Below are 55,441 nucleotides of genomic sequence, written 5' to 3' on the forward strand. Positions count from 1 at the left end.
GTTCTGCGTGCTGCGCGAGGTGCGCGTCTCTTTTTGTCTCCTCGTCGGGCTCGTCCCTCGGGCCGCGCCGGGCCCCCCCGCGCGGCGGGCCCCCCCCCGGCTGCTCGACGTCCGGGGTCACTGCGCCGGATAATCTGCCACGCTCAGCCGGAGGGTGAGGAACGGCGCGGTCCCGAGGCCCCAGGTCACCGACACCGCGCCCGTGCGCGCGGCACGTACCGTGACGCGGCTGCCCCCCCTCGGGGTCGGAGTGCTTCGCGATCACTGTTGCCGGCATCGGTTTCCTGCTGCGCGGCTCGGGCCAGGGGCGTCCCCCACCGAGAAGCCCGACAGGGGCGGGCCCGCGATCCCCGGCCAGCTCAAGCCCGCCTCCGCCTCCCCCGTCAACACAGGTCGATGATGCGGATCAACACCTTGTGCCGTTTGCCCAGGCCGAGATCTTCGCGGCACCCCGCCGGACAGGTTCTTCCTGATCCCGGGCAAGCGTCCCGCAGGCCACAGCGACGTCCGGTACACCGTTGGGTCCCACGAGCGCGTCATGCACTCCGGTCTGCAGCCAGTCAGCCTGGTTTGCGTCAGCCGCGGCGACGGCGAGAGCGATGAGCCTTACGGCGGCAACCGTGCCCACGCGGGCCAGGGCCTCTGCCGTCTGTCGGGTCACCGCCGTGTCCTCGACGTCCAGCAGCAGCCCCACCAGCACTTCCGCCGCCTCAGGGACATCAGCGAAGGAAGCAAGGTCACGCCCGGCACGAGCACGTTGCGTCCAGGCAGGAGACGACGCCTCGGCCAAGGCTGCCTCCAACCCACTCATCTCCTCTGGCACGATCAGACAGTCTCATGCCTGACGAAGAGGTTCGAACCTCGGACCGAAACTGCCCACACGATGGGCGAAGAACATAGAGGCCTCCGCATGCGGGGACAGGCCCGGCGGGCGGCGCCGAGGACATGGTCTTCGTTTTCGGCCGGTAAGCGGTGTTCCAGGAGTCCAGTGCCGCCCGACAGGCCCTGCTCGCGCACCGTCGGGCAGGGCCTGTGTCAATCCCTTGCGCACCGGCGCGCTCACTCCGGCCAGACCTCGGTGGCGCCGACACCAGCCTGTTCGCCCTGCCCGGCGGGCGAAGGCGCAGGTGCCGGTGAGGTCGAGCAGCAGGCAACTGTCGGCGCGCACGACGACACCGCCCTGGCGGACGCCCTCTTCACCGCCCTCGCCGCCACCACCGCCCCTGAGTCGGCGATCACGTCCCGCCCCTGCAACGGCCCGGCGGCCGCTTCCCGTCCGGGAAGCGGCCGCCGTCCGCGTCAGGCGGACAGAGCGGGGCAGGCGGTCTGCAAGCCGACGTCATCGCCGGTGGCGCGCCGGGACCCTTCGCTGCGCCGAAGAGCGAGGGCGATGGCCACGCCGAGCAGGGTCAGTGCCGCCGCGGTGTATCCGGCGGTGCGCAGGCCGGGCACCAGGTCGGGACCGCTCGTGGCGTGGGTGCCGTGGGAGGCGACGGCGATCAGGACGGCCAGGCCGACGGCGCTGCCGATCTGCTGGGTGGTGGAGGCCATGGCGGATGCGATGCCCTGGTGGGCCGCGTCCACGCCGACAGCACATCCAATCGTCGTAGCGGCCGCGTAAGCCACCGACTCGGCCTGTTCACCGTTAGGTACAGCGCCCACCGGTTTCCGAGCAGGCGAGCTGTGCGCATTCCGTCCGCCAGGCCTTCGGCCGGCGGAACATGCAGCCGGGGACCGAGATGGATGTACAGGCGCAGCGCGTCCACCTCCGAGCGACGCAGCTCCACCAGCCACTCCCCCTGCGCCGGGCCGGGTGCGGGCGTGCGTGTGGGTCGGGTGCGCCTCCCGCGCGCACCCGGCTCGGTCGGAGTGGCGGCGGGGGTCAGGGCTTTGAGGCGGGGGCGGTCGCCTGCCAGCGGGTGCCGATGGTGCGCAGCATGTTGTCGTAGACGCCGAGGTAGCGGAAGGGCTTGATGGCGGCCATGTAGAGGTGGCCGAAGGGGCCGTTGGGCTTGACGAGGACGGCCATCTGCCCGCGGTAGCCGCCGGAGCCGTCCGGGACCCAGCCGAGGTGGAGCACGCCGTGCATGGTGCGGTTGGCGATCTCGGCCGCCCACTCGCCCTCGGTCTCATAGACGGTGGTGAAGCGGGGGTTGCGGGAGGACCGCAGGTCCTGGCGGAGGTCGTCGGGCAGCCGGTCGCGCAGAGTCGGCACCCGCGCGCCCAGGCCGGCGTCCGGCTTGTCCCACCCGAACAGCGCACCGAGCTTCCAGCGGATCGCGAAGAGGGCGCGGGCGACGCGCGAGGTCACGAACGGCTCCCGGGCGGCGCCTGTCCCGCTGAAGAGGGCGACCAGACGGGGCCAGTCGCCGGGGCCGCCCGGAGTCGGCAGCGCCCAGACGTCCTCGACACGGAAGTCGTGGGCGATGGCGTGGATGCGCCAGGGACGGGAAGTGTGCGCGGTTTTGGGAAGCCTCATGCCGAGCCCCTGTCTATACGGTGGCGTATAGATCTAGGCTAGTCCTGTGCGTACGGAGGCGTCTATACGGGTCCGTATATCGGTGAGTGGAGGAGGTACGGCATGGGAGTGACCCGTACGCCGCGCGGCGCGTGGATCGAGCAGGGGATGCGGGCACTCGCGGCCGGCGGTCCGGAGGCCGTTCGGATCGAGGTGCTGGCGCAGGCGCTGGGCGTCAGCAAGGGCGGGTTCTACGGGCACTTCCGCAACCGGGACGCGTTGCTCGGCGAAATGCTCGACACCTGGGAGCGGGAGGCCGCGGAGGCCGTGATCGAGCAGGTGGATGCCGGGGGCGGGGATGCCAGGGCCCGTCTGGAGCGGCTGTTCACCATCACCGCGGCGGCCACCGGGCCGGTGACGGGCGTGGCCTCGGAGCTGGCCATCCGCGACTGGGCGCGGCGCGACGAGGACGTGGCGGCGCGGCTGCGGCGGGTGGACAACCGGCGCATGGAGTACCTGCGCGCGCTGCTCGGGGCTTTCTGCCCCGACGAGAAGGAGGTCGAGCTGCGGTGCATGCTCATCTTCTCCCTGCGGATCGGCAGCTACTTCATCGCCGCCGAGCACGGGGGGCTCAGTCGGGCGCAGGTGATGGAGCTGGCACGGGAGCGGTTGCTGGCGTAGCGGAGAGCCCGGCCTGCGGCGGCGGCCGGCGCCAGGGGCCGCGCATGGCTGTCTGCAGCTATGTGGATCTTGGTGCACAACCCGCCGCGGGAAAGTCCGAGTGCGTGGTCGGCCGGCTCGTTCCGGTCTGCGGCCCCTTTCTGGGTGCTCCGGCAGCGTGCTGGTGGGGCGCGACGACGGTGGAGTCGACCGACACGGTCCAGCCGATGTCGTCGACGGCATCCGCTGCCACGAGGATGGCGGCGAGGATCTTCTCCAAGGTGCCGTCGATGGCCCGCCTGGTCAGCCGTTTGTGAGCGGTCTGGAACGAGCCGAGCTCGTCGGGAAGGTCCCGCCAGGGTGAGTTGGTCCGGGGTACTTCCACGCGATGGCACCGAGCGTGCGGCCGTGGTCGGCCCCGTACCGGATCAGCCGGCCTCAGTAGCTCGATCCGGTCCCACATCACATCAGTGATCAGTGACCGAACAGGCACATCCGACCAACTGATGAACCCATCAGAGAAACTCGCTCTCGTCATGGACCTGTCCAAAAGCGGGGCGGTGCGCGAAGATCACGCCCACACTGCACCACCGCACCCACGCCATCCGCAACGAAAGGATGTACATGGCTCACCGCATACCCCGCGGTCTGCTCGCCGGGGCCACCGCCACCGTGGCCCTGCTCATGACGGCCGCCTCGGCCTCCGCCACGGGGACCGCCCCCGCCGCGCTCGGTCCGCAGGCACGCGTCTTCATGGTCAACCCCGTCCAGTCGTCGGGCGACCAGACCCTCACCGACGCCAAGGACGCCGCCGACGCCGTTCCCGCCACCGCCTACGCGATCGTCGCGCTGCGCAACCTGGACGGCAGCGGCGGCCTCTCCGGCCGCTGGGCCTCGGTCCGCTCCGACACCGGCGCCTCTGCTCAGGTTGCCGAGGCCGCCTCGTACAACCGGCACGACGACCAGTTCGAGCAGGTCATGGCGTACTTCTGGGTCAACGAGGCACAGGAGTACCTGCAGGGCCTCGGCTTCGGCAGCGAGCTGCCCGGCGCCAACGACCGGGTCCAGCCGGTTCGTATCAACCAATGGGGCGCCGACAACTCCTTCTTCACCGACAAGAAGGCGGAGATCCGCTTCGGCAAGGGCGGTGTGGACGACGCCGAGGACGCCGAGGTCGTCGTGCACGAGTACGGTCACGCCGTGCACAACGCCCAGGTACCCGGCTTCGGCACCTCCCTGGAGGCCGGCTCCATCGGCGAGGCCTTCGGTGACTATCTCGCCGTCGCCGTCGGCGAGCACGCCGTCGCACGCTACGGCTGGCCGCTGAAGACCGACGTCGCCTGCGTCGCCGACTGGGACTCCGTCATGTACAGCGACGCCCCGCACTGTCTGCGCCGGATCGACTCCGACAAGACGTACGCGGACCGGGTCGGCGAGGTCCACGCGGACGGCGAGATCTGGTCCCGCGCGCTGTTCGACATCCGCACCGCCCTCGGCGCGCGCGTCGCCGACCGGATCATCGTCAACGCCCAGTTCGGCTTCGCCCCCGACACCAGCTTCGCGGCGGCCGCGAACACGACGGTCGCGACGGCGCAGAAGATGTACGGCAAGAGCGCGGCAGACGCTGTCTGCGCGGCATTCCAGGCCCGGGGCATCCCCGGCGTCGCCTGACACACGACGTCCCGGAGGCGGCAGATCCGCCGCCTCCGGGACTGGCCGTCGAGTCCTCACAGCTCCTGGGCCGGCATCGTTGCGTGGTCGAGAGAACCGTGTCCTCGCTGGCAGACTGCCGAAGGCTCCACCGCCGTCACCAACGCAAGGCCGAGCACCTTCTCGCCCTCGCCGGCATAGCCGCAGCCCTCAACGGCTACCGCCGATTGGCGTCCCTGCTCACGACCTGCGCCGGTCCTGCTGCACGTCGAAACAGACCGGTCCCATGGACTCAACCACCGCTGCCGCGTGGGCCGACGCCTCCTCGGCCATGCTCCATCACATGGCGAAGTGGATCAGCGGGCCACTGGCCCCATCGATCAACGGACCGGTCGACCAGCGCGAGGTGTCCCCGTCGTCCTCGGTGACGTCGCACCACCGCTCAAGGAGCGCCACGCCGTAAGCCGCAGGTTGCCATTCGCCGGGCGGTGCGAGGGTGGTGGGGTGTCGTGGACTTCGACGGTGAACCCGAGCGGGTCGGTATCGGTGATGGTGAGGACGACGGCGTTGGTATCGGCGACTGGGCCGCAGCGCCAGCCAAGGGCATTTGGCGGGGTGAGTTGGCTGCCTGTGTCGTCCAGGAACGCGCGGACACGCTCGGTCAGGAGGGCGGATAATGCCTCCTGCGTGATAGGGAGTATCGCGTCGGCCAGGGCGTCCAGGACGCCAAGTGGAAGCAGGCGGAGTACCTGCTTGGCCTTCTCTGGCGTTGAGAGGATCGCGGCGGCTTCCGCGGGTGTCGGCGGCAAGATTGCGCTCCGCTGATGTTGAGCCACGGAGAGCAGCGAAGAGAAGGAATCATGGCCTCCGCCGATGCCGATGCCGATGCCGATGCCGAGCATTGCTCGAGGATTTACGCGGAGCGCCGCCCGGACTCGGCCACGAGGAGAGGCCGATGGGCGTCCGTACTTTGCGTAAGTGACCCCCTTCAAAGGGAGCGATGGGCCCCCGCCCGCCCTCGCCGGAAGCGCCGCAGGCCCCTCTTCACATCCCTTCAGATCCCCGCTTCGTCGGCGACGCGGCATGCCTTGTCCACGAGCGCATCGATGCGTTCCACGGTGGGCGTGCCTGTGGCGCTCCTGTTCCTCGGTTCGTCGATCGCTCTCCTCATCACCCCCTCGGCGATCACGGCCACCTTCCACAGCCCCAGCACGTGCCAGAACGTCAGCGCCGCCGGGTCGCGGCCTGTTTCGGCCAGGTACGCCTGAGCAAGCTCGGCACGGTCCGGGAAGCCTTCGAGCGCGGAGGCGGCAAAATCGCCTACGGTTTCCTCCTCGCCCGGTCCCGGCCAGTACGCCAGCAGGCTGCCCATGTCCGCCAACGGATCCCCCAGCGTCGACAGCTCCCAGTCGAGCACCGCGGTCACCTCCCCGCTGTCGTAGGAGGTGATGACATTGCGCAGATGGAAGTCGCCGTGTACGAGCGTCAGTTCGCGCTGCTCCGGGACGGCCGCCGCAAGGCGCCGGGTGAGGTCCTCGAGGGCGGGCAACTCGCGGGTCCTTGACTTCTCCCACTGGACCGACCACCGCTTCAGCTGGCGCTGGGCATACGGCTTGTGGCTGGCGAGACCGGTCAGCCCGGTCGCCTCGAGCTCGACCGCGTGGATCTTCGCGAGCGTGCGCGGCAGCGACATCCCGATCGCCCGGCGGCGCTCGGGCGTCAGTGACCGCGCGACCGACATCCTGTCGACGACCTGGCCGTCCACGAACTCCATGAGCAGCAGCGGCACATCGGTCACAAGGGGATCATCGGTCAGCCCGAGCACCCGCGGGGTCGGGACGGCGGTGCCCTCCAGAGCGGTCAGAATCCGCGCCTCACGGGCCACGTCGTGCGCCGACTCCAGCCGGTGACCCAGCGGGGGGCGCCGCAGCACCCACCTGCGGTCTTCCCGATCCCGCACCAGGTAGGTCAGGTTGGACTGGCCGAGCCCGATCCGGTCGTAGGTCAGCGGTCCGGCGAAGTCGACGCCGAGGATCCTGAACCAGCGGTTCATCGCCCCGGCGTCGATTCCGACGATGTCCGTACTAGACACCGATGCCGACTCCTTGCCTGAACGGGAGCGCGTCACCGAGCAGTTGCCCACCGTCGATCACCAGGGTCTCGCCGGTGATCCAACTCGCGGCGTCCGAGACGAGGAAGGCGACCGCCGAGGCGATGTCGACCGGCTCCCCTATGCGCCCGAGCGCCATCGAGGCGGAGACAGCCTCCTCGTGCTCCTTCCACAGAGCCTCGGCCAGCTTGGTGCGCACCACACCCGGTGCCACCGCGTTGACGCGGACCTTCGGCGAGAGTTCCAGGGCGAGTTGCTTGGTGAGATGGATCAGTGCTGCCTTCGACGCGTTGTACAACCCGATGTTGGCCTCGCTGGCCAGGCCGCCGACCGACGCGGTGTTGACGACCGCACCGCCGTGCTCGCCCATCCAGGCCCGGGTGGCCAGACCCGTCCACAGGACGGGAGCCCACAGGTTGACGTCAAAGGTCTTGGCGAACCGGCCGTGGTCCTGGTCGATGACCGGACCGAAGGCCGGGTTGGTCCCCGCGTTGTTGACGAGGATGTCCAGGGTGCCGAAGCGCTCGAGCGTCATATCCACACAGCGCCGGGCCGCCTCTTCGTCGACCGCGTGCGCGCCCACGCCGACCGCTGTGCCTCCGACCTGGGCCGCGGCCGCGTCCGCCGCCTCCTGGGAGCGGGAGGTGAGGACGACGTTCGCGCCGGCGGCGGCGAGGGCCTGGGCGATCGCCAGCCCGATACCGCGCGAGGCGCCGGTGACGACGGCGGTGCGACCGGTGAGATCGAGTCCCGCCACCTCAGTTCACCGCCGTCGTGGCCGTGTCGCGGTACTGCCGCAGCTCCTGCTTGGCGATGGCTCGCTTGTGGACCTCGTCGGGACCGTCCGCTATCCGCAGCGTCCGCAGGTACGCGTACATCATGGCCAGCGGGAAGTCGTCGGTAACGCCCGCTGCTCCATGCACCTGGATCGCCCGGTCGATGATCTTCAGCGCGATGTTCGGGGCCGCCACCTTGATGGCGGCGATCTCGGTGCGCGCTTCCTTGTTCCCGACGGTGTCCATCAGGTACGCGGCCTTGAAGGTGAGCAGGCGGATCATCTCGATGTCGATCCGCGCTTCCGCGATCCAGTCCTGGATGTTGGAGCGTTCCGCGACCGGAGTGCCGAAGGTCACCCGTGACTGCGCGCGGCGGCACATCAGCTCCAGCGCCCGCTCGGCCGCGCCGATCGCCCGCATGCAGTGGTGGATACGACCGGGGCCGAGCCGGGCCTGGCTGATCGCGAAGCCCTCGCCCTCGCCCTTGAGGACGTCCTTGGCCGGCACCCGTACGTCGTGGAAGTCGATCTCGGCGTGCCCCTCCCGGTCCTGGTAGCCGAACACCGGCAGGCCGCGCATCACCGTGATCCCGGGCGCGTCGATGGGGACGACCATCATGGACTGCTGCCGGTGCGGTGCGGCGGTGGGGTCCGTCTTCCCCATGACGATGAGCACCTTGCAGTTGCGGTGCAGGGCGTTGGACGCGAACCACTTGCGGCCGTTGAGCACGTACTCGTCGCCGTCACGCTCCATCCGCAGCTCGATATTGGTGGCGTCGGAGCTGGCGACCCGCGGCTCGGTCATCGCGAAGGCCGAGGCCATCGTTCCGTCGAGGAGGGGCTTGAGGTACTTCTCCTTGTGCTCGTCGCTGCCGAAGAGGGTGAGCACCTCCATGTTGCCGGTGTCGGGAGCGTTGCAGTTGCACGCTTCGGAGGCGATGTGGCTGCGCCCCATGATCTCCGCCAGCGGCGCGTACTCGAGGTTGGTCAGCCCCGGCCCCCACTCGGGGTGCGGGTGGAAGAGGTTCCACAGTCCGCGCCGGCGCGCCTCCGCCTTGAGTTCCTCGATGATCGGCGGGTGGAAGTGCGGGTCGCCCGACGCGAGCATCTGCTCGTGATAGACCGCCTCGGCGGGATAGACGTGCGCATCCATGAACTCCAGCAGATCCGCCTGGTACTTCTTGGCGCGGTCCGACATCTCAAACAAGGACATCCGAACTCCTGAGGGTTAGAGGGAAATTGGGCTTGGCTGGCGGGTTCACGGCTACGCCCGCAGGGAGCTCTGGTAGCGGCGCATCCCGCGCAGCCACCGGTCGTAGTCCGAGCCCTTCTGCCGGTACATCTGAAGAACGTCTTCGTGCGGCAGGATCAGGAAGCGCTCGTCCTCGATCGCGGCCAGGACGGCGTCGGCGACTTCGGCCGGCTCCAGGACGTCACCCGCGGACGTGACGGCCCGCGCCGCCGCTCTTCCCAGCGCGTCCCCGGAGTCCTCTCCGGAGGACAGCATCCGGGTGTTCACGCCCATCGGGCACAGGCAGCTGACCCGGAGGCCGCCGTCGCCGTAGGTGACACTCAGCCATTCGGCGAAGGCGACAGCCGCGTGCTTGGTGACGGCGTACGTGGCGGAGCCGATCTGGGTGAGCAGCCCGGCCGCCGAGGCGGTGCTGACGAAGTAGCCCTCGCCGCGTTCGAGCCACCCCGGCACCAGCAGCCTCGCCGCACGGATGTGGGCGCGAAGGTTGACGTCGATCGAGAGGTCCCAGTCCTGCTCCGTCGCCTCCAGGCCGGGGGCCCCGGCGATGCCCGCGTTCGCGAAGTAGAGGTCGACCGGACCGAAGGTGTTCTCGGCCAGGGCGATCAGCTGCTGGATCTGGGCGGTGTCCGACACATCGGCGCCGGCGCTGACGGTGCTTCCCGGATGGTCGGCGTTGACTCTCTCCGACACCGCCCGAGCGGTCTCGGCATCGAGGTCCGAGACGGCGACTCGGGCACCCGCGCGAGCGAGCCGCGCGACCAGCGCGCCACCGATGCCGCCACCACCACCGGTGACGATGGCGACTCTTTCTGCAACGTGCACGGCGGACCCTCTCCGTTGACGGGGTGCGATACTCCCCGACCTGTATAATTGAATCCGACGTCAAGTTCAACACCTGCCCGCAGGGTGCCGCGAAAAAAGAGCCGCAAGAAAAAGAGCCGCTCATCCCCCGCGGGGGATGAGCGGCTGTCAGGCCGGCGGATCAGTGGTGGCCGGGGAACCGCAGGGCGTTCGCCCAGAGCCGGGTCACCGTGGACACGAGTTCCTCGAAGTCCACCGGCGTACGTTCTTCCTGCCCCTCGCTGAGCACGAAGGCGTGGTAGGCCATGACGCTGACCATCCCCGACAGAGCACGGGAGGCCATCATCGGATCGACCTCGCGGTCCGCGACACCCCGTGCCTGCAGTTCGGCGATGCCCCGGGCATTGCGGCGGATGAACGCCTCACCGCGACGCCTTCGGAACTCACGGAACTCCGGCTCCACCTGGGCGACCTGCTCCAGCAGCGCCATCAGCTTCGCGTTCCGCTTGTACGCCGCGAGATACGCCCGGTTGCTCGCCTTGAGCACCGCATAAGGATCGTCGGTACCCTGCACCCGGCCCATGCCGGGGTGCATCATGTCCTCCTGCGCCTCCAGCAGGACGGCGGCAAGCACCTCTTCCTTGTTGGCGAAGTAGGTGTAGAAGGATCCGGCCGCGCAGCGAGCCTCCTTGGTGATGTCGGTCAGGCGCGTGTCCAGGTAGCCGTCCCGTTCGAACACCTTCCGCGCGGCCTTCACCAGAGCGGCCCGCGTCCGCGCCCCCCGCTGTGTCGTCGGCGGCTCGCGCAGCTGCGAGAAGGGCGCCACCGGCGGTGCCTGCTCGCTGTCGGTCTCCTCTGGCGCAGTGGTGTCCATCCGCGGGATTTTACTTGAATCCGACGCCATAGTCACAAATTCCGGAGGGGCAGGGGGGCCCGGTTTGATGTCCCGGTCTACGAGGTCAGCGGCGGGCGGCAGCGTCGCCGAGCGCGCTGTCGCGGTGGAGAGCGCTGCGGTCGATGGACCGCTTGAGGATCTTCCCCGTCGGGCCCTTGGGCAGCGCGTCCACGAACCGGACGATGCGCGGGATCTTGTACGCGGACAGTCGCTCCCGCGCCCACCCCGACACCTCGGCGGCACCGAGTTCCGAACCGGGCCGGGTCGCGATGAGCGCGGCGACCTCCTCGCCGTAGTGGTCGTCGGGAACGCCGATCACGGCTGCCTCGACGATGTCGGGGTGCTCGTAGAGAACCTCCTCGACCTCACCGGGGTAGACGTTGTAGCCGCCGCGGATGATCAGGTCCTTGATACGGTCGACGATGCGCAGGTCCCCGTCCGTGTCCTTTTCGCCGAGGTCGCCGGTCCTGAACCAGCCGTCGGGTGAGATCGCCGCGGCGGTGTCCGCGGGGCGGTTCCAGTAGCCGCGCATCACCGTGGGCCCCTTGATGTGGACCTCGCCGACACTACCCGGCGGGCACTCCTTGCCATCGGCGTCGCGCACCTGGACCTGCAGCCCCGGGACCGGCCTGCCGGTATAGCCGGTCTTGCCGCCGCGGTCGATGTCGTTGAAGGTGCCGAACGCGGTGGTCTCGGTGAGCCCGTACCCTTCGAGAATCGTGCAGCCGAATCGGGCCTCGAAGGCCCGCGCGATCTCCCCGGGCAGCGAGGCGCCGCCGGAGACGGCGACACGGAGCTGGGCGAAGTCCGCCGGGTTCGCGTCGCCCGCCGCGTGCAGCATCGCGTTCCACATGGTCGGCACGCCGGCCATGATGGTGAGCCGGTCGCGGCGCAGCATGTCCAGCATCGACGCGGGGTCGAACCGGGCCAGCAACGACACCGAGCCGCCCGCGGTCAGGGCCGCCATCATGACCGACGCCTGACCGAAGACGTGGAACAGCGGGAGTCCGGTGCCCGTACGGTCGGCGCTCGAGGCGCGGCTGCACTGGGCGCCGATCTCCCCGGCGGACAACAGGTTGCCGACCGTGAGCTGGGCCCCCTTCGGCCGTCCGGTGGTGCCGGAGGTGTACAGGATGGCCGCGGTCTCGTCACGGTCCCGGTCGACGACGTCGGCAGGGGTTGCTCCGGTGACCGACGCGCCCGGGGACAGCGTCCAGAAGGGCACCTTGAGCGCCGCGGCCGCCTCGGCGACGGCGGGGCCGAGGGCGTGCCATGCGATCGCCGACGAGCACCCGGCGTCGCCGAGAACGTACTCGGCCTCGGCCCGGGTGGTCATCGTGTTGACCGGCACCACGACACAGCCCGCAGCCTGGATCCCGAGGTAGGCCACCACGAACTCGGGCACCGACGGCGCCGCGAGCAGCACCCGGTCCCCGGGGGACAAGCCCGCGGCGGCCAGGGCGCCGGCGTACCGGAGGCTCGCGTCACGCAGCTGAAGGTAAGTCCACTGATCGCTGGCGCCGCGCAGGGCGATGTTGTCGGGAGTGGCGGCCGCGTGGCGGCACACAGGATCCAAAATGCTGGTCATGGGAGGTGCCTTCCGGGGGTGTGAGCAGATGTCGGTGCGGGTCTCGCCCTCGCCGATCGGTTGGGTTGGCCCGGCCTCCCCGGCAAGCCTTCAGCCGGGGGCCGGATGGCGCACCTGGCTGCGCCGATCCGCCGAGCGGTCAGGTGGTGATACCGAAACGTTCGGCGAGTTGGCGGCGGGTGTCGGCCGCACCGGTGTGCAGCACGCCCCCGATTCCGATCCGCGCCGCCCCGTCGAGGTTCTGTTGCAGGTCGTCGATCATGACCGCCTCCTCGGGGTCGACGCCGAGGCGTTCGCATGCGATCGCGTAGATCCGGCGGGAGGGCTTGCGGATCCCGACCTCGGAGGAGATGACGACCACATCCGCGACAGCGGCGAGGTCGACGCCGTCGTAGGTGCCGGTGCCGAACGAATTGGACACCAGCGCGACGGGACGGCCGGCGGCTCGAAGATCACCGAGCAGCGCCAACATGTCCTGGTCGATCGACATCCCCGCTTGCATCCGGGCAGTGAGGCCCTCGGCCGGCACGTCGGCGCCGTGGACGCGGAGACGCTCGGCGAATCCTCGTTCGAAGGCCTCGGCGTCGATGCGGCCGCTCTCGTGGTCGGCCAGGAGGGTACGTGACTGCTGGTCGCGGGCGAGGAGGTCCAGCGGCAGGCGGGGATCGCCGCCGAGCGAGGCGCCGAAGTCGGTGAAAGCCTGCAACACGCTGGAGGTGATGACCCCGCCGAAGTCGACCAGGATCGCGGTTCGGTCCTTCCCCATCACGCGACCTCGAACAGTCCGGCAGCGCCCATTCCGCCACCGACACACATGGAGATCACCACATACCGGACGCCTCGGCGCTTGCCCTCGATGAGGGCGTGTCCCACCAGGCGGGCACCGGTCATTCCGTACGGATGGCCGACCGAGATCGCGCCGCCGTTGACGTTGAAGCGCTCGGGGTCGATGTGCAGCTCGTCCCGGCAGTACAGCGCCTGGGAGGCGAACGCCTCGTTGAGTTCCCACAGGCCGATGTCGTCGATGGTGAGGTTGTGCTGCTTCAGCAGCTTCGGAATGGCGAATACCGGACCGATGCCCATCTCCTCCGGCCCACAGCCGGCCACGGTCATACCCCGGTAGACGCCCAGCGGTTCCAGTCCGCGGCGCTCCGCCTCCCCCGCCTCCATCAGCACCGACGCCGAAGCCCCGTCCGACAGCTGCGAGGAGTTGCCCGCGGTCACGCTGGAGTGCGCGCTCACCTGACCGTCGGGCAGCACGGGCGCGAGCCCGGCCAGGCCTTCGAGCGTCGTCGACGCGCGATTGCCCTCGTCCCGGGTCAGGGTGACCTCCTCGTCCCGCACCTTCCCGGACTGCTTGTCGAGCACCTTCTTGACGCTGCTGAGCGCGACGATCTCCTGGTCGAACCGGCCGGCCTCCTGCGCCGCCGCGGTGCGCTGCTGCGACACCAGCGCGAACTCGTCCTGGCGCTCCCGGCTCACGCCGTAGCGTTCGGCGACGATCTCCGCCGTCTGCAGCATCGGCAGGTAGATGCCCGGCTTGTGCTCGGCCAGCCAGGGATCCGTCATGCGGTGGGTGTTCATGTGGTCGTTCTGCACCAGGGAGATCGACTCGACACCGCCGCCGACCGCGACCTGCATGCCGTCCGCGACGATCTGCTTGGCGGCCGTGGCAATGGCCATCAGGCCCGACGAGCACTGGCGGTCGATCGTCATCCCCGACACGGCGTCCGGAAGTCCGGCGCGGAGAGCTGCCTGGCGCGCGATGTTGAAGCCGGAGGAACCCTGCTGCACGGCGCAGCCGAACACGACGTCCTCGACCTCGCCACCCTCCAGCCCCGCGCGCTGCACCGCGTGCCGAAGGGCATGAGCGGCGAGTTCCTGCGCCTGGGTGTCGTTGAACGCACCGCGGTAGGCCTTTCCGATCGGCGTCCGTGCCGTCGAAACGATGACTGCTTCCCTCATGTCGCCTCACTGCTTCCTGTTGGTCCGGTTCGTCCGGGAGCTCCGGGGCCGAAATGCCGAGCTCCGTGAGCCGGGCTCGATGCGAGGAGGTGGTGCCGAACGCCAACTGCGGCGCTGCGAGCGCGCATTGACCGTCTCCTTCCCTGACCGATGACAGCACCATGGCCGCGGAAGGAACGGAAAGCCGGCCTCCGGGTCGGTTATAGTTGAACTCGGCGTCATGTTCAACCATGACCGTGGGCCGCTCGGTCTTGACAGCGCGCCTCCTTGCCTGAAAGGTACCGACCAGTCGGTATGAAGAGGTGGGTCGTGACCGAGCTGAGCATCTCCACCGGTGCGGGCGTGTTCGACGCGACCGTGGCGGGTCCGCGCGAGGGCCGCCCTGTGCTGCTGCTGCACGGGTTCCCGCAGACGGGACTGGTGTGGCAACGCCAGATCGCGGCGCTGGCCGCCCGCGGCTACCGAGTGGTGGCGCCCGACCAGCGTGGGTACTCCCCCGGCGCCCGCCCCCAGCGGCCCGAGGACTATCGCATCGGCCTGCTCGTCGACGACGTGGTCGCGATCACGGAGGAACTGGGCTGGGCGGCCTTCGACCTGGTCGGCCACGACTGGGGAGGCGCGGTGGCCTGGTGGACCGCTGACGCCCACCCGGGGCGCGTACGTACCCTGACGGTCGTCTCCACCCCGCACCCCGGCGCCCTGGCCGCCACTCTGCGCACCGACGAGGACCAGCGCAGTCGCTCGCACTACATGATCGACTGGCGCGAAACGCCCGCGACCGAGGAACGCATGCTCGCCAACGACGCCGAAGCGCTTCGCGCCGCCTACGCCGGAAAGGTCCCGCAGGACAAGGTCGACGCCTATGTGCGGCACCTGTCCCAGCCGGGCGCTCTCACCGCCGCGCTGAACTGGTACCGGGCGGGCCGCCCCGGCGGCGCGATCGGCGTCATCGACGTGCCCACGCTGTACGTCTGGAGCACGGAGGACCGCGCGTTCGGCCCGGTGGCCGCGTTGGAGACCGGTAAGTGGGTCAACGGGCCGTACCGGTTCGAGATCCTCCAAGGCGTCAGCCACTGGGTCCCCGAGGAGGCGCCCGAAGCGCTGAGCCGCCTGCTGCTCGACCACCTACGAACACACGGCGCGAACTGAACCGCAGCCAACAACCCGTTCGTCGACTCCCGAAGAGGTGACCCCATGAAAGCAGCGCGCGCGGCCTGGCGCCGTCTCGAGCCCGTACACGCCATGATCTACTTCGCCCCCGAAGCGAGGCGACGGTACGCGGATCTCGGCCTCAGCGGCCGGGCCGGGTACTTCACGTCCCGGAGCGCCGCCTTCGGCCGAGCACCGGCCGAGCTGATCATCTCGACCTTCTACAACTTCAACCCCGGCTTCGTACGGAAGGCGGTCGACGGGGCCTGGGACGCAGCGACCCCGCAGCAGGTCCTGGACGCACGGTACACCGCTGCCGGCGAGGCCCTGCGCCGGGCGGGAATTGACGAACTGCCCGCCTTGGACGAAGTCCTGGCACTGACCCGCAGGGCCGCCGAGGCCGCCTGCGAACTCCCACAGGGCCGCCCGCTGTTCGCCGCGCATGCCGCGCTGCCCTGGCCGGACGAACCGGTGCTGCAACTGTGGCACGCCCAGACGCTGCTCCGGGAGTTCCGTGGAGACGGCCATGTCGCGTGCTTGCTGAGCGAGGGCGTCGGAGGCTTGGAGTCCCTGATTCTGCATGCTGCCACCGGTGAGGTTCCCGTCGACTTCCTCAAGGCGAGCCGCGCATGGCCCGAGGAGGAGTGGGCCGACACCGAGGAGCGCCTGCGTGAGCGAGGTCTCCTCGACGGCGACTCCCTCAGCCCGGAAGGCGTACGCCTGCGCCAGCGCATCGAGGACCGCACCGATCACCTCGCCCTCCCCGCTTACGCCGCCCTGGGCGACCCCGATTGTGAGCGGCTCGCCGAACTCGCAAGCACCTTCGGCCGAGCCGTCGTCGACGCCGGTCTTCTCAAAGTCGGCTGACCGGGTACGGCAGTGGAGGGGTAACGAGCCACGCTGTCGCAACGACGCAACGTGGACTGCCTCGTTGATGTCGTCGCGTACCAGCCCCCGTCCCTCGGTGGCGGCCAGGCCCTTCGGCCCGTGTTTCCTCTGGAGCCGACGGTAATGCGGCGCGGGAGCCGTTCCAGGCGCATCACCACCGAGGGGCCCACACGGTGCCGCCGAAGCTGTTGAGCGTGCCGACACCTTTCTCGACGATGGCGACCTTCCAGTCGGCGAAGCGCTTGTCGACGATCGCGTTTCCGGAGCCGGAACCGATGACCACAAGATCGAAGTGGTTGTCCATGAAGGAGATCATCCCTATCGGCTCGGGAAGGTGACGCTGCTGTGGATGCGCGCTCCGATGCTCGAAGCCTGGTCCGACAGCGCGCGCGTGCGCGAAACCGAACAGAGCCGCGGGCGTGCCGCCGGGCCCGGACATGTCGTGGATCTCCTGCAGCGGGCCGGTCCTGCTGAACGCCGCGCCGGCCAGCCCATCGTTCCGCCAGAAGGCGGCGGGGTAGCGGGCGACGACCTTGGCGACGGCTCCCATCCACACCGGGGTGGAGCGGGCCAGCCGTACGAGGTCGGCGGGGAGCGCATGACGGAAGTCGATGCGTTCCAGGGCCAGGGCAGGCGGGAGAGCCAGCACCACGTGCCGGGCGCGCAGTGTGCCTGACGACGTGTCCACCTCCAGGCCGCCGCTGCCTTGGCTGTGCGTGCGAATGGCGGTGACGGCCGTGCGCAGCCGCACGGTACCTTCCGGCAGCGCGGCAGCCATGGCGGAGGGGAGACCGCCACCCTCCTCGTCAACGCGGCCGGCGTCTTCGCCCCGAAGAGCTTCCTGGACCACACCTCTGAAGACTACGACCGCTACCAGGCCATCAAGCGCGCGTTCTTCTTCCTCACCCAGCACCTCGCGATGGAGCTCGCCTCGCACGGCATCCGCGTCAACGCCGTCGCCCCCGCGGTCGTGCGCACGCCGATCTACGAGGAGTTCATCCCGAAGTCGGACGTCGACTCCGCCCTCGACGGGTTCAACGACTTCCACCCGATCGGCCGGACCGGCACGCCCGACGACGTGGCCGCCACCGTCGTCTTCCTGCTGTCGAACCACACCGAGTGGGTCACCGGCGCCGTCTGGGACGTCGACGGCGGCGTCATGGCCGCTACTGCTCACCCAGCCCTGACGCCACGCCCGGAAGACGCAGCCACAACCCAGCCCGTCTTCCGGGCAATCTGTCGTGCTCGGGGCCCGAACACAGAGCCCCGAGCAAGCTTGATCAGACGGGCCGCATCCCCCACAGCGGGACCAGCCTGCTCACCGCCCTGTCGATCTCCAGGGCGCACTCGTAGAGCTCCTCACGGGGCCTGCCCCAGGGGTCCGGGATGTCGTCGTCGGCCGGCGGGACCGGGGACGCGACACCGCGGCGGGTGGCCGCCGCCGCCACCACGGCCTCGAATCCGTCCGCCCCCCCCACCCCCCGCCCCTCCCCCATTTGCGAGCCGCACGAATTCCTTCAGGGTGAAGCAGCGCCGCATCGCCGCCGGCGCGAGGCGCACGGCTGCCTCCCGGTGCTCGCGCGCGAGACCGAGGACCAGCGGGGCGCCCGCCATGAGCTGGGCGGTGAGCGGGCGGGAGGCGAATCCGGAGCCGTCGCCGCCCAGCTCTTCCAAGACCGCCCGGGAGTTGTCCTCCATACAGAAACGGTGCCACGCCTGCGTGCCGGCGCTCTCGGGCCGCAGGGCCGAGCCTGGCGGCAATCTCGCCGCCAGCAGGCGCTCGGCGAACACCGAGCGGTGCATGTTCCCCGTGCAGACGAACAGGATCCGAGTCATTTCCCGTCCGTGGGACGCGTCACCGCGGAGGCGGCGCTTCCCTCCAGCGTGGCCGACGCACGCGGAGCGGGCAGCTCGCCGTACTGCCCATGGGCGCCGTAACGGCCGTAACGGCCGCCCTTGGGAACTGGAGCCATGCTGAACACGGTGCCCAGCACGCGGACGCCCACACGCTCCAGCGATTCCTTGGCGTTGCACACTTGGTCCCGGTTGGTCTTCGCGGCCCGTACGACGAGTAGCGCCCCCTGGGAGAGAGGCGCCAGCCCCACGGTGTCGGCGACCGGCAGCAGCGGCGCAGTGTCGACGATCACGACCTTGTACAGGTCCGCGAACTCGCGCAGCACCTCTTCCATGCGCGCCGAGGCGAGCAGTTCCGCAGGGTTCGGCGGTACGGCACCGCTGGCGAGCACCGAGAGCCCGCCGGCGACATGCTGCATCACATCCTCGACGCGGGCTTGCCCGATGAGCACCGTGGTCAGGCCCGCGTCCTGGACGAGGCCGAAAGCCGGCGCCACCCGCGGGTGGCGCAGGTCGCCGTCCACAAGGCAGGTGGAGACGCCTGCCTCGGCGAGCGAGCGGGCGAGGTTGATCGCGGTGTTCGTCTTGCCCTCACCGGGCACCGAGCTCGTCACCACGATGATCCGCGGCGGGTCGTCGACCTGTGAGAACTGCAGGTTGGTACGCAGTTTGCGGAACGCCTCGGCGCGCTTGGAGTGCCCGTCGGCACTGACGAGCGGCTGCCTTGGCGCGTTCCTGTCGTACGGGATCGTACCGAGGCCGGGCAGAGCGATGAACGCGCCCAGTGCCTCGCTCGTCTTGAACGCGGGCCCGGATTCGTACCACGGGAGCGCCGGGTCCCCCCGCGTCGACGCGCACCAGGCGCCGGTCCACGGCGACGGTGATCGGGCCTGCCGGTCCGGGCGCGAGCCGACGCGCCATCCACAGCGGTACGCCCTCGGCTCGGGCCCGGGCGGCCAGAGCGGCCACGTGTTCTGGGCCACCACACCGCCGTACCGCCAACGCGCCGAGCCCGCAGGCGAATTCGGCGGCCTTTCGGACCTTCACCGGCGTGGTCGTGCCGGTGATGCGGGTCACCGGTACGACGCCGCTCCCGTCCGCCAGCCGCTCCAGCGGGCGCTCCACCCCTCCGCCCCCGAGCCAGCAACCACGCTGGAACGCCTCGGCCATCGCAGCGAGGCTCAGCTCGCTCATCGGCGTCGTCCGACCGCCTCTGCGCAGCCGTCCTCGGTCAACTCCACGGTCCGCGCCAGTGGATTCCATGACCGCTCGCCATAGAGCGTCTCGCTCACTGCAACCTCCACCACAGGTACCCAGGCCCTTGGGCCGCCCTACTTGCTGATGGCGAAGCGCATCAGGGCGTGTTCGTCGCCTTGCTTGATCTTCCCGGTCTGGTTGATCACTTCGAGTTTCCAGGTCCCGCCGTGGCGCACCGCCTTGGCCACGGCACAACCGTTGTCCTGGGTGAGGAGGCTGGGCCAGATGTCCGCGACCTGCTGGGAGTTGCCGCCGGTCGCGTCGTAGACCTTGAAGCTGATGTTGCGCGCCTTCTGGAAGGAGCTGCCCTTTTTGAATGCGGCGGCGACGAACACGATCGACGTGATATGGGACGGTATCCGGGCGAACTCGACGGTCACCGTCTCGTCGTCGCCGTCCCCGTGTCCGGTCTGGTTGTCGCCACTGTGCACCAACGAGCCGTTTCCCATGGGGTCGAGCGAGTCGAGACCAGCCAGGCGTACCGGGTCACCGCCCTGCATGGCGACGGCGATCAGGTCAAGGTCCGTGCCCTGCTTGCGGCGCAGCGCACCCAGCACTCCGCCGCTGGTCCCGGCCGTGGCGTCCCAGGACACCCCGATGGACAGATGGGTCACCCCGTCGAGGTCTGCCGGGCCGTCTTCTTTGGTGAGCGTGATCATGTATCGGCCATCCCTTTCGAAGCACAACTACAACATGCAGAGTGTGCCCGGGCCCTCGGCGGTTCCAAGAGACCGGTCCTCCTAGGCAGCGTCTTGTCGATGACGTGTCGAGCCAGATGAGTGTGCCGACCAGGGTGACGGCGGCGAGGTAGCGGTCGGGCTGTTTCTCGTAGCGGGTGGGGATGCCGCGCCACTGTTTGAGGCGGTGGAAGCAGCGTTCGGCGACGTTGCGGCCGACGGTAGACGGCTCTGTCGAAGCCGCAGGGGCGTCGCTCTTGAAACTCCAGAAGTGCGGACGCTGGCCCCGGCCGCCACAGCTGCCCGGTAGCACTCATCCACCAGGTGAATGAACACGCGGTCACGGCGGTCACCCGCCTCCCTGGTGCCGCGCCATCCGGGCGCTCCGCGTTCCCCTTGTTCGCGTGCGATCTCACCGCAGAAACGCCCGTCGAGTTTCACCGCGAGCTTCTCGAGGGACAGGTGGCCGATGCGGAAGCGCTGCAACAGCGGGACGGGCGCGGGTTGGAATGGCTGTCGCGCGCACCGACGACAGCGGCCCCGGCTGCGGTGCGTGCGGTGCCGAGCGACACCTCTGGCGCATCGTCCCGGGCGGGCAGGTCCCGAAGACCTGCCTGCGCCGCGCGTGACCCTCCCGCGCGCATGACGATGCCCCGCACCGATCAGTGCGGGGCATCTTGGTGTTGTTGGTCAGGCGGCGAACCCGATGTTCGTCACGAACTCGTACTGGCCCCATTCGGACCCGGGGTCGACCACGGCATCGTCGACCCATGCGTCGTCGTGGGCATGGTCGTCGCCGGCCGCCCATGCGGCGACGATGCGGCCCAGCGGCGGACGTCGAGTGTGCGGTAGCTCGTGGCGCGCTGTCGCGGCCCGGGAACCTGCGACTGGTCGTGCGGGTGGAACTCCACGCAGGTTCCGCGGCCGTCACGGTTGTGCCGCTGTTGGGCCGGCGATACATGTCCCAAACGGACTGGCAGGGCTCCATGGGCGTGGCTTGCTTGACCCACCAGGCCGCCGCCCGCAAAGTCGGAATGCGGCACCGTGACAGCGCCGCGTCCCTCTGCCGGCCGGTCCCTGGTCCATGGGTGGCGGACGGCCCTGACGCCCAGGAGCGACTGGTCCGATGGTCCTTGACCTGGTCGTGATCGGCACGGCCATCACACTGGGGCCTTTGCACAACAGCGCCTTCATCCTGCTGCTCTCCTCGCGGCGCGGCGTCCGTCAGGGTCTGGCATTCCTGTTGTCGTGGCTGGCCAACCTGATCGTCTTGATTGCCGTCGTGGTGCTGCTGACCGGCGGTCAGCCCCCGGCCCGCCACAGCTCGCCCTCGACCGCCGCCCTCGCCGCGAAACTCACCATCGGTCTGGCGCTGGTGCTGTACGGCGCGCACCGGCGGCACAGGCCGTCCCGCCCGCACGGCCCACCGCGCTGGGCCGCCCGGATCGACAACGCCTCCTGGGTCACGGCAGCCGGTCTGGCGTGGCTGCTGCAGCCCTGGGGACTGGTCGGCGCCGGTGCTGCGACGGCCCTCGAGGCGAACCTCTCAACCGCCGAGAGCTGGCTCGCGCTGACCGGCTACTGCCTGCTGGCCACCCTCAGCCTCATCGTCATGGAGATGTACGCGGTCTGGGCACCTGCGGCCGCGGAGGCCCGGCTGAACGCCCTGCGGAACTGGCTGGACCAACGCCAGGAGGAGCTGATTGTCACGCTCTCCCTCCTCGCCGGCCTGTGGCTGACGGCCGCGAGCATCTACCAGCTGGTCGCCTGACGCAGGCGGCCCAAGCTGCGATCACCTCCCTCGTCGGGCTCGACAGTGATCGACGAGGAACCCTTCGGGGAGGTATCGGGGCCTGCAGGATTCAGCTGGCGCGTTGCAGCGTCGGCGGTGTCCAGTCCCCGGTGAGGGGCGGCCGCTGGGGCCAGTAAAGGCGCAGGAAAACATTGAAGCTGCCCGCTGGGGCGGGTAGCCAGTTGCTCTCGCAGTCGGGGCCGGGGTTGTCGTGCTGGAGGTAGATGTCCAGGGACCGTCGGGGTTGGTCCGCATGCCGCTGCGGTCGCCGATCGCGTAGCGGTTCAGCACGTTGTCGGCGAAGAACTGGCGCTCGTTCGTCATCGTCAGGGACCAGGAGCCGTCGACGGGCGGGGTCTGACCGCGTCGAAGTGGAGCACGTAGGTGTGGGCACCGTCGAGGGACCGACCGTCGGCGTCGCCTGCGACGAGTACGGCCGACCGTTCCGTTTGACGCCCCATCAGTGCAGGCACCCTTGCGCCTGCCACCTGATCAGCCGTGACGTCCCGCAGCAAGGCGTACGCGTTCTCCTCGGCGATGAATAGTCCCGGATGATCGCCCACTCCGGGCGGGGTTGGGGGCAGCTCGTAGCCCAACCGCATGGTGCGCTCGGGTGACGTACGGTCGCGTTGCGCGCCGGTCTGCTCACCCACAGTGCAGGGTGCTTCCGTGCGGGAAGCCGGGTATGCGACGGCTCCTGTGTCTGTCCTGACGGGCCGGCCGGCGCCCAGCCTTCCTTCTGCGCGTCGTCCGGTCCTTCAGGGCGTCCGTGGAAAAGGCCGAAGGAGAGAACGTGGTGACAGGAAACGTCAACGCGAGCCTCGGGGTGGTGTCCGCGCAGCTCCTCAGGGGCCAGAAGGCGCTGGTGACCGGTGCCAATTCGGGCATCGGCCTGGCGACCGCCATTGCCCTGGGCCGGGCCGGAGCGGACGTCGTGGTCAACTATGTCGTCGGTGCGGACGAGGCAGATGAAGTCGTGAAGCAGATCGAGGGCTTCGGTGTCCGCGCCTACGCCCACCAGGCCGACGTGTCCGACGAGGACCAGGTGGTCGCCATGGTCGCGCGTATGGTCGAGGAATTCGGCACCATCGACATCATGGTGGCGAACGCGGGCCTGCAGCGGGACGCAGACGTGACGGAGATGACGCTCGCCCAGTGGCAGAAGGTCATCGACGTCAACCTGACGGGCCAGTTCCTGTGCGCGCGGGAGGCCGCCAAGGAGTTCATTCGGCGCGGCGTGGTGGAGGAGGTCTCCCGCTCGGCGGGAAAGATCATCAGTATGAGCTCGGTTCACCAAATCGTCCCGTGGTCAGGGCACGTCAACTATGCTTCTTCCAAGGGCGGTGTGGCCATGCTGATGCAGACCCTCGCCCAGGAGCTCGCCCCCAAGCGAATCAGGGTCAATGCGATCGCTCCCGGCGCTGTCCGCACACCGATCAACCGCGACGCGTGGTCCACCCCCGAGGCCGAGGCCGACCTCCTGCGCCTGATCCCGTACCGCCGCGTGGGCGAGCCGGACGACATTGCCAACGCCGTCGTCGCCGTGGCCTCCGACCTGCTCGACTACGTCGTAGGCACCACCCTCTACGTCGACGGCGGCATGACGCTCTTTCCCGGCTTCGCCACCGGAGGCTGATCTCCGATGCAGGATCACGTCACGCCCCGCCGGGTGGTGATCCTCGGTGGGGGGTTCGCCGGGCTGTTCGCCGCGCGTGCCCTGCGCAAGTCACCGGTCGCGGTGAGCGTGGTCGACCGCCGCGCCCACCACCTCTTCCAACCGCTGCTGTACGTGGCGTTGCGTCAGCCCAGCTGGCGCCGTCCGTGTCCAGGGTGACTCGGTTTTCGGGCAGCGGGAGATCCTCCCCCCACTCGCAGGAGACGCCGATGTCGGGGGCGGCCGGGATGGTGGTGACCGAGATGACGACGCCGAGCAGCGCAGTGGTCCTGGCCTGGGTCAGGGACATGATCCCGACGATGCCCGCCGGCACCGCTACGTCCACGGAGAAGAAGTTGGGTTCTCAGCCGTGAAGTCGCCAAGCGGCGCAGACTGCCGGTGATCTACAGATGAGCATGCCGGGCACACGAGGCCGGTCGCGTCGCGCGGAGGCCACCTCCCGAAGCGGCATCCACTCATCTCACCGGCGCCCCGCGTCAGCCCGACGAGGATGTCTCGGGGGTGCGGACACCGGGGCGCGGGGCCGGGGTCAGTCGGGCCGTGACGACGTGGCACAGGACGACGGCCACGATCACCAGCGGCATGACGGTCACGCCGTCCCGCCCCAGCAGCAGCGTGGCGAGCAGGACGGACGTCATCGGCAGCCTCAGCATGGCTACCGACATCGCCCCGATGCCCATGGCGGCGCCGGCGATGACGGGTAGTGCTGGAAGGTGGGACAGGGCGATACCGCCCACAGCGCCCAGGTACATCGCAGGGAAGATCGGTCCGCCGCGGAAGGCAGCCAGTGACGCCCCATAGGCTAGCCACTTGCACGCCAGCAGCAGGGTCAACGCGCCTGCGGAGTAGGTCGCGTTGTGCGTGAGCAAGCCGGGCAACGCAACCTGCCCCGAGAACAGCACGTCGGAAGCGTTCTTGCCCGACCCCTCGGCGTAGGCGATGGCGAGCCCCGCCACGAGCAGGCCGGCCAGCGGTGTCAGCAGCAGCCTCCGCTGGTTCACGTACGGTTGGGCCCAAAGCGCGAGACGGCGCACGCCGGTGCCGGTGAACGCCGCCGCCAACCCGACGACGAGAGCCCAGCCGAACTGGGCGATGTCCGGGGCATGCACCTCCGGAAGGTCGGGGATCGACAACGTGGCCGTGCCAAGGCCGGTCCACGAGCCGAGGCCGGTGAAGACGAGTGAGCCGACTCCCGCGGCGAGCAGGCCTGGCAGCAGGACCACACCCATGACCGGACCGGCCAGTCCGGCCGCCTCCATCAGCAGGAACGCTCCCAGCAGCGGCGACCCCAACAGCGCGCTGATGGCTGCGAAGCTTCCAGCGGCGCCGATCACCCGCTGGGTCTTGGCGTCGGTGCCGGGCCGCAGCAGACGAACGGCGTACACCGCCACACCTCCACCAAGCGCGATCAGCGGTGCCTCCGGCCCGATCACCGCGCCGAAGGCGAGTGAAGCCAGCGCCGCGAGCAGGATGCCGGGCAGTGCCGAAGCGGTCGGGGCACCCTCCGTACTGAGCCCTTCGGCCGGCGGATGACCGCCGTTGCCGGGCAGGTACTGGACGGCCCCTGCCACCAGCAGGCCCGCCGTGACCAGCAAGGGCAGCGGCCACCAGATCGGCGCCCCGTGAAATCCCAGGTCCTCCGGGAGGTCGGAGTACAGCGCGCTCTGGAGGTGCGACACTGCCTGCAAGAAGCCGTAGGCGCCGGCCGACAGGGCGACGCCCAACAAGGCCGTGATCAAAAGAAGCGCCAGGTAGTTGTTGGACCGCAGCGGGGCGTAAGGGTCTGCGGCCGCCCTCACGGCGGGGCTTCCGGCCGGTGCCTCCGATGGCATGAAGTCGTCTCCTCAGAGCTGTGATTCCGAGCCGGTCGACGTGGCCGGCCCATGGCCGGCCTTTCTTCAATGGTCGGTGTCTTCCCCGCCCTGCCCGTCAGCGGCTCGCCGATGTGATGCACCGATCGATCAATCGCATGACACGCAGGTCTGAACGGCTGGGTGCAGCGCGTCGTATCGCTGCCGACCGCATTCGCCGGCGCCTCGTCCGGCACCACAGCTGGTGCAGGGCCGTGTGAGCTCGATCATCGGCACCGGAGCATGTGGTGCGTCTGCTGTCCTTCGAGCCTCGCGATCGGATGCGCATGTGCCACGTCAATCGTCGAATCGGCTCCACTCGATGTCAGCACGTGGCGGCCCGGTGGCCCCAGCGTCCCTTGAGGACGGCGTGACCAAAACCTCGGGGTCCGGTTACACACGGCGGCCCCGCCACTCCGGCAGTTCTGCCGGAACAGAAGGAGATGCCCATGCCTTCCCCTGCCGCTGATGATTCCGCAGACGTGATCGTCGTCGGTGCCGGCCCAGCCGGATCGACCGCCGCCTACTACCTGGCCGCGGCGGGCCACAGCGTCCTGCTGCTGGAGAAAGCAGCGTTCCCCCGGGACAAGATCTGCGGGGACGGACTGACACCCCGGGCCGTGAAAGAGCTGACCGTGATGGGGCTCGGCATCGACGGCGACGGCTGGGTGCGCACCGGGGGTCTGCGCGTTCATGGAGTCGGGAACACGGTGGAGATGTCCTGGCCCACGGTGGCCTCCTTCCCCGCCTTTGGTCTCGTCAGGACCCGTGAGGACTTCGACCAGCTCCTGGCCCGTCACGCAGCGGCGGCCGGGGCCCGCCTACTGGAGGCAACCAAGGTCACCGAACCCGTCTTCGACGCTGCGACCGGTCGTGTCGTCGGCGTGATCGCCCAGCATGGCGGCATGAGCCGCACCTACCGGGCGCCGGTGGTCGTCGCCGCAGACGGTGCTTCCAGCCGCCTGGCCGTCGCACTCGGTCTGCACCAGCGCATCGACCGGCCCATGGGTGTGGCCGTGCGCCGCTACTACACCGCCGAGCGCCGCAACGACGACCACCTCGAGATCTGGCTCGACCTGAAGACTCGCAACCGGAGTGGGCGCACGTACATGCCGTTCGGTTACGCGTGGATCTTCCCCGTCGGCGGCAGCACCTTCAATGTCGGTCTCGGCACCTTTCATGTGGGGCACAAACCGGACGTGGACCACCGGCGCATGCTGGAGGAGTGGACGCAGCGCTTGCCCGCGGCGTGGCATTTCGACGAGGCGCACGCCATCAGCCCGGTCCGTGGAGCTCCCCTGCCGGCCGGTTTCAACCGGCATCCGCAGTACACACGGGGCGTGCTGCTGACCGGCGATGCCGGTGGGATGATCAACCCGCTCAGCGGCGAGGGCATCGACTACGCCATGGAATCCGGTCGTCTCAGTGCCGAAACCATCACCCGTGCTCTCGCCCAGCCCACCGCCGCTCAGCGTGAGCAGGTTCTCCAGTCCTACCCTCACGTGGTCCGCAGTTCCTACGGCAGCTACTTCACATTGGGACGCCTCATCGTGCGAGCTCTCAACCGACCCGCGATCATGGAAGCCGTCGCCACCAACAGCATGCGTCTCCCGGCTCTGCGTGCCCTCATGTTCAAGCTGTGGACCAATCTCTCCGACCCGTACAGCGAGGACGCGCTCGACCGTGTGATCACCGCGTTGCAACGCCTGGTACCACCGGCGTGAGCGTTGCCGCCGACAGAGACGGTGTTCTCCAGGGGCAACCTCACCTCTGCCCACGGTCCCCAGGCTTGTTCTCCCGACTGCCGTACGTCTTCAGTACCGACGCGTCCGCGATGCCGAGCTGCTCGGCGAGACAGTCGGCGGCCTCCGCCGGCACTTCGGTCGGGGCGTCCAGAAACACCCCGAGATACCGCGCGGTCGTGTGCTGGGCCGTGAAGTCCAGCCGGTTGTGCGCCTGCCGCTTCGGCTCGATCAGCGCCCGATCCACGTCGTCCGGGAACAAGAACCGCTCCCACTCCGGACCCGACCGGCGGCCCTTCGTACGCCGCAGCCTGTGCATCCGTCAATAACGGTTGGTGCGGGGCAGTACCAGCACCGCCAGGCCCATGGGCCCGTCCGCTCCGTCAGGGGAGGATCTTGATAGCGCTCTGCCAGTCCAGCTCCAGGGGTTGCTGGACGGAGATGTGCAGGAAACCCAACGCCTCGAGTTCGCGGGCGCGGCGCAGCGGGCCGACGTCCAAGGGGCGCATCGCGCCGGAGGAGACCAGCTCCGCGACCTTGGCCTTGGCAGCGGCGTCGTCTCCGGCGATCAGTACGTCGAGCGGGAAGCCGTGGCCTTCACCTGCCGTGAGCAGTCCGGCGAAGGTGGTGTTGAACGCCTTCACGACCTTCGTGTCCGTGCCGACGATCTGCTGGAGCTGCTCGGCCGCCGACGTGTCGGCGGGCGTCACCCGCGAGTCCATCGTGGAGAAGTCGACAGGATTGCAGATGTCCACCACGACCTGCCCGGACAGCGTGGCACGGGCGGATCCTGCGACCTCCAGCGTCACGCCATAAGGCAGAGCCAGCACGGTCATGTCGGCCGCCTGCACTGCAGTGGCCGAGTCGGTTTCGCCGTCTGGGAAGCGCTGCTTCAGCTCGGTGGCTGCCGCTCGGCCGCGGTCGGCGTCGGGGTGGACGAGGCACACGCCGTGGCCGCCGGTGAGCGCGCGGGCGGCGATGGCCTGGCCCATGTTGCCCGGGCCCACGATGTTGATCTTCAAGTTGCTGCCTTCCGGTCGGGCTGGGGTGAGCGGCAGTGTGTCCGGCCAGCGAACCGAGGTCGGGTAAAGCCCTTCCCGAAGTGCCATCAGGACACCGCCTGGCGCAGCTGCATACCTATCCCGCGGCGCGCCGCTTGCATACGCCGAAGCTCCACGCGTCACCCTTGCGTCCGACAGCGTGGCGCGAGGCACCCCTCAGTGCCGCCCTGTCCGGCTGATGCTGCGGCCACGGGGAGCGAACGTGTACCGGCGATGGCCGTCGATGAACGGAGCCTGAGAGACCGATCCGGTACAAATGTTTCCCGGATGTCGCCGCCAACACCAGAGTCGGCGGGCTGCCGATGCTGACGAGCCTGCTCGCGGCGGCTACGGATCAGGCTCCTCCGACCGGGAAAAGGTGACGCGCCTGGCCGTCTGGTCGTGCCTCGGCGGAGGGCCTGATGAGCACTGTGGAGCGTCACCCGCCGGAACCGCGGCAAGACGGCCGTCACGGCCGCATCAGGCGGCGAAGCCGACGTTGGTCACGTACTCGCCCCATTGGGAGCCGAGATCGACGCCCACGTCGTTCACCCAGGCGTCGTCCAGCGGCGGAAGTGGCGGAACGTGAAAGTCTGGCCGTCCTCGTCCGAACTTGTGGAAGACGACCTGACGTCAGTTGGTCGCGCTGCCCGCGACCCACTCGCTCCACGGCATGTTCCAGTCGCTGAGGCCGTTGTCCGGGGCCAGCATCGTCTTGTCCTGGGAGTTCTCGACGATCACGACGTCACCGATCATCGAGTTGTCGAAGAACCACGCGGCGGGCTGTTTGCCGTCACCGCTCCTGGCGTCCTTCAGGCCCACGCAACCGTGGCTGGTGTTGACCTTGCCGAAGACAGAGTCGGCACCCCAGAAGTTGCCGTGGATGAAGGTGCCCGAGTCGGTCAGGCGCATGGCGTGCGGTACGGCCTCGATGTTGTAAGAGGGTTTGCCGTTCTTCTCCGTGAGGCCGACGCTCGCGCCATCCATACGGATGTGCCGGAACTTCTCGGAGATCACCATCTGACCGTTGTACGTCGGGTGCTCGGCACTGCCGGACGAGATCGGGATGGTCTTGATCGTCCTGCCGTTGCGCACGACGGTCATCCTCTTCGTCCCGGCGTCGACCGTGCTGATCTGGCTGCGGCCGACCTTGAATGTGACCGTTTTCCGGACGCCGTGAAGGTAGAGCTTGACGGTGACGGTGGAGCCGGGCTTCCAGTAGTTCTGCGGGCGGAAGTCCAGGCGGCCGTCGTCGAACCAATGGCCGACGACCCGCTGACCGCTGCTGGATTCGACCTGGATTCGCGACTGCATGGCGGCCTTGTCGCTGATCGCCGTGTCGAAGTCGACCGTCACCGGCATGCCGACGCCGACGGTGGAGCCGTTCTCCGGGGAGACGTGCCCGATGAAGTCGTTGGCCGGGGAGACCGTGGTGATCGTCGCATTTTCGGTGGCGGAGCGGTGCTGGGCATCTTCGGCCTCAGCGGCGACCTGGTACTTGGTGGCCCGCTCCAGTCGGCCGTCCGGCTTCCAGGACGTCCCGTCCGCGGACAGGGTGCCCGGGATCTCGGCGCCGGTCGCGACGGCGGTCATGGTCACCTTCGTGAGCCTGCCGTTACTGACGGTGACCTTGACGGGGTAGCTGATCGCAACGTCGTGGGCGCCTTGCCCGGGAGTGATCTTTATCCGCGCGTCGGAAGCGTCCTGGGCGACCGTCTGTTTCACCGTGGTCTGCGGTGTCGGGCGGCTCCCGGCATGATTCCCGCCGGTGGCAGCACTGCTGGTACCGCTGAGGGCGGCAGCCGCGAGCACGCCGCCGATGACGCCGACCGCAGCGGTCAGACTGGTGCGTCGTTTACGTGCCGTGATCAAGCGCTTTTCCCTGCCGTTGGTTCCACGAGCTCTGGAACTGGTCACCTCAGGAGTGGAATCAGTCCGTAAATCACTTATACGCATTCACTCGCCCTGATCGGGCGAATTGTGGTGAAGGACACCCACTCGCAATGCGAGCTGGCCGGGTGCGGTGCACCAGGCCGGCGTCACCAAGGATTTCTCGCTTGGGGCGGTGGGGTGCGCCGGCAGCGCAAGACACACCTTGCCCCACACCGGATCCTGCCGCGGCGCGAGGTGGCCCGTGGCCCGCCGGTAGGACCGCAGCGCGGCGAGCTCGGCCTCCCGCGAGGAGCCGTTGGAGCCGCCGCCCGGCCATGAGCCGGACGGGGCCGAGGCGGTCGCATCCTAGGTGCCGGCTCCTCCGCCGCCCGTTGAGCTGGTGGTGGTCGCCGGCACCGCCGGCGGAACCAGCCGTCGAGGCCGTGTACGAGGCCGGGACGGTTTACCGCGAACAACTCATGCAGGACGCGAGTTCTTCGTCGACGAACACAACGAGCAGCTCTACGAACGGGAATTCTCCCTCTGCGTGAGCACCGAACCTCTTTTCTCCTGAATGCGGCGCAGGAGCTCCAGGTCGGCGCGGAGGCCGTTCAGAAGGCGGAGTTGGCGAACCAGTGGGTCAGCAGGTCCTCGTCCCCCTCGTGAGCAAAGGCCTGCGCACGGTAGGACAGGCGGCCGTAGACGAGCAGGATGAGGTCGGCTGCGGTTCCCCGGACGGTCGCGTCAGCGGTTTCCGCGGCTGCGCCGGCCGCGTCCAGGCCGAAGCCGTCGGGCCGCAGGCGAACGAGCCAGGCGTCGTCGCCGTCGGTCGTGCGGAAGCGGATGGTCCTGTCGGGGCCGCGCAGGTCGGCCACCTTAGGGGCAAAGGAGGCGGCGAAGGGCAGATTGACGAGGAACTCGTCGATGCCGTCGACGGCGAGGGAACGGTCGATCGCGGGCCGGAGGCCGAGGGCGAGCTCGGCGTCGGCCCTGTGCAGCAGCGTCTCGAAGAGCATGCGGCGGGCCCAGAAGCGGGCGTGCTGGTCGACGCCCCACGCCCACATCGGCAGGTCCGGGTCCGTGGCGGCGAAGGCGTCGGCGGCCACGGTCGCGCTCTCGGCCAGCCAGTCGGGGTATCCGTCCTCCCGCTCCGGGAGCCGCAGGTCCACCTCACGCGTGCGCGGGGGCTCCTGGATACGCGACCGCAGCAGGACCGAGAACCAGCGTTGGACGCTGCCCGTGTGCTTGACCAGGTCGGCCAGTGTCCAGCCGGGGCAGCTGGTCACAGCGGTGGTCAGGTCGGCGTCGCTGATCGTGGCGACGAACCGTGCGGTCTCCGCCGCGACCGCCGCGCGGTGATCGACCTGCGGGGCGAGGGATGCGTGGCGGGTGTGGTCGGACATGTTCATCGTGAGTGCCTTTCCGGGAAGGTGCGGGTCAGCCGGACGGCTGGTCGAGGACGGCCCGGGAACGGCTTTCGGAGGCCTTCCTCAGGACGGGTGTGCGAGGCGCGTGCGCCGACTTGATGCCGACGAGCGAAACGGCGACCACCAGGCCGAAGGCCATGCCGGCGATCGCGAAGCCGATCGTGAACTGGCTCTCCTGGGGCAGTGCGGGCATGCCGTCCGGCAGCGGGATGGTCTTCGACGCCAGCAGCGTGGTGATCACCGCGCTGGCGACGGCGCTGCCGACCGAGCGGGAGATGGAGTTGATGCCGTTGGCGATGCCGGACTGGTGGGCGGGAACGCTCGCCACGATGAGGGCGGGCATGGCGGCGTAACCGAAGCTGATCGCGAGACCGATGACCATGCCCGCGCCGATCACCGAGGCAGACCTTTCGTGCGCCACGGTCAGCCACGTGAATCCGACCACGCCGAAGCAGGCCCCGGCGGCCAGGGTGACGCGCGCGCCGAGCCGGCGCACCAGCACACCGCCGAACTGTGAGCCCACGAGCGACACGAGGGTGGTCGGAAGCAGGTACACGACGGACGCTCCGAGCACGCTGGCGCCGAAGCCGTAGCCCGCGATGTCCTCGGGCACCTGGACGAGGTAGGAGACGCCGATGAACTGGGCGAACATCGCGAAACCCAGCAACAGACCGGCCAGGTTGGTGAACAGAACGGGCCGGTGGGTGAACATCTCCATGTCCACCATGGGTTCCTTGACCCGGCTCTCGGTCATGACCCACACCGCTGCCATGACGACCGCCCCGGCGAAGGAGCCGAGGGTACGGCTGGACGTCCATCCCCATGCGTGTCCCTGCGAGACCGGCAGGAGCAGCAGTACGAGCAGCGCCCCCAAGGTGACCGCGCCCAGCCAGTCCGTCCGCCCTCCCGTTGCCGCCCGGGAAGCGGGCACCGCGAACCACACGCCTGCGAGCGCCACGATCGCGAGCGCCGCCGCGAGCCAGAAGACCCGGTGGTAGTCGGGGTCGGTGCCCCGTGTGAGGAGTCCCGCGCCGACCAGCGCGAGCCCGCTGCCGAACGCGAGGGTGCCGCTGACCAGGGCCATGGCACCGGGCAGTTTCGCTGGTTCGATCTCCTCGCGCAGGAGGGAGAGGGCGAGCGGAAAGATCGCGGTCGCCGCTCCCTGCATGACTCGGCCGACGATCAGCCAGGTCAGCGAGGTGGTCGTGGCGGCGAGCACCGAGCCTGCGACCATCACGAGCAGAACACCGACCAGGGTGCTCTTCTTACCGTGCTGGTCGCCGAAGCGGCCGAGCAGCGGGGTGAAGACGGCGGCCGACAGAAGCGTGGCGGTGGTCACCCAGCTCACGTTCGCAGTGGTGGCCTGGAGATCCTTCTGGATGATGCCCAGGATCGGGACGACCAACGTCTGCATCATCGAGACGACCATCGCGGCGAGCCCCAGAGTGAGGACCAGCACGCTGTCCGGTGCGCGCCTCCGGCCCGCCGTGCGCGGTGCTTGTGACACGGAATCTCTTCCTTGGTGAGACCTCGGCCTCGGCGACCGCAGAGCACGCCGAAGCTGGGGGAGAACGAAACTTGACAACGTGGAAACTTGAGAACTTCAAGCAATTGCCGATGACCGTAGCCAGCAATATTTGAGATCGTCAAGTTTTCCGGCGTAGGGTGACGCACATGACAGCACTCCCCCGCGTCGACTCCGCCCGGCTCATGGAGCTGCTCTCGGTGTCACTGGCCGCCTACTACGGCGACTTCACGGTGGCCGCCGCCGGCGAGAACCTCACGGCCAGCCAGGGCAAGACACTCACTGTGCTGCGCCGGGGACCGTCCTCGATGAGCACGTTGGCCACCACCCTGACCTGCGACGCCTCCAACATGACCGGGATCGTCGACCGGCTGGAGAAACGTGGCCTGGTGCGCCGGGAACCGAGCGCCTCCGATCGGCGCGTCAAGAACGTCGTCCTCACCGCGGAAGGCGAGCGGGTCATCGACGTGATCCGCAGCAACATGCACCACACGCTCGCGGGACTGGACACACTGGACGAACAGGAGCAGCACACCCTGGGCGTCCTGCTGGAGCGAGTCTTCACCAGGCAGCCCGCTCCCGCCGCCCGACCCTGAGGTCGCCCACGGGCCTGCCCCGAAGCGGCCGCGGCCGGGCAGCTCACCACAGAGGGCGAGCTGCCCGGCGCCTCAGGGCACGTTTTCTCGACGTACGGCGACGTCGGCGGGCTTGCCCGGACCCGGCACGTTACGGAAACGGAACGGCTCCGGGGCACGGCCGACCTGGATGAACCAGCACTCCCCCGTGCCGTCCACGGTGACGATCCGCAGCACCGTGTCCGCGACGAGCTCGGCGGGGATGACCGGCAGCCCCTGCTCGGAGAGCCGGCCACGCAGGTGGTCGTACCGCTGCGGTGCTCGCCGCCGCATCCCTGGTGCTGACCTTCTGCTCCGGACCCAGCGGGCGGGTCATGCCGCCTTCACCCAGACGATCACCTTCGCGTCGAAGAAGGGCCGGGCGGTGCGGACCGCTCAGCGGACGGCTGGACTTCGCGCAGGGAGCGGGCGCGACGATGGCGAAGTCGGAGCTGTCGCCAGGGCTCTCGAAGGCCGTACGGGACACCGCCTTCGGGCTGACGCCCGGACGGTCCCGGCGGTCCCGGCCCAGCGCAAGGCCCGTCGCGGGTACAGGGCGATGAGTTTGCCTGCTGCCTGAAGTCTTCCACTTCGGCACTCCCGCCCCGATGGGGCGAAAAGCGGAGCAACCGCATGCCATGCGCGAGGAGATGGAAACCAGAATGAGCACTCCGATTCGGCTGTACATGTCGATGTCGCTCGACGGCTTCGTCGCCGGTCCGGACGATCGGCCGGGCCAGGAGCTCGGACGCGCCGGTGGACGTCTTTTCAACTGGCTCGACGACCGGGAATCCGACGGTCCCAGCGGACAGGTCTATCGCGAGGCGCTGGCGACCGGCGCGGTGATCTCCGGCCGTCGGACCTTCGAACTCGCCGGGCGCTGGCAGGGCGACCACCACGACGGTGTGCCGATCTTCGTCCTCACCCACCAGGTGGATGACGGGGACGTGCCACCCGGCCACGCGCGATTCGTCACCGACGTCGAGGACTGCGCCCGTCAGGCTCGCGCGGCTGCCGGGGACCGGCCGGTCATGGTCCATGGTGCGGCCGCGGCCCAAGCGCTCCTCCGAACCGGGCACATGGACGAGATGGAGATCCACCTGGTTCCGGTCCTCCTCGGGAACGGCCGACGGCTGTTCGACCACCTCGGTGACGATCACATCGAACTCGACCTCGTCCGACGGCTCGAGGACCGAGACGTCACGCACCTGCGCTACCGAGTGCGCCGGCCGAAGGAGGCCGCGTGAAGACGCTCTTCGTCTCCTACCGCGTCACCGACCTGGACCGCTCGCTCGGTTTCTACACCGCCCTGGGCTATGTCGAGCTGGGCAGGGTCGAGGCCGGCGACCGGAGTCACCTCGTGATCCTCAAGTTCCCCGGCGAACCGGCGGCCTCGCTCGAACTGGTCCACCGCCCCGCCGGCGGACGCGTCGACGTGGGCAGCAGTTTCGACCACCTCGCGATCCAGGTGGACACACTGGCCGCCACCCTGGAACGCCTGACCGACGCCGGCCTGAAGCCGGGACCTGTCCAGAACCCGGGCGGCCCTCACGGCCCGAAGACGTCGTGGCTCACCGACCCGGACGGCTACCGGATCGAGTTGGTGGAGTGGCCGCCTGGACACCCCGACGGCATCACCGCCGCGGACTTCCCCTGATCGGTCGGGTGAGCGGGGCGAAGATGCTTCCCCTCGGGACGGGCGGGACGCGGCACGAGCCGGCGATGCGGTCCCCTGGAGACTGCGGCGGCCCGGCGGCCCGGCGGCCCATGGGGAGCTCATGTCATCACCGAGCTATCACCGGGGCCGGCGAACCTCTGAGTGCCAGCGTCGGCACACGGCCGCCGGTCAAGCCGGGCTGTCGGTGGCGGGGCAGCTCCAGTAACCTGCGGCGCCAGCCTCGGCGACGAAGTCCTTGAACGACGTGGGCGGCCGGCCGAGCGCCCGTTCAACGCCGTCGGAGACGTCCGCCCCCCGGCCGTCGCGGATGTCCACGAGCAGGCCGGTGAGCAGGCGAGCGACGTCCGCGGCCACGCCTGCGGCGACCATGCGGTCCACGAAGGCGTCGGGGCCGACCTCGAGGTGACGGACCGTCCGACCGGTGGCGGCGGCGATCAGGTCAGCCGGCCGACCGCCTCGCTGAAACCGATGCCAGAAGGACTCGCTGAAGTTCTGTGCGAACCAGTCGGATTGCAGGATGGTCCAGTCGACACCGGAGTCGCGTACGGCCCGTTCGGCGGCTTGAGCGGGTGGGCGTCGTCGGCCCGGCCGACGCCGTGGGCGGCGAGCAGCACCAGCCGGCGCACGCCCGCGGCGACCGCATCGGTCACCAGGCGCGGGATACGCGCCTGGTGGTCCGAGCCGGGCTGCAGGTGGGGCTCTACGAGGTGGACAGCGGCGGCGCCCGAGGGCGGGGGCCCAGGTCGCCGGGTCGTCCAGGTCGACGTGGGCGTCGCTGCCGGTGCGTGACGCGGTGCGGACGGGTCGGCCCATGGCCGTCAGGCGGCGGGCGATACGGCGGCCGGTCGTGCCGGTGCCGCCGAGAACGAGGATGTTCTTCATGCCCTCCAGACAACCTCGGTGGACACAGACGATCCATGGGAGAACGTCGCCGATGCCTTTGTGATCGTCTAGCGTGACCGGCATGGACGTCCTGAGCGATCTGCTGCACCGGGCCCGTGCGAGGAACGCGCAGATCCGGCACAGCTGATCCAGCGGCCGCCATGGTCGATGACCTTCGCCGACGCTCCTTCGCTCACGGTCGTGGCCACCCTCGGCGGCCACGCGTCGGTCCGGGTCGACGACGGCCCGCAGGCCGCGCCGGTGCGCTTGGCGCCGGGGACATCGCCCTGATCAGCGGCACCGACCGGTATACGATCGCCGACTCCCCGGACACCCCGCCGCAGGTGGTGATCCGAGGCGGAAGGAAGCACGTCGTCGACAGCGGGACGGCGGCCCGGCAGAACTTGGCACCCCGCACCTATGGGGACGGACTGCCTGGCGCCACCACCCTGCTGCGGTGAGCCTATGAACTCCGCGGCGACGTGGGCGAGCGACTGCTGAGCATGCTCCCGCCCCTGGCCGTCGTGCCCGCCGGACCACGCACCACCCGGGCGGCGCTGGACCTGCTCGCCACCGAGGCAGCCCACGAGGATCCCGGCCAGGACGCCGTCCTGGACCGTCTGCCGGCCCTCGCACTCGTGCTGGCGCTGCGCGCCTGGTGCGCCCGGCCGCAGGCCGAACCCCCTTCCTGGTCCAGGGCACTGGCCACCCCGGCGGTCGGCGACGCGGCGTCTACGCCGAACACCTTGCCCGTGGCGAGGCCGGCGGACTCTGGGACCCGACAGTCTGAGACAAGGACGGACATGGCCGCTTCTTGTCTGCCTGCCGATGCCGTCAACAACGTCCTTACCCGCGACAGCCAGTTGTCACCAAGGCAGGCGCGCTGCCACCTGGACCCTGGAGGGGGGCGCGCCATGCCGCTGGAGGACCGAGTGTTCCTCGTCGCCGCGTACTGGCGCACGAACCTCACGCTGCGCCACTTGGCGCCGCTGTTCGAGGTGTCGAAGTCGGCGGCCGGCGGCATCATCGACGACCTCGGCCGTCGCTCGCGTTCCAGCCCCGCAGACGGTTCGGCCGGGCGCCGTCGGAACGTGACACGCGGTTCGGGAACTCTTTCGGCCCTTGGCTCTCTGCGGCCCGCGGTCGCCGCTCAGCGACGCCACCGTCGCCGCCGGCGGGCGCGTGTATGACCCCATTGGGCCTGCTGGAGTGCGGGGCACGGTTGGTCTTCGCAGCATGGCGTCTGACGACCTCAACCATTTGGTGACGAGTTCGATCGGTGCCGGTGCGTTGCCACCGGTACCGGTTCGGAAGGACGACATGCCCATACGCAACCGCGGCACGGCTGCCGCAGCTGCCATGTTCCTGGTCGGCTTGACGGTGCTGTGCGCGGCCCCGGCCCACGGCACGTCCGGCCTGGAAACCGCCCGCCAGAAGCCCGCAGCGAGGGAGGGCGACCCCCCGCTCATCAGCGGGCCGAAGCCCGGTCTGCCGCCGGGACGGACGACCGGTGCGCCCCTGCTCCCACGCGCGAAGGCCGGCACGCACACCGTCGCCTCCGGAAACACGCTCTGGGACATCGCCCAGCAGACCCTGGGCAACGCACTGCGGTGGGACACCGTCTACGCCCTCAACCGGCGGACGATCGAGGATGAGGCCCGTCGGCACGCATACGCCTCCAGTGACCGGGGCCACTGGATCTTTCCGGGGACCGTGCTCGCCCTGCCCCAGTCCCCGCCCGCGTGGGCACAGCCGTCGTCGCGGTTCGAGCCCGCTCCATGTCCGACCACCTACGGAATACTGAAGGCCACCCGCTGCGGCTTCCTCGTCGTACCGGAAAACCGGGCCCATCCCTCCACGCGAACCCTTCGCCTGGCCGTTGCGCTCGTCCGCTCGGCATCGCCGAGGCCGCGCCCCGATCCGATCGTGTTCTTCACCGGCGGGCCCGGCGCGGACGCCCTGGGGAACATATCGGAACTCACCGAGGCCGGGCTGAACCGCGACCGTGACCTGGTCGTCCTGTCCCAGCGCGGTACGTTCTCGTCCCAGCGGCCGCTGACGTGTCCTGAGATCGACCGGTTCTACGGGGAGCGCGTCCACCTCCTCTACGACGCACCCTCCACCGGAGACCGATACGCCCAGGCGGCGGCCCGGTGCCGCGAGCGGCTGACATCCCAGGGAGTCGATCCGGCTGCGTACAACACCAGCGAGAACGCCGCCGACGCGGCGGATCTTCGCAGGGCCCTGGGCATCCGGCAGTGGAACGTCCTCTCGCATTCCTACGGGACGCAACTGGCGCTGACCTACATGCGCATGTTTCCCGAAGGGATCCGCTCCGTGACCGTCGACGGCGTCGTACCGCCATCCGTGGCGACGCCCGGGTGGACGTGGAGCAGCATGAGAGAGTCGTTCGACAACATCGTGAGCGCCTGCGCGGCCCAGCCCTCCTGCCGGCAGCGCTACCCGGACGTCGGTGCCACCTTCCTGCGCATGGTGCGTCAGCTGGAGGCCCATCCGGTCACCACGCACGTGACGGTTCCGCAGGTCGGAACGGTGAAGGTGGTCCTCGACGGCGGGGCGCTGCTGAACTGGCTGGTTCGTGCCAGTCACGCCCCCGGCACTTTCCCGTCGGACGTGGACCAGTTGGCCCACGGCCACCCCGAGCGCATCGCCGAGCAGTGGGCGGCCGCCTGGCTTCCCGGCTCGCAAGGGATGTTCGCTCACGGGTTGTCGCTGAGCGTCTGGTGCAGCGAATGGGTTCCGTTCGAGACCCCCGGCGAGCAGCTCACCAAGGGGCTGCGGGCCTTTCCCGAACTCCCCCGCTCGGTCCTGGCACAGGCGCCGCAGCTGCCGTTCCTGCGGCAGGCGTGCCAGGCCTGGGACGTCCCGAAGGCACCCGACTCGGTTCGTGCGGTCACTCGGAGCAGCATCCCCACCCTTGCCATCTCCGGCAGTTTCGACGCCCAGACCGGGGCTCAGTGGGGGCGCTATGTCGCCCGGACTCTCTCTCGCTCCACGGTGGTGACCCTGGCCGGTGTCGCCCACGGGACGTTCGACCACCCGTGCGGAGCAAAGGTGATCACTTCCTTCTTCGACGACCCTGAGAACCCGGACACCCGATGCGTGAGCTCCGTGAAACCGGCGCCGTTCGTCATCGACAGCGAGGGAGCCGGTACCGGTGGATGAGGACCTGCTGTCGGACGGCTCCGACACCGTGCGCTCCGCGTCGCCTGGACTTCCCGGGCCCTCGCGGTGGTCTCGCCGCGGCTTTCTGAGCACTGCGGCAGCGGTGGGCTGCGCGACCGTCTCGCTGGGGCCGGCGGCGACGTCGGCCGCGTCCCCGCGATCCGCTGTCCACGGCGGCGGCACCGGCGACGCCGGCGGCACGGAGACCTCGCTGTTCAGCGCCCTCGACGCCAAGATCGAGGCGGCCATGCGGGCGTACGCGATTCCCGGAGCGGCGGTGGGTGTGCTCCTGGACGGCCAGGAGTACGTCAAGGGGTACGGGATCACCAATGTCGACCATCCGGTCCCGGTGGACGGTGACACCGTCTTCCGGGTCGGTTCGACCACCAAGACCTTCACCGGCACGACAATGATGCGGCTGGTCGAGCGGGGCGAGGTCGAGCTGGACGCCCCGGTGCGCCGCTACCTCCCCGATTTCGCGGTGGCCGACCCGTATGCGTCGGCGCAGGTCACCGTGCGGCAGTTGCTCAACCACAGTGCCGGGTGGCTGGGCGACGACTACCAGGCCTTCGGTCCGGGCGACGACGCGCTGGCCCGCTTCGTCGCGTCAATGGCCCGGCTGCCGCAACTGACCGTGCCGGGAGAGGTGTTCGCCTACAACAACGCGGCGCTGTGCGTGGCCGGCCGGATCATCGAGGTGGTGACGGGCACGGCCTACGAGGCGGCGGTGCGCAAACTGGTCATCGATCCGCTGGGGCTCCACCGCAGCCGCTTCTTTAGTGACGAGATCGTGGGTTTCAACGTCGCGGCGTCACACAACGTCGTCGACGGCAAGGCCGTGCTGGAGCCGTCCTTCTGGCCCCAGCCGCGCAGCCTCGCGCCGACCGGCGGCCTGATCTCCAGCGTGCGCGACCAGCTGAGCTGGGCCCGCTTCCATCTCGGAGGCGGCACGGCCCCCGACGGCACACGACTGCTGAGCAGACAATCGCTGGAAGAAATGCGCTCCCGACCCGGCCCTGGCGGCACGCTGGTCGTGGAACTCGACGGCATGGGAGTCACCTGGATGCTGCGCCCGACGGCGCAGGGACCACGGATCGTGCAGCACGGCGGGACCTGGCCGGGCCAGATCTCGGGCTTCGTGATGGTTCCCAGCCGCGGCTTCGCACTGACCCTGCTGACCAACTCGGAAGGCGGGACCCGGCTCAGGGACGAACTGTTCACCGACGACTGGGCCCTCAGCCGGTTCGCCGGGGTGACCAACCTGCCGGCCACTGCCAAGGCCTTGAGCGGCCAGGAACTGGCACCCTACGAGGGCCGTTACATGGCACAGCGCATCAACGACAAGGGCGCCGTGGAGGACGCCGTCATCGAACTGGCCCGGCACGACGGACGGCTGCGCGGTACCCAGACGGTCCAACACTCAACCAGAGACCCCGGAGTCGCCACCGACCAAGAGGACGCGGTCGAGGACCAGACCAGCGAGGTCGGAGTCGCCTTCTACCGGGAGGACTTCGCACTGGACCTCGACCCCGACGGCAGACCGATCGGCACCCGCTCCGACTTCGTGCGCGGACCCGACGGGAAGGTGGCCTGGTGGCGCAACCACGGACGGCTGCACCGCCACCAGATGCCCTGACGGACACGAACGGAGGACGGCGGAACCTACGGGGACCGTGATGGAGGCCATGGGCGCCGTGTGGGGGCAGCCGAGCGTGGTGGCCGTGGCCGCACGGACGACGGTGGTGCCGGAGCAGGGCGAGAGGTCCGGTTGACAGCTGACAGGGTGAGGATGGACCGTGCCAGGATCCTCTGGTTCCGCCCGGCTGCGGTGTGCTCGCGCATGAGTCGCACGACCTCGCGTTCCGACAAGGAGAACACGTCCAGACTTCGGAACATGACCCGGTCCGTCGCGGGACCTCACCCGAGAGGGACTTCGCTGGTCCGCCCGCCTGCCCGGTGCTGCTCACGGACGGGCAGGGAGGTTCCTGAAGTCCCGTCAGCCGGTTTCCGCTTCGGCTCGGGATCAGGCTCCGCGCCATCGTCGACCGCCTCACCTCCAACGGCACCGTCCGCCAAACCGGAACAGACTCGCGCCGCTCGCAGCGACGCTGTGCCCGGTCATCGCACGCGGTCAGCAAGGGGCACCCGGCCCGTAGCCATGTAGCGCCAGCCGACGGGAGTGCCGCGGGCCGTGAGGGGCCCCTGGCCGGGTGGAGCGCCCGAGAGTGCGCGCGGAGCCCCGAGCGTCCGATACAGGCAGGCATGAGCGCCCACCGCCCGGGACGGCGGCAGATCGTTCCTCCCTTCCTTACTTGACATATGCCCTGTATGTGCTCTCAATGGAAATATCTAGACAACTAGATAGATTTCGCTTTGGGGTGCGGACGAAGGCAGGGGTCATGTCTGGGTCGGTCACCGGTGGAGAGCTGGTCGTGAGAATGCTGGAGTCGTTGGGCGTCCGGACGGTCTTCGGGGTGCCGGGTGGCCAGACGCTCTCCATCACGGACGCGATCCTCGCCTCCTCCGTGATCGAGTTCATCACCGCCCGGCATGAGAACGCGGCGGCCGTCATGGCGGACGCCTACGGCCGGCTGACGGGGACGCCGGGAGTCTGCCTGGCCACGACGGGCCCGGGGGCGACCAACCTGCTCACCGGGGTGGGCGGGGCGGTTCGGGATTCCAGCCCGATGCTGGTGCTGACCTGCAACAACGCCGGTGAGAACATCCACCGGGACGACGCCCAGAACGCCGATCACGTCGAGCTGTTCCGGCCCCTGACCAAATTCAGCCGCCTGGTGGCGCATCCGAGCGCACTGTGCCAGGCCGTGGAGGAGGCCTATCTGAACGCGATGTCCGGCAATCCGGGGCCGGCTCATCTGGACTTCGCCCGGGACACCATCGAGGGGCCGGTGGCCGATGCGGACGCTGCTGTGCCCGAGGGGGAGCATCCGATGCGCCGGTGGGTGGTGCAGCGTCCGCGCGCCGATGTCCGCGCACTGGCGGATGTCGCCGGGCGGCTCGCGCGGGCCGAGCGGCCGGTGCTGTGGCTGGGCAACGGCTGCAACCGCTCCGGCGCGGGCGGGGCCGCGCTGGCGCTGGCGGAGACCCTGCGGATACCGGTGATCACGACGTTCAACGGCATCGGTACCGTGCCGACCACGCATCCCCTGGTCTTCGGGGCGCTGAGCCGGATGGGCACCCGGCTGTCCAGCCGTGTCATGGCCGACGCCGATCTGGTGCTCGCGGTGGGCAACAGCCTCAACGCCGTCTCGACGGGCAGGTGGCGGATGGACCTGCCACAGGTGATCCAGATCGACTTGGACCCCGCCATGCTGGGCCGTTACTACGGCCGCCGGACCATCGGGGTCGTCGCGGACGCGAAGGCCACACTGGAGGAACTCCACACGCTGCTGGCCGGCCGGGCCGACGAGTTCTCCGCCCGCCGCTCGGCCTGGATAGCCGAGCTGGAACAGGCCGAAGAGCTGTGGTGGCAGGAGCCGGGCGCCGTGGCGCCGGCGCACACGGACGGTCTGTCCCCCGCGGACGTCGTCTTGCGGCTGCGCTCGTCCGCGCCCGACGAGACCTTGCTCATTCCGGACGCGGGGAATCCGGGTGTGTGGTCGTACCTGTGGCAGATCCGGCAGCCGGGCAGCTACATCAAGCCGGTGGGCTTCGGGAACATGGGCTTCGCCGTCCCCGCCGCCGTCGCGGCCGCTGTGGCCGCCCCCGAGCGCCCCGTCGTGGCCCTGGTCGGGGACGGTTCGCTCGGCATGAGCCTGGCGGAGCTGGAGACATTGGTGCGGGTGGGGGGCCGTGTCGCGGTTGTCGTACTCAACGACGCTGGTTACGGCAACATCCGTCAGGAACAGATCGTCCACTACGACAACCGGACCATCGGCGTGGACTTCGGGCCGTCGGACTATGCCCAGGTCGCTCGCGGTCTGGGCCTGCCGGCCGAGCGGACCACCGGCTTGGAAGAGCTCGCCAAGCACGTCGCGGAAACGCTGGAGGGCCGCACGCCCGCTCTCTTCGACGTCCCCATCGACCGGAGCGTCAACGCCTGGACCTACCCCGCCTTCCGCCCCTACGAGCCGGAGGAGGGCTGATCATGACCGACAGCACCGCCCGCGACACCGGCGCTTCCGGCGCACTGGACGGAATCAGGGTGCTGGACCTGTCGCGGTTCATCGCGGGACCGCTGTGCTGCCAGCTGCTCGGCGACATGGGCGCCGAGGTCATCAAGATCGAGCGGCCCAGCGGCGAGGACGCCCGCAAGCACGCACCCTTCCACCGGCAGCACAGCGTCTACACGATGGTCTACAACCGCAACAAGTACGGGGCCACGCTGGACACCCGCCGCCCCGAGGCACTGGCGCTGCTGGAGGACCTGGTCCGGCGCAGCGACATCGTGGTGGAGAACTACCGTCCCGGGACCATGGAAGCGATGGGCCTGCCCTACCGGCGACTGCAGGAGCTGCGCCCCGGCATCATCCTGGTGTCCATCTCCGGCTTCGGGCAGACCGGGCCGCTCGCTCGCCGGGCCCTCTTCGACGCCATCGCGCAGGCCATGTCCGGGCTGATGAGCCTCACCGGTGCGCCGGACGGTGAGCCCACCCTGACGGGCACGTACATCGCCGACTACATCGCCGGGTTCCACGGGGCGATGGGGGCGATGCTCGCCCTGCTGCACCGGGACCGCACCGGTCAGGGACAGCATGTCGACGTGGCGTCCCTGGACGCGCTGTTCGCCTCTCTGGGCACGCGGCCCAGTGCGTACGCCATGCTGGGCGAGCATCCGCGGCGCAACGGTTCGCGCGACCTGCTCACCGGCCCGGCGAACGTCTTTCCCACCGTCGACGGCTACGTCTACATCCACGCCGGCACCGACCCTCTCTTTCCCAGGCTGTGCCGGGCGATCGGCCGTGAGGACCTCCTGGAGGACGAGAGGTTCGCCTCGGTTCCGGGCCGTATGGCGCACATCGAGGAGCTCGAGGAAGCCGTGGCCGCCTGGACCAAGAGCCGCCCCTGCGACGAGATCGCGCAGGTCCTGCAGGAGGCCGGCATCCCCTTCGGGAAGGTCAGCGACATCCCCGAAGTCGTCGACTCCGAGCAGATCAAGGCTCGGGAGATGATGCTCGACGTCGAGCACCCCGTCCTGGGCACCCTGCGTCTGCCGGGCATCCCGATCAAGATGACCGCCTCTCCCGGGTCGGTGCGCAAGGCACCACCCCTGGTGGGCGAGGACAACGACCACGTCTACGGGGAGCTGCTGGGACGGTCCGAGGAGGAGATCACCCGGCTGAAGTCCCGGGGGGTGATCTGAGTGAACACCTCCGCGCACCGCCCCACGGATCTCCGCGTGGACCCCTCCGCCCTTGCCCTGGCCGGTCAGGGCCGGGTGTTCGACCTGTCCTCCGGGTGGTGGCCCGGGATGCCGCTGGCACCCGGGCACCCGCCGTTCCAGGTCCTCACGTTCCGGACACCGGCCGGTGAGCGCGCCCAAGGCGCCCGCGGCGAGCTGGAGTTTCTGCGGGACAACGCCTCCCGGTTCGGGTTCATCTCCGAAATCCTCTCGTTCTGCGCCCACTCCGGCACTCATATCGACGCCTTGGCGCACATCACGTCAGGTGAGAACGACGAGTGGTACGGCGGCTACTCAGCGCACGAGTACCTCGGCGACTACGGCCCCCTCACCCACGACGCGTCGACGCTGCCACCCCTGCTGTGCAGGGCGGTCCTCGTGGACGCACCCGGTGCGCTGGGGCGTGAAACGCTGCGGCCCCACCAGCACATCGACCCGGACCTCATCCTGCTGGCGCTCAAACGGCAGCAGGTGCGGATCGAGGAGGGCGACGTGGTGCTGCTGCGCACCGGCACCATGAAGCACTGGCCGGACACCGAGGCGATGGCCGCGGTCCAGGGAGCCGGGCTCGACCTGGACGGTGCGCGCATGCTCGCCCAGTACCGGCCGGCCGCCGTCGGCAGTGACACGGCAGCCGTCGAGGTCTCCCCCTCCGGCGTCCACGGCGAACCCCAGCCGGTGCACCGGCTCCTGATCCGCGACCTCGGTATCCCCCTCATGGAATGGGTCTACCTCGAGGAACTCGCCGCGGCGGCAGTCCATGAGTTCCTGCTGCTCTGCCTCCCACTCGCCATCACCGGCGCGACCGGCTCGCCCGTACGGCCCGTCGCGATCGCCTGATCCACCATCCGCCCGTCACAGGAGACGCACCATCATGAAGACCACCCGCGGACGCATACGCCACACCGTCCTCGCCCTTCCGGTGGCAGCCGTCCTCGCCGCCGGCACCGCGTGGGCCGGTGCCACTTCCCACGCCCAGACCGCCTCCGGCAACCCTCAGGGCGATCAGAACGCCGCGGCCCTGGGCGCCGGTTGGCACTCCGACCAGTGGGACGACCTGCACAGCGCGGCGACCACCGAATCACCCTCGAAATACCAGGGCCCGACCGCACCGGTCACCACCCCCAAGCACCTCAAGGTCGCCGTCATCACCTGCCTGAGCATCCTCAGCGGCTGTGTGTCGCCCGCCACGGGCGCCGAGCAGGCGGCCAAGCAGCTCGGCTGGCAGGTCAGGGTCTTGGACGGCGGCGGTACGCCGGACAAGCAGAACGCCCAGATGCTCAACGCCCTGTCCTGGGGCGCCAACATCATCCTCAACATCGCCATCGACCCGAACGCGGTCCAGGACGGGCTGAGGGCGGCGCAGCGTGCCGGGGTTGCGGTGGGCGCGGGCTCCAACGGTCTGGACTCGCCCAACCCGCCCATCAAGCCGTCCGGCAGCAACCTCGGTTACGCCTTCGACGTCGGGCCCGACTACGCCGCTCTCGGGACGAAGGCCGCGCAGTGGGTGCAGGCCGACTCCAAAGGCAAGGCCAACATCGTCGTCTACTCCGACAAGGAGTTCCCGTCCGTGCTGGCCCTGCAGAAGGGGCTGCTGGACGAACTGAAGAAGTGCAAGGACTGCACGGTGCAGCCGCTGCGCTACTTCACGGGCAACCAGGTGGCCCAGGTGCTGCCGCAGTCGGTCGTCAGCTACCTGCGTTCGCATCCTGACGTCGACTACGTCTTCATCCCCTACGACCCGGCGGCGGCAGCGGTCGTGCCGGCGATCGCCCAGGCCGGCCTGGGCGACAAGGTCCGCCTGATCAGCGTGCTCGGCAGCCAGGAGAACCTGAACTTCGTGCGCAAGTCGCACGTCCAGGTCGCCGACGCCGCCTACGACAACCGGTACATGGGCTACGCGATGCTCGACCAGACATCCCGGCTGCTCACCAAGAAGCCACTGGCCGAGCCGCATGGCGAGAACCTGCCCTTCGTCGTGCTGGACAAGGACAACGCGCCCGCGTCCGGCTCCGACTGGCACGCCTCCTTCGACTACCCCAAGACGTTCGACGGACTGTGGAAGTGATGCCCGATGACTGCCGCTCTGGACGGCGTCACCAAGCGGTTCGGGACCTTCGCGGCGCTGAGCGAGGTGTCCCTGACCGTTGAGGACGGCGAGGTTCACGCCCTGCTCGGCGCCAACGGCAGCGGCAAGTCGACCTTGGTCCGCACGATCACGGGGGTGTACGTACCCGACGCCGGGAGGATTCTGATCGACGGCCGGGACGTCACCAGCGGATGGAGCCCGGCCGCCGCCGCGGCGGCCGGGGTGCGCGTCGTCCATCAGGAGGCCCCGCTGGTGGACCGGCTGACGATCGCCGAGAACGTGGCCCTGTTCGCCGGCTACCCCCGCGCAGTGCCCGGCCGGATCGCCTGGCGCACGCTTCGCGCCGACACCCAGCGGCTGCTCGACGACCTGTCGCTCGAGCGGCGCAGCCGGGAACTGGCCGGGCGCCTCACCGGTGCCGAGCGGGCCATGCTCAGCGTGGAGCTGGCCGTGCGCACCGCCGGCGAGAACCTGCGGCTGCTGGTGCTCGACGAGGCCACGGCTGCTCTGCCCGAGGCCGAGGCCGAGCCCTTCCTGCGGCACGTGCGAAACATCGCCGACCGCGGCCTGCCGGTCCTGGCCGTCACCCACCGGCTTGCCGAGCTGGCCTACGCGGACCGGGTCACCGTGCTCGACGCTGGCCGGCTGGTACTGGAGGGGCCCGCCGCCAAGGTGGAACGCTCCGAAATCGTACGGATGATGCGCGGTACCGCCCAGGCGTCTCGCCCGGCCGACGAGACGCACGCCGGGCCCCGGACCGACGCCGTCCGGGGCACGACCGGGATCGCCGCCCTGTGGGGGCACACGGCCGACAGCCGCGACCGGGCCCCGCTCCCGCAGCGGAAAACCGGTCCGGTGCTTCGCGTGCAGGGCGTGAGCGGACACGATGTCGACGGACTCGACCTCAGCCTCATGCCGGGCGAGATCGTCGGTGTCATCGGGGTGCGCGGCAGCGGCCTGGAAGAGCTGCCACGGCTCCTCACCGGTGCCGAACAGCGCCGCGGGGGCGCCATCGAGGTCGCCGGACACCGGCTGCCCCGCACACTGCCGCCGAGGCTGGCGATCCGCCACGGTCTGGTGTACCTGCCCGCCGACCGGCTCCATGAGGGCGGCATCCACACTCTCCCCGTCAGCGAGAACGTGGTCCTCCCCGAAGCACGCAAGTTCTGGCACCGGCGGGCCGCGATGCGTGCGGCCGTCCGGCAGGTCGTCTCCTACCTCGACGTGCGGCCCACCGACTCGTCGACCGTCTTCGGCCGGCTGTCCGGTGGCAACCAGCAGAAGGTCATCCTGGGCCGGTTGCTGCGCATGCGGCCGCGCGTACTGGTCCTCGCCGACCCCACCTACGGTGTCGACCCCGCCGCTCGCGAGGTGATGTTCGACGCCATCCGCGACGCCGCGGTGAGCGGTATCGCCGTCCTGATGACCTCTACCGAACCCGAGCAGATGGCGGGCCTGTGCGACCGGGTCCTGGTGCTGCACCAGGGGCGGCTCGCCGAGGAGATCTCCGGGCCTGCCATGACCGCCGAGAACCTGATGACGAAGGCCCTGTGATGACCGACAAGACCATACGGCACATCGATGCCGCGTCCGAGCACCCCGGGCGCGAACGCCTCGCGCCGGCCCGGCTGTTGTCCTGGGTGAGCGGCTACGAGACAGTGGTGCTCCTCGCCCTGCTCGTGGTGGTCTTCACCTTTGCCTCCGACCGGTTCCTGACCGCCAGCAACCTCCAGAACGTGGCTCTCGTACAGGCCGTCACGGCGACCATGACCCTGGCCGTCCTGATGCCCCTGATCATCGGGGAGTTCGACCTGTCCGTCGGGTATCTCATCGGATTCCTGGCGATGCTCGAAGCCGTCGTGGCCCAGCACACCAGCAATCCGGTGCTCGTCATCGGCGCGGGCCCGGTGGTCGGCCTGCTCGTCGGCCTGGTCAACGGCGTACTGACGGTCTATTTCAAGATCAGTTCCTTCATCGCCACCCTCGGCGTCGGCATCCTGCTCAGCGGCGGGGCCCAGGGCATCAGCAACGGCAAAGTCATCTTCGAGAACATCCCCTCCGCCCTGACGTCCCTGGCATCCGACGACTTCCTGGGCCTGTCGCTGGCGGTGTGGCTGACCCTGCTGCTCGCCCTGATCCTCTTCTACATTCTGGAACACACCCCCTATGGCCGTTTCTGGTACGCCATCGGTGGCTCCGAGCGCGTGGCCTACCTGGCAGGCGTGCGGACCAACCGGATGCGCATGACCTCCTTCGCCGCCGCGGGGCTGATCGTGGGCATCGCGGCCAACTTCGCTCTCGCCCAGGCCGGATCGGCCAACCCCGGTTACGGGCCCGACCTGCTGCTGCCCGCCTACGCCGCGGCCTTCCTCGGGGTGGCCACCTACCGGCCCGGCTACTACAACGTCCTGGGAGCACTGGTCGCGATCACCCTGCTGGCCATCGGATTCAACGGACTGAGTCTGCTGGGGGTGCCGTTCTGGGTGCAGCCCATCTTCAACGGAAGCGTGCTGATCATCGCCGTCCTGGTCGCCCGGCAGGAGACCCGTCAGGTACGCACCGGATGACACGCGCCCGACCGCCCGGGGCACCGCAGCCTCCTGCGGCGCCCGGGCACCGAACCACTCGACGTCCTGCGCACTTCGCCAAGGAGGACGGGATGCGGACACCGACGGCGGGGCACGGCCCGAAGACCGCCCGGGCACTGGGCGAGATACTCGCCGGGGCCCGACTGGTCGACCTCAGCCGGACCCTGGAAGAGGGCATGCCCACCTATCCCACCCACGCCAAGTACTTCCAGAATCGATGGCTGTCGATGGGCGACGTCGCCCGCATGAACCAGCTCGTGCTCGGCGAGCACACCGGCACCCACGTCGACAGCCCCTGCCACTTCCCGATCGAGGGCCCCCACGCCCGCGCCAGCGTCGACGAGCTTGCGCTCACCGCGCTCACCGGACGCTGTGCGACCGTCACCCTGGACCCGCCGCCCGGCCCCGACGAGATGGTCGGCCCCCAGCCCCTGTGTGACTGGGAGGAACAAAACGGGCCTTTCGAGGCCGGGGACATCGTGCTGCTGGACTTCCAGTGGGCCCGCACCCGCTGGGGCCTGCACGAGGCGGGCTTCGCCCACCTGCAGAACTGGCCGGGCATCGCGCGGGAGACGGCCGAGCTGCTGCGCGAGCGATCCGTGCGGGCGGTGGGGACCGACTGCGTCAGCCTCGACAGCGGCGACGGCGGAGGCGGTGAACTGCCGGCGCACTACGTGCTGTTGTCCGCCGGCGTGCTCATCATCGAGAACCTGGCCAACCTGGACCGGCTGCCGGCGCTCAGCTTCTTCCTGGCGTTCCCGCTGCGCATCGCGCACGGCACCGGCTCCCCGCTGCGCGCGGTGGCCGTCGTGGACGGAGAAGTGCAATGACCGCACATCACACGGCGGTTCTCGGCCGCAACCTCACCGACCCGTCCCGCGCCGCACACGAGAAGGACCTCGAGGCGGGTCTGAAACCGCCGGTGTTCGACGAGATCGTCATTCCCGAGGAGTTCGGCCCGGTCGACCTGCTGGTGGACGACCTCAAGGTCAAGCGTTTCGCGTTCACGCAGGACGATCACCACGACTGGTACCTGCGCGCCGGCCCCGACGGCCCGCGCATAGGCCACGCCGGACTGCTCGCCAACGACTTGCTGCAGCTCTTCACCCTGCACTTCGCGGCCAGCCAGGTGGTGGGCCTGCACACCGAGGAGGAGCTCTGGTTCCACCGGCCCGTCCTGGTCGGGCAGCGGGTCCGGCTCGCCGGACGCTACGTGGACAAGTACGAGCGGCGGGGGCAGGGGTACGTCGTCATGGAGGCCGACGCCCGCGACGAGGAGGACCGCACGCTGGTCAGCCACCGCGGTGTCGAGATCATGCGGACCACGCCGGGCGAGGTGGCCGGACGCGGATCGGCCGGCCAGGCCGCCGGCCGACGGGTCAGCGACGAGTTCGACACCTCCCTGCCGCTCGCGGAGCGTCTCGGCGGAAATGCGCTGTTCGGCATGGGGCTGGAGCCGCTGCGCAAGGAGATCACGTTCGAGCAGATGGCCGTCTTCTCCCGGATCGGCGAGTTCGTCACCAACATCCACGACAGCCTCGCCACCGCACGTGCCGGGGGCCTCCCGCTACCGATCGTCCAGGGGCAGCAACTCGTCTGCTACGTAGTCGAGTTGCTTACCCGCGCCTTCGGCGCCGAGTGGTTTCGGACCGGCTGGCTGCATGTGAAGTTTCTGCGGCCCGTCAGCGCCTTCGACCACATCGAGGCCGCGGGGGCGGTGCGTGAGGTGGAGCGTGACGGCTCCCGCACACGGATCGGACTGGACGTGTGGGTGCGTCGCGGCGACGGAAGCCTGGCCGCGGTCGGCTGGGCGCGCGGCGAGGTACCGACCCGCCGGCCTACGCACGGGATTCTGCCGTTCGCGGGCATCATGTAACCAAAGCGTGCAACACGACCCGAAGGAGGCACCGCGTGGCACGACTGCCCATGTACGAGGTGATCTACCGTGACCTCGACAGGCAGCTGTCCTGCGGCACCCTCAGGCCCGGTGACCGGCTGCCGTCCGAGGGGGAGATGGCGGAACACTACGGCGTCAGCAGAATGACGGTGCGGCAGGCGGTGGGCCGCCTCACCGACGAACGCCGACTGGTCCGCCGCCGTGGCGCGGGCACGTTCGTGGCCGACCGTCAGGCCACCTTCCGCAAGGTTCACAGCCTCGGTCCGTACAGCGAGGACATCGGCCGGGGCGACGCCGTCATCGACACCGTGGTCCACCTGCGCGAGGTCGCCGACGCACCCGAGGACGTCAGTGACAGACTCGGCCTCAAGCCCCGCCAGAAGGTCATCCGGCTGCTGCGACTGCGCGTCGTCGACGGACAGCCGGCGGCCATCCAGGATTCCTGGATCCCTTATGGGTTGGCGCCCTCTCTCGCCGACGACGAGCTGATCGACGGCTCCCTCTACCGGACCCTGGCCGACCGCTTCGGCATAACACTCACCTGGGCCGAGCAGGAGGTGTCGGCAGCCGCGGCCAGCGCCGAGCAGGCGGCACTGCTCCAGGTGCCACCGGGCACCCCGCTCATCGCCATCACCCGGCTCGCCCACGGCGAGGGGACCGGGCCGGTGGAGTTCGCGCACAGCTGGAGCCGACCCCAATTCCCTCTGCTCATCAGACTGGAGAGGTGACGCACCATGGCGACCGGCGGCGTCGTGTGCGCCGTGGACGTGGGCACATCGGAGGTGCGGGCCGCCCTGGTGGCGTCCGACGGGCAGCGGCTGCTTCAGGCTCGCAGCAGGCGCGGCGCCGACGAGGGCACCGAGACCTTCGACGCCGAGCGGCTGTGGGACGACCTGTGCGACGTCCTGCGTCACGTCACCGATGATGCCGCCCGCCCGCGACTGCGGTGTCTCGCCATCGCGGGGCACGTCGGTCAGGTTCTGGTCGACGAGCATGGCCACCCGCTGGGCCGGGCCGGCGGGTGGGCCGACTCCCGTGGCGTGCGGGAGGTCACGGCCGCCTGGCCCGACCCGGCCACCCTCCGCCTGACCGGCCGCCCCGCGGTCACGGGCGGGGCCGTCCCCCTCCTGCACTGGCTGAAGGACACCGACCCGTCCCTGCACCGGCGCGTCCGATGGGCGCTCGCACCCAAGGACTTCCTGGTGCTGCGTCTGACCGGCCAGGCCGCCACCGACATGACCAGCGCGGCGTACACGCTCGGCAGCGACGTCACGCGCCGGGCCTGGGACCCCGGCCTGCTCGCCATCGCGGGAAAGGGGCCGGAGCACTTCCCTGAGCAGCACGCCGCGACGGACATCGTCGGTGCCGTCACCGCGACCACCGCCCTCATGACGGGCCTGCCCCAGGGCTTGCCGGTGGCCGCCGGGGGCCCCGACGGCACGGTCGGCGCCGCCGCCGTGGCAGGCTCGGCCCCCCACGCCGTCGTCGACGTGGCCGGTACGACCGACGTACTGACCCGGGTCATCGCATCCCCGCACGAACGCCCCTCTGCTGCCGTACTCAACCCCTACCTCACTCCCGGGCTGTGGACCTGCGGCGGCGCGACCGGCATGACCGGCGGAGCGCTGGCCTACTGGGCCCGCCTGCTGGGACTCGGCGACCCGACCGCCGCTGTGCAACGGCTGGGTCCCGCGCTCGGCGCCATCCCCGCGGGCAGCGACGGACTGTCCATGTCGCCGCTGCTCACGGGCAGCCGTTTCCCCGGCTGGGACCAGAGGGAACGGGGCGGGCTGTGGGGTCTCGCCGAGCATCATGGCCCCGCCCACCTCCTGCGCGCCGCGCAGGAAGCCGCCGCGTACGTCGTACGTCAGGCCGTGGACACCCTCTTGAGCGACGACGCCTCCGACACGCCGATCGTGCTGGCCGGCGGGCCGTCACGCTCACCTGAACTGGTGCAGCTGCGGGCGGATGTTCTCGGCCGGCCCGTGGACGCCAGCTCGGAGCCCGATGCGAGCCTGCACGGTGCCGCGCTGCTGGCACTGGTCGCGGCGGGACTGGAGCCCAGCCTTGAGGCGGCGCAGGCACACACGGAACGCGGCCTGCGCCGGTTCGCCCCACAGCCTCCTGTCGCGGCACGCTATGACGAGCTCTACCGGCGGTGGCTACGCGCCAAGGACGGATAGCCCTGGTGCGAGGACGCGGTCCGCGGGGCCGGCAGGCGACAGCGAGGAGCCCTCGCCCGGGCGGTGCCGTCCGTGGTTCCGGGGCCACGAGCCGTGCCCGGCTCACGTCCGTCGCTGGAGTCGGGTCCTGGATCAACGCCCAGGTCCCAAGTGATTGCACCCTTCGCGTCGGCCAGGTACTGGAGCCGGGTCAGGACCGAGGCCAGGAGCCATCCCGCTTCCACCGACGGGCTCATCACCACAGTGCGGCGGGAGGGTGCGGACCCGGTGCGCAAGGTCCACCCCTGGAGCCTGCCGTTCGAGGACCGGGTGCACCTCCGAGCAGTCGAACGATGTCCGGGGTGGGCAGTTCGTCGTCGTGGGACTCCAGCCAACCCTGAGTGAACCGCGTCCTGCCGGCGGCAGCCTTCGAGTGCTGGTCCGTCACCCTCCAACAGGCGCCCATCCACTCCGGCCTGCCCGGCTACCGCTCAGGGCTCGACCGCGCCGGCGACGGCAAGGCCAGCGACTGGTCCTGACCGCCCCCGCAGCCGGGCCGAACCGCTGTTGGAGCGACGGCCATGGCCGGGGTGCGACGGGGCCGGGGGGTTCCGGTGTACGGGTAGGGCATGACGATTCCCGTGAACCAGCTCAGCGACCCGACCGTACGCGCCTTCGTCACGGCCCTCAACGCGGGCGACCGGAGCACCGTGTACGACGTTCTGACGCCGGGCGCGACCATGGCCGACGACGGAACCGACCGCGACGTCCGCGACTGGCTCGACCGGGAGGTGTTCTCCACCCGTGGGCATATGGACATCGAGTCGGAGGCGGACGACGGCCGCGCGCTCGTCGCCCGCTACCGCAACGACACCTGGGGCGAGATGCGGACCAGGTGGCACTTCACCGTCGACGACGGCAAAGTGTCCCGCTTCGAGACCGGCCAGGCGTAGGCCCCGCCTCGTTCCTTTGTGCGGACCCGCGCAAGCCGGTGTCGGCTGCGCGGCAGGTGGGGCGGCGTCGGCCGGCCCCGCTCGCGGGGATCGCTTCCCGTTCCGGCGGCGGACGTGTGCCGTGGCTGCGGAGGTCGTCCAGGCGGTCGCTGACGGCGGGTGCCCCCGGCGACCTTGGGTGAGGAGCGCTACGTCTACCGAAGTGCGGGTTGCGGGCTCTAGGGATTGCCGGGGCCGATCACTTTGGCCACTTCGCTCATGTCGTTGTCCAACTGGTGATCGCGTCCGGGCAGTCGGTACACCTGTGCCTGCGGAATCGCGCGAGCATAGAGGTCGGCGTGCAGCGGTGGGGCGATATCGTCCTCGAGTCCGTGAAACACATGCACCGGCGCCCCGCGCGGCAGTCTCGCGCCGAGATCGCCGGGCAGTTCGAACTCGGTGCCCGGCCAGCCGCCGTTGCCGACGAACGGGGCGGCAATCAGTACGATCGCTGCAAGCCTGCACGTCGGCGGCTGCTCGGCGAGTGCATGGACGAGGATCGTTCCGCCCACGGAGTGGCCCGTCACGACCGCGCCGTCCCCGAGGTTCGCCAGATCGCGCCGGATCGCCGGGCCCCACCGGGCATAGCTCGGGTCGTCCTCGTCCGGCATCCGCGGGTAGCGGACCTCGTACGCGTCCCCGAGCTCTCGCCTCAGGCTGTCGACCAACTTGTCGTCCCACGCGTCGTGCGCGCCCGCGCCGCCACCCTGGATGAACAAGATCTGCTGAGTCCCTGCCATGGCAACCCTCCCTCGCCCCGTCCGACAAGCCGGTGTTACCCGCTGCGGACAGATGTCTTCGCAAGGAGGGACCCGGCCGGCACCCGAACGGTGAACCAAGTGCCCCCGTACGGACCTCCACGAACAGCACCGGCACCCCGTCCTCGGGCGAGGTGAGCACAACGTCCGCCTGGCCGCCGCCCTTGCCGGTAAGACCCGGCACTGACGCTTCGAGAGAGGCAGGACCACATTGTGATCACGCGGGGGTTAAGATCACGCCGACTGTTCAACTCTCCAAGGGGGAAAACAACTTCATGTTCAAAACACGCAGCCGGATAGGCACGGTGCTGGCGGCGACCACCGTATC

The 55,441-nt window shown here is 69.7% G+C and carries 52 protein-coding genes and 11 pseudogenes (1 of these 63 cut by a window edge); 31 read left to right on the top strand and 32 right to left on the bottom strand.

What is annotated here, in order from left to right; translation table 11 throughout:
- Window positions 1-406: 406 nt before the first annotated feature.
- From ACF1GV_RS39270 to ACF1GV_RS39280, 3 genes are all read right to left on the bottom strand, one after another.
- A complete protein-coding gene (locus ACF1GV_RS39270) occupies window positions 407-823 on the bottom strand; it encodes a hypothetical protein (RefSeq protein WP_391691322.1) in 417 nt (138 codons plus the stop codon).
- Between the two features lie 476 nt (window positions 824-1,299).
- Entirely contained in the window at window positions 1,300-1,584 is a 285-nt protein-coding gene (locus ACF1GV_RS39275) for a hypothetical protein (protein ID WP_391691324.1), read from the bottom strand.
- A gap of 298 nt (window positions 1,585-1,882) precedes the next feature.
- Window positions 1,883-2,479 carry a DUF2867 domain-containing protein gene (locus ACF1GV_RS39280; protein WP_391691326.1) on the bottom strand — a complete coding sequence of 199 codons (597 nt, stop codon included), beginning with the start codon at window positions 2,477-2,479 and terminating at the stop codon, window positions 1,883-1,885.
- 102 nt (window positions 2,480-2,581) lie between these two features.
- Here ACF1GV_RS39280 and ACF1GV_RS39285 point away from each other — a divergent pair, with 102 nt between their 5' ends.
- Window positions 2,582-3,139: a TetR/AcrR family transcriptional regulator gene (locus ACF1GV_RS39285; RefSeq protein WP_391691329.1), complete on the top strand. Its 558-nt coding sequence runs from the start codon at window positions 2,582-2,584 to the stop codon at window positions 3,137-3,139.
- Window positions 3,140-3,197: 58 nt separating this feature from the next.
- Here the strand turns inward: ACF1GV_RS39285 and ACF1GV_RS39290 are convergent, their stop codons facing one another.
- Complete coding sequence (locus ACF1GV_RS39290) at window positions 3,198-3,656, bottom strand: transposase (protein WP_391691332.1); 459 nt, start codon at window positions 3,654-3,656, stop codon at window positions 3,198-3,200.
- Between the two features lie 86 nt (window positions 3,657-3,742).
- Here ACF1GV_RS39290 and ACF1GV_RS39295 point away from each other — a divergent pair, with 86 nt between their 5' ends.
- The gene (locus ACF1GV_RS39295; protein ID WP_391691335.1) at window positions 3,743-4,789 is read left to right on the top strand and encodes a M4 family metallopeptidase; all 1,047 of its coding nucleotides are present in this window, start codon (window positions 3,743-3,745) and stop codon (window positions 4,787-4,789) included.
- Between the two features lie 47 nt (window positions 4,790-4,836).
- A pseudogene (locus ACF1GV_RS39300) lies at window positions 4,837-5,004 on the top strand (IS5/IS1182 family transposase); the annotation flags it as partial.
- Window positions 5,005-5,148: 144 nt separating this feature from the next.
- Here ACF1GV_RS39300 and ACF1GV_RS39305 read toward each other — a convergent pair.
- The 9 genes from ACF1GV_RS39305 to ACF1GV_RS39345 all read right to left on the bottom strand — a co-directional run bounded on the left by ACF1GV_RS39305 (window position 5,149) and on the right by ACF1GV_RS39345 (window position 14,157).
- Window positions 5,149-5,670: a hypothetical protein gene (locus tag ACF1GV_RS39305; RefSeq protein ID WP_391691338.1), complete on the bottom strand. Its 522-nt coding sequence runs from the start codon at window positions 5,668-5,670 to the stop codon at window positions 5,149-5,151.
- A 152-nt stretch (window positions 5,671-5,822) separates the two neighbouring features.
- Window positions 5,823-6,911, bottom strand: coding sequence for a phosphotransferase family protein (locus ACF1GV_RS39310; RefSeq protein WP_391691341.1), 1,089 nt, complete (start codon window positions 6,909-6,911; stop codon window positions 5,823-5,825).
- Complete coding sequence (locus tag ACF1GV_RS39315) at window positions 6,853-7,635, bottom strand: SDR family oxidoreductase (protein ID WP_391691344.1); 783 nt, start codon at window positions 7,633-7,635, stop codon at window positions 6,853-6,855. Before ACF1GV_RS39315 ends, ACF1GV_RS39310 begins: the two co-directional genes overlap by 59 nt.
- 1 nt (window position 7,636) lies before the next feature.
- Window positions 7,637-8,866, bottom strand: a complete 1,230-nt coding sequence (locus tag ACF1GV_RS39320) for an acyl-CoA dehydrogenase family protein (RefSeq protein ID WP_391691346.1) — start codon at window positions 8,864-8,866, stop codon at window positions 7,637-7,639.
- A gap of 51 nt (window positions 8,867-8,917) precedes the next feature.
- Window positions 8,918-9,730 (bottom strand): SDR family oxidoreductase, encoded by an 813-nt coding sequence (locus ACF1GV_RS39325; RefSeq protein ID WP_391691349.1) that lies wholly within the window; start codon window positions 9,728-9,730, stop codon window positions 8,918-8,920.
- 160 nt (window positions 9,731-9,890) lie between these two features.
- On the bottom strand, window positions 9,891-10,583 hold the full coding sequence (locus ACF1GV_RS39330) for a TetR/AcrR family transcriptional regulator (RefSeq protein ID WP_391691352.1): 693 nt from the start codon (window positions 10,581-10,583) through the stop codon (window positions 9,891-9,893).
- Window positions 10,584-10,668: 85 nt separating this feature from the next.
- Window positions 10,669-12,192, bottom strand: coding sequence for an AMP-binding protein (locus ACF1GV_RS39335; protein ID WP_391691355.1), 1,524 nt, complete (start codon window positions 12,190-12,192; stop codon window positions 10,669-10,671).
- 139 nt (window positions 12,193-12,331) lie between these two features.
- A complete protein-coding gene (locus tag ACF1GV_RS39340; RefSeq protein ID WP_391691358.1) occupies window positions 12,332-12,958 on the bottom strand; it encodes an HAD family hydrolase in 627 nt (208 codons plus the stop codon).
- Window positions 12,958-14,157, bottom strand: coding sequence for an acetyl-CoA C-acyltransferase (locus ACF1GV_RS39345; RefSeq protein ID WP_391691361.1), 1,200 nt, complete (start codon window positions 14,155-14,157; stop codon window positions 12,958-12,960). The genes ACF1GV_RS39340 and ACF1GV_RS39345 overlap by 1 nt, the downstream gene beginning before the upstream one ends.
- Window positions 14,158-14,475: 318 nt before the next feature.
- Here ACF1GV_RS39345 and ACF1GV_RS39350 point away from each other — a divergent pair, with 318 nt between their 5' ends.
- A complete protein-coding gene (locus ACF1GV_RS39350; protein WP_391691471.1) occupies window positions 14,476-15,306 on the top strand; it encodes an alpha/beta fold hydrolase in 831 nt (276 codons plus the stop codon).
- A 45-nt stretch (window positions 15,307-15,351) separates the two neighbouring features.
- Window positions 15,352-16,173 (top strand): hypothetical protein, encoded by an 822-nt coding sequence (locus ACF1GV_RS39355; protein ID WP_391691364.1) that lies wholly within the window; start codon window positions 15,352-15,354, stop codon window positions 16,171-16,173.
- Between the two features lie 172 nt (window positions 16,174-16,345).
- On the opposite strand, the gene ACF1GV_RS39360 is transcribed toward ACF1GV_RS39355, so the two are convergent.
- The gene (locus tag ACF1GV_RS39360) at window positions 16,346-16,972 is read right to left on the bottom strand and encodes an FAD-dependent oxidoreductase (RefSeq protein ID WP_391691473.1); all 627 of its coding nucleotides are present in this window, start codon (window positions 16,970-16,972) and stop codon (window positions 16,346-16,348) included.
- On the opposite strand from ACF1GV_RS39360, the pseudogene ACF1GV_RS39365 reads away from it, so the two are divergent.
- A pseudogene (locus tag ACF1GV_RS39365) lies at window positions 16,907-17,293 on the top strand (SDR family NAD(P)-dependent oxidoreductase); the annotation flags it as partial. The gene ACF1GV_RS39360 and the pseudogene ACF1GV_RS39365 sit on opposite strands and share 66 nt — an antisense overlap.
- A gap of 181 nt (window positions 17,294-17,474) precedes the next feature.
- On the opposite strand, the gene ACF1GV_RS39370 reads toward ACF1GV_RS39365, so the two are convergent.
- The 5 genes and pseudogenes from ACF1GV_RS39370 to ACF1GV_RS39390 all read right to left on the bottom strand — a co-directional run.
- Window positions 17,475-17,672, bottom strand: a complete 198-nt coding sequence (locus tag ACF1GV_RS39370; protein ID WP_391691485.1) for a hypothetical protein — start codon at window positions 17,670-17,672, stop codon at window positions 17,475-17,477.
- Window positions 17,673-17,760: 88 nt separating this feature from the next.
- A pseudogene (locus tag ACF1GV_RS39375) lies at window positions 17,761-18,030 on the bottom strand (low molecular weight phosphatase family protein); the annotation flags it as partial.
- The gene (locus ACF1GV_RS39380) at window positions 18,027-19,031 is read right to left on the bottom strand and encodes a CpsD/CapB family tyrosine-protein kinase (RefSeq protein WP_391691367.1); all 1,005 of its coding nucleotides are present in this window, start codon (window positions 19,029-19,031) and stop codon (window positions 18,027-18,029) included. The pseudogene ACF1GV_RS39375 and the gene ACF1GV_RS39380, both read right to left, overlap by 4 nt.
- A 348-nt stretch (window positions 19,032-19,379) precedes the next feature.
- Complete coding sequence (locus ACF1GV_RS39385) at window positions 19,380-19,964, bottom strand: TerD family protein (RefSeq protein ID WP_391691370.1); 585 nt, start codon at window positions 19,962-19,964, stop codon at window positions 19,380-19,382.
- Between the two features lie 708 nt (window positions 19,965-20,672).
- A pseudogene (locus tag ACF1GV_RS39390) lies at window positions 20,673-20,923 on the bottom strand (transcriptional regulator); the annotation flags it as partial.
- A gap of 185 nt (window positions 20,924-21,108) precedes the next feature.
- On the opposite strand from ACF1GV_RS39390, the gene ACF1GV_RS39395 reads away from it, so the two are divergent.
- Entirely contained in the window at window positions 21,109-21,753 is a 645-nt protein-coding gene (locus ACF1GV_RS39395; protein WP_391691373.1) for a GAP family protein, read from the top strand.
- A gap of 91 nt (window positions 21,754-21,844) precedes the next feature.
- Here ACF1GV_RS39395 and ACF1GV_RS39400 read toward each other — a convergent pair.
- Window positions 21,845-22,098: pseudogene (locus ACF1GV_RS39400) on the bottom strand (DUF1214 domain-containing protein).
- A gap of 472 nt (window positions 22,099-22,570) precedes the next feature.
- Between ACF1GV_RS39400 and ACF1GV_RS39405 the strand changes: the two are divergent.
- Together ACF1GV_RS39405 and ACF1GV_RS39410 are read left to right on the top strand one after the other, a co-directional pair.
- On the top strand, window positions 22,571-23,410 hold the full coding sequence (locus ACF1GV_RS39405; RefSeq protein WP_391691476.1) for an SDR family oxidoreductase: 840 nt from the start codon (window positions 22,571-22,573) through the stop codon (window positions 23,408-23,410).
- A 6-nt stretch (window positions 23,411-23,416) separates the two neighbouring features.
- A complete protein-coding gene (locus ACF1GV_RS39410; RefSeq protein WP_391691376.1) occupies window positions 23,417-23,608 on the top strand; it encodes an FAD-dependent oxidoreductase in 192 nt (63 codons plus the stop codon).
- Window positions 23,609-23,648: 40 nt separating this feature from the next.
- On the opposite strand, the pseudogene ACF1GV_RS39415 reads toward ACF1GV_RS39410, so the two are convergent.
- Both ACF1GV_RS39415 and ACF1GV_RS39420 read right to left on the bottom strand, forming a co-directional pair.
- Window positions 23,649-23,789: pseudogene (locus ACF1GV_RS39415) on the bottom strand (DUF389 domain-containing protein); the annotation flags it as partial.
- A 136-nt stretch (window positions 23,790-23,925) separates the two neighbouring features.
- Window positions 23,926-25,281 carry a chloride channel protein gene (locus tag ACF1GV_RS39420; RefSeq protein ID WP_391691379.1) on the bottom strand — a complete coding sequence of 452 codons (1,356 nt, stop codon included), beginning with the start codon at window positions 25,279-25,281 and terminating at the stop codon, window positions 23,926-23,928.
- Window positions 25,282-25,748: 467 nt separating this feature from the next.
- Between ACF1GV_RS39420 and ACF1GV_RS39425 the strand changes: the two genes are divergently transcribed.
- The gene (locus tag ACF1GV_RS39425) at window positions 25,749-27,023 is read left to right on the top strand and encodes a geranylgeranyl reductase family protein (RefSeq protein WP_391691381.1); all 1,275 of its coding nucleotides are present in this window, start codon (window positions 25,749-25,751) and stop codon (window positions 27,021-27,023) included.
- A gap of 67 nt (window positions 27,024-27,090) precedes the next feature.
- Here ACF1GV_RS39425 and ACF1GV_RS39430 read toward each other — a convergent pair.
- The 6 genes and pseudogenes from ACF1GV_RS39430 to ACF1GV_RS39455 all read right to left on the bottom strand — a co-directional run.
- Window positions 27,091-27,367 (bottom strand): annotated as a pseudogene (locus ACF1GV_RS39430) (DUF4158 domain-containing protein); the annotation flags it as partial.
- 57 nt (window positions 27,368-27,424) lie between these two features.
- Window positions 27,425-28,063, bottom strand: a complete 639-nt coding sequence (locus tag ACF1GV_RS39435; protein ID WP_391691384.1) for an NADPH-dependent F420 reductase — start codon at window positions 28,061-28,063, stop codon at window positions 27,425-27,427.
- 498 nt (window positions 28,064-28,561) lie between these two features.
- Window positions 28,562-28,648: pseudogene (locus tag ACF1GV_RS39440) on the bottom strand (transcriptional regulator); the annotation flags it as partial.
- A 66-nt stretch (window positions 28,649-28,714) separates the two neighbouring features.
- Entirely contained in the window at window positions 28,715-29,953 is a 1,239-nt protein-coding gene (locus ACF1GV_RS39445) for an Ig-like domain-containing protein (RefSeq protein ID WP_391691387.1), read from the bottom strand.
- A 611-nt stretch (window positions 29,954-30,564) separates the two neighbouring features.
- The gene (locus ACF1GV_RS39450) at window positions 30,565-31,356 is read right to left on the bottom strand and encodes a maleylpyruvate isomerase family mycothiol-dependent enzyme (RefSeq protein ID WP_391691390.1); all 792 of its coding nucleotides are present in this window, start codon (window positions 31,354-31,356) and stop codon (window positions 30,565-30,567) included.
- Between the two features lie 34 nt (window positions 31,357-31,390).
- Window positions 31,391-32,887: an MFS transporter gene (locus ACF1GV_RS39455; RefSeq protein WP_391691393.1), complete on the bottom strand. Its 1,497-nt coding sequence runs from the start codon at window positions 32,885-32,887 to the stop codon at window positions 31,391-31,393.
- Window positions 32,888-33,054: 167 nt separating this feature from the next.
- Here ACF1GV_RS39455 and ACF1GV_RS39460 point away from each other — a divergent pair, with 167 nt between their 5' ends.
- Window positions 33,055-33,501, top strand: a complete 447-nt coding sequence (locus tag ACF1GV_RS39460; RefSeq protein ID WP_391691396.1) for a MarR family winged helix-turn-helix transcriptional regulator — start codon at window positions 33,055-33,057, stop codon at window positions 33,499-33,501.
- Window positions 33,502-33,573: 72 nt separating this feature from the next.
- Here the strand turns inward: ACF1GV_RS39460 and ACF1GV_RS39465 are convergent, their stop codons facing one another.
- On the bottom strand, window positions 33,574-33,813 hold the full coding sequence (locus tag ACF1GV_RS39465) for a hypothetical protein (RefSeq protein ID WP_391691399.1): 240 nt from the start codon (window positions 33,811-33,813) through the stop codon (window positions 33,574-33,576).
- Window positions 33,814-34,181: 368 nt separating this feature from the next.
- On the opposite strand from ACF1GV_RS39465, the gene ACF1GV_RS39470 reads away from it, so the two are divergent.
- Entirely contained in the window at window positions 34,182-34,766 is a 585-nt protein-coding gene (locus ACF1GV_RS39470) for a dihydrofolate reductase family protein (RefSeq protein ID WP_391691479.1), read from the top strand.
- Complete coding sequence (locus ACF1GV_RS39475; protein WP_391691402.1) at window positions 34,763-35,176, top strand: VOC family protein; 414 nt, start codon at window positions 34,763-34,765, stop codon at window positions 35,174-35,176. Before ACF1GV_RS39470 ends, ACF1GV_RS39475 begins: the two co-directional genes overlap by 4 nt.
- Window positions 35,177-35,365: 189 nt before the next feature.
- Here the strand turns inward: ACF1GV_RS39475 and ACF1GV_RS39480 are convergent, their stop codons facing one another.
- Window positions 35,366-35,566, bottom strand: coding sequence for a hypothetical protein (locus tag ACF1GV_RS39480; protein ID WP_391691405.1), 201 nt, complete (start codon window positions 35,564-35,566; stop codon window positions 35,366-35,368).
- A 65-nt stretch (window positions 35,567-35,631) separates the two neighbouring features.
- On the bottom strand, window positions 35,632-35,847 hold the full coding sequence (locus tag ACF1GV_RS39485) for a hypothetical protein (protein ID WP_391691407.1): 216 nt from the start codon (window positions 35,845-35,847) through the stop codon (window positions 35,632-35,634).
- 735 nt (window positions 35,848-36,582) lie between these two features.
- Between ACF1GV_RS39485 and ACF1GV_RS39490 the strand changes: the two are divergent.
- The 17 genes and pseudogenes from ACF1GV_RS39490 to ACF1GV_RS39570 all read left to right on the top strand — a co-directional run.
- Window positions 36,583-36,684, top strand: a pseudogene (locus ACF1GV_RS39490) (AraC family transcriptional regulator); the annotation flags it as partial.
- A gap of 198 nt (window positions 36,685-36,882) precedes the next feature.
- Window positions 36,883-37,157 (top strand): annotated as a pseudogene (locus ACF1GV_RS39495) (transposase family protein); the annotation flags it as partial.
- A 242-nt stretch (window positions 37,158-37,399) separates the two neighbouring features.
- Window positions 37,400-39,265 carry an alpha/beta fold hydrolase gene (locus ACF1GV_RS39500; RefSeq protein WP_391691409.1) on the top strand — a complete coding sequence of 622 codons (1,866 nt, stop codon included), beginning with the start codon at window positions 37,400-37,402 and terminating at the stop codon, window positions 39,263-39,265.
- 103 nt (window positions 39,266-39,368) lie between these two features.
- The gene (locus tag ACF1GV_RS39505; protein ID WP_391691412.1) at window positions 39,369-40,901 is read left to right on the top strand and encodes a serine hydrolase domain-containing protein; all 1,533 of its coding nucleotides are present in this window, start codon (window positions 39,369-39,371) and stop codon (window positions 40,899-40,901) included.
- A gap of 763 nt (window positions 40,902-41,664) precedes the next feature.
- Complete coding sequence (locus tag ACF1GV_RS39510) at window positions 41,665-43,371, top strand: thiamine pyrophosphate-binding protein (protein ID WP_391691414.1); 1,707 nt, start codon at window positions 41,665-41,667, stop codon at window positions 43,369-43,371.
- 2 nt (window positions 43,372-43,373) lie between these two features.
- Window positions 43,374-44,588 (top strand): CaiB/BaiF CoA transferase family protein, encoded by a 1,215-nt coding sequence (locus tag ACF1GV_RS39515; protein WP_391691417.1) that lies wholly within the window; start codon window positions 43,374-43,376, stop codon window positions 44,586-44,588.
- Window positions 44,589-44,624: 36 nt separating this feature from the next.
- Window positions 44,625-45,467, top strand: a complete 843-nt coding sequence (locus ACF1GV_RS39520; protein WP_391691419.1) for a cyclase family protein — start codon at window positions 44,625-44,627, stop codon at window positions 45,465-45,467.
- 34 nt (window positions 45,468-45,501) lie between these two features.
- Window positions 45,502-46,695 carry a sugar ABC transporter substrate-binding protein gene (locus tag ACF1GV_RS39525; RefSeq protein ID WP_391691422.1) on the top strand — a complete coding sequence of 398 codons (1,194 nt, stop codon included), beginning with the start codon at window positions 45,502-45,504 and terminating at the stop codon, window positions 46,693-46,695.
- Window positions 46,696-46,701: 6 nt separating this feature from the next.
- Window positions 46,702-48,270: an ATP-binding cassette domain-containing protein gene (locus ACF1GV_RS39530; RefSeq protein WP_391691425.1), complete on the top strand. Its 1,569-nt coding sequence runs from the start codon at window positions 46,702-46,704 to the stop codon at window positions 48,268-48,270.
- The gene (locus ACF1GV_RS39535; RefSeq protein WP_391691427.1) at window positions 48,270-49,283 is read left to right on the top strand and encodes an ABC transporter permease; all 1,014 of its coding nucleotides are present in this window, start codon (window positions 48,270-48,272) and stop codon (window positions 49,281-49,283) included. The genes ACF1GV_RS39530 and ACF1GV_RS39535 overlap by 1 nt, the downstream gene beginning before the upstream one ends.
- A 92-nt stretch (window positions 49,284-49,375) precedes the next feature.
- Window positions 49,376-50,134 carry a cyclase family protein gene (locus tag ACF1GV_RS39540; RefSeq protein WP_391691430.1) on the top strand — a complete coding sequence of 253 codons (759 nt, stop codon included), beginning with the start codon at window positions 49,376-49,378 and terminating at the stop codon, window positions 50,132-50,134.
- Complete coding sequence (locus ACF1GV_RS39545; protein WP_391691433.1) at window positions 50,131-51,180, top strand: hypothetical protein; 1,050 nt, start codon at window positions 50,131-50,133, stop codon at window positions 51,178-51,180. Before ACF1GV_RS39540 ends, ACF1GV_RS39545 begins: the two co-directional genes overlap by 4 nt.
- Before the next feature lie 35 nt (window positions 51,181-51,215).
- Window positions 51,216-51,929: a GntR family transcriptional regulator gene (locus ACF1GV_RS39550; protein ID WP_391691436.1), complete on the top strand. Its 714-nt coding sequence runs from the start codon at window positions 51,216-51,218 to the stop codon at window positions 51,927-51,929.
- 6 nt (window positions 51,930-51,935) lie between these two features.
- The gene (locus ACF1GV_RS39555) at window positions 51,936-53,384 is read left to right on the top strand and encodes an FGGY-family carbohydrate kinase (protein WP_391691439.1); all 1,449 of its coding nucleotides are present in this window, start codon (window positions 51,936-51,938) and stop codon (window positions 53,382-53,384) included.
- A gap of 228 nt (window positions 53,385-53,612) precedes the next feature.
- A pseudogene (locus ACF1GV_RS39560) lies at window positions 53,613-53,708 on the top strand (IS5/IS1182 family transposase); the annotation flags it as partial.
- A gap of 56 nt (window positions 53,709-53,764) precedes the next feature.
- Window positions 53,765-53,902, top strand: a complete 138-nt coding sequence (locus ACF1GV_RS39565; protein ID WP_391691442.1) for an excalibur calcium-binding domain-containing protein — start codon at window positions 53,765-53,767, stop codon at window positions 53,900-53,902.
- Window positions 53,903-53,992: 90 nt separating this feature from the next.
- Window positions 53,993-54,316: a nuclear transport factor 2 family protein gene (locus ACF1GV_RS39570; RefSeq protein ID WP_391691445.1), complete on the top strand. Its 324-nt coding sequence runs from the start codon at window positions 53,993-53,995 to the stop codon at window positions 54,314-54,316.
- A 218-nt stretch (window positions 54,317-54,534) separates the two neighbouring features.
- Here ACF1GV_RS39570 and ACF1GV_RS39575 read toward each other — a convergent pair whose 3' ends face one another.
- The gene (locus tag ACF1GV_RS39575; RefSeq protein WP_391691448.1) at window positions 54,535-55,095 is read right to left on the bottom strand and encodes an alpha/beta fold hydrolase; all 561 of its coding nucleotides are present in this window, start codon (window positions 55,093-55,095) and stop codon (window positions 54,535-54,537) included.
- Between the two features lie 293 nt (window positions 55,096-55,388).
- On the opposite strand from ACF1GV_RS39575, the gene ACF1GV_RS39580 reads away from it, so the two are divergent.
- Window positions 55,389-55,441: the 5' portion of a hypothetical protein gene (locus ACF1GV_RS39580; RefSeq protein WP_391691450.1), read on the top strand. Its footprint extends 400 nt past the window's final position; 53 of the gene's 453 nt are visible here — the first part of the coding sequence; it begins with the start codon at window positions 55,389-55,391; its stop codon lies beyond the right edge, outside the window.

The organism is Streptomyces sp. NPDC014006 (genome assembly GCF_043088925.1).
Classification (GTDB): Bacteria; Actinomycetota; Actinomycetes; order Streptomycetales; family Streptomycetaceae; genus Streptomyces.

What these genes read in the sequence shown, in the direction of transcription:
- ACF1GV_RS39280 (WP_391691326.1), bottom strand. Translation starts at nt 2,479, where the DNA reads ATGAGGCTTCCCAAAACCGCGCACACTTCCCGTCCCTGGCGCATCCAC.
- ACF1GV_RS39285 (WP_391691329.1), top strand. Translation starts at nt 2,582, where the DNA reads ATGGGAGTGACCCGTACGCCGCGCGGCGCGTGGATCGAGCAGGGGATG.
- ACF1GV_RS39290 (WP_391691332.1), bottom strand. Translation starts at nt 3,656, where the DNA reads ATGACGAGAGCGAGTTTCTCTGATGGGTTCATCAGTTGGTCGGATGTG.
- ACF1GV_RS39295 (WP_391691335.1), top strand. Translation starts at nt 3,743, where the DNA reads ATGGCTCACCGCATACCCCGCGGTCTGCTCGCCGGGGCCACCGCCACC.
- ACF1GV_RS39305 (WP_391691338.1), bottom strand. Translation starts at nt 5,670, where the DNA reads ATGCTCGGCATCGGCATCGGCATCGGCATCGGCGGAGGCCATGATTCC.
- ACF1GV_RS39320 (WP_391691346.1), bottom strand. Translation starts at nt 8,866, where the DNA reads ATGTCCTTGTTTGAGATGTCGGACCGCGCCAAGAAGTACCAGGCGGAT.
- ACF1GV_RS39330 (WP_391691352.1), bottom strand. Translation starts at nt 10,583, where the DNA reads ATGGACACCACTGCGCCAGAGGAGACCGACAGCGAGCAGGCACCGCCG.
- ACF1GV_RS39335 (WP_391691355.1), bottom strand. Translation starts at nt 12,192, where the DNA reads ATGACCAGCATTTTGGATCCTGTGTGCCGCCACGCGGCCGCCACTCCC.
- ACF1GV_RS39340 (WP_391691358.1), bottom strand. Translation starts at nt 12,958, where the DNA reads ATGGGGAAGGACCGAACCGCGATCCTGGTCGACTTCGGCGGGGTCATC.
- ACF1GV_RS39345 (WP_391691361.1), bottom strand. Translation starts at nt 14,157, where the DNA reads ATGAGGGAAGCAGTCATCGTTTCGACGGCACGGACGCCGATCGGAAAG.
- ACF1GV_RS39355 (WP_391691364.1), top strand. Translation starts at nt 15,352, where the DNA reads ATGAAAGCAGCGCGCGCGGCCTGGCGCCGTCTCGAGCCCGTACACGCC.
- ACF1GV_RS39360 (WP_391691473.1), bottom strand. Translation starts at nt 16,972, where the DNA reads ATGGCTGCCGCGCTGCCGGAAGGTACCGTGCGGCTGCGCACGGCCGTC.
- ACF1GV_RS39385 (WP_391691370.1), bottom strand. Translation starts at nt 19,964, where the DNA reads ATGATCACGCTCACCAAAGAAGACGGCCCGGCAGACCTCGACGGGGTG.
- ACF1GV_RS39395 (WP_391691373.1), top strand. Translation starts at nt 21,109, where the DNA reads ATGGTCCTTGACCTGGTCGTGATCGGCACGGCCATCACACTGGGGCCT.
- ACF1GV_RS39410 (WP_391691376.1), top strand. Translation starts at nt 23,417, where the DNA reads ATGCAGGATCACGTCACGCCCCGCCGGGTGGTGATCCTCGGTGGGGGG.
- ACF1GV_RS39420 (WP_391691379.1), bottom strand. Translation starts at nt 25,281, where the DNA reads ATGCCATCGGAGGCACCGGCCGGAAGCCCCGCCGTGAGGGCGGCCGCA.
- ACF1GV_RS39425 (WP_391691381.1), top strand. Translation starts at nt 25,749, where the DNA reads ATGCCTTCCCCTGCCGCTGATGATTCCGCAGACGTGATCGTCGTCGGT.
- ACF1GV_RS39450 (WP_391691390.1), bottom strand. Translation starts at nt 31,356, where the DNA reads ATGTCCGACCACACCCGCCACGCATCCCTCGCCCCGCAGGTCGATCAC.
- ACF1GV_RS39460 (WP_391691396.1), top strand. Translation starts at nt 33,055, where the DNA reads ATGACAGCACTCCCCCGCGTCGACTCCGCCCGGCTCATGGAGCTGCTC.
- ACF1GV_RS39465 (WP_391691399.1), bottom strand. Translation starts at nt 33,813, where the DNA reads ATGCGGCGGCGAGCACCGCAGCGGTACGACCACCTGCGTGGCCGGCTC.
- ACF1GV_RS39470 (WP_391691479.1), top strand. Translation starts at nt 34,182, where the DNA reads ATGAGCACTCCGATTCGGCTGTACATGTCGATGTCGCTCGACGGCTTC.
- ACF1GV_RS39480 (WP_391691405.1), bottom strand. Translation starts at nt 35,566, where the DNA reads ATGGTCGCCGCAGGCGTGGCCGCGGACGTCGCTCGCCTGCTCACCGGC.
- ACF1GV_RS39500 (WP_391691409.1), top strand. Translation starts at nt 37,400, where the DNA reads ATGCCCATACGCAACCGCGGCACGGCTGCCGCAGCTGCCATGTTCCTG.
- ACF1GV_RS39510 (WP_391691414.1), top strand. Translation starts at nt 41,665, where the DNA reads ATGTCTGGGTCGGTCACCGGTGGAGAGCTGGTCGTGAGAATGCTGGAG.
- ACF1GV_RS39515 (WP_391691417.1), top strand. Translation starts at nt 43,374, where the DNA reads ATGACCGACAGCACCGCCCGCGACACCGGCGCTTCCGGCGCACTGGAC.
- ACF1GV_RS39525 (WP_391691422.1), top strand. Translation starts at nt 45,502, where the DNA reads ATGAAGACCACCCGCGGACGCATACGCCACACCGTCCTCGCCCTTCCG.
- ACF1GV_RS39530 (WP_391691425.1), top strand. Translation starts at nt 46,702, where the DNA reads ATGACTGCCGCTCTGGACGGCGTCACCAAGCGGTTCGGGACCTTCGCG.
- ACF1GV_RS39535 (WP_391691427.1), top strand. Translation starts at nt 48,270, where the DNA reads ATGACCGACAAGACCATACGGCACATCGATGCCGCGTCCGAGCACCCC.
- ACF1GV_RS39540 (WP_391691430.1), top strand. Translation starts at nt 49,376, where the DNA reads ATGCGGACACCGACGGCGGGGCACGGCCCGAAGACCGCCCGGGCACTG.
- ACF1GV_RS39545 (WP_391691433.1), top strand. Translation starts at nt 50,131, where the DNA reads ATGACCGCACATCACACGGCGGTTCTCGGCCGCAACCTCACCGACCCG.
- ACF1GV_RS39555 (WP_391691439.1), top strand. Translation starts at nt 51,936, where the DNA reads ATGGCGACCGGCGGCGTCGTGTGCGCCGTGGACGTGGGCACATCGGAG.
- ACF1GV_RS39570 (WP_391691445.1), top strand. Translation starts at nt 53,993, where the DNA reads ATGACGATTCCCGTGAACCAGCTCAGCGACCCGACCGTACGCGCCTTC.
- ACF1GV_RS39575 (WP_391691448.1), bottom strand. Translation starts at nt 55,095, where the DNA reads ATGGCAGGGACTCAGCAGATCTTGTTCATCCAGGGTGGCGGCGCGGGC.